Source organism: Algoriphagus sp., from assembly GCF_013373065.1.
In the GTDB taxonomy this organism is placed as follows: Bacteria; Bacteroidota; Bacteroidia; order Cytophagales; family Cyclobacteriaceae; genus Algoriphagus.
This window is the reverse complement of record NZ_JABXIN010000023.1, coordinates 1-57,671: the sequence shown is the minus strand read 5'-3', so window position 1 is coordinate 57,671 and position 57,671 is coordinate 1. Positions and strand designations below refer to the sequence as shown.

The 57,671-nt window shown below is 40.5% G+C and carries 48 protein-coding genes (1 of these 48 running past the window's edge); 8 read left to right on the top strand and 40 right to left on the bottom strand.

The window, feature by feature from the left end; translation table 11 throughout:
- Positions 1-781: the 5' portion of a gliding motility lipoprotein GldB gene (gldB, locus tag HWE15_RS14405; protein WP_290508250.1), read on the bottom strand. 224 nt of this gene lie to the left of the window's left edge; only the first 781 of its 1,005 coding nucleotides appear in the window; it begins with the start codon at positions 779-781; the stop codon falls past the left edge of the window.
- A 112-nt stretch (positions 782-893) separates the two neighbouring features.
- Here gldB and HWE15_RS14400 point away from each other — a divergent pair, with 112 nt between their 5' ends.
- The 6 genes from HWE15_RS14400 (at position 894) to HWE15_RS14375 (ending at position 9,287) form a co-directional block, all read left to right on the top strand.
- On the top strand, positions 894-1,898 hold the full coding sequence (locus tag HWE15_RS14400; protein ID WP_290508249.1) for a radical SAM/SPASM domain-containing protein: 1,005 nt from the start codon (positions 894-896) through the stop codon (positions 1,896-1,898).
- Between the two features lie 114 nt (positions 1,899-2,012).
- Positions 2,013-4,595, top strand: coding sequence for an SLBB domain-containing protein (locus HWE15_RS14395; protein ID WP_290508248.1), 2,583 nt, complete (start codon positions 2,013-2,015; stop codon positions 4,593-4,595).
- Entirely contained in the window at positions 4,595-5,662 is a 1,068-nt protein-coding gene (locus HWE15_RS14390) for an exopolysaccharide biosynthesis protein (RefSeq protein ID WP_290508247.1), read from the top strand. The genes HWE15_RS14395 and HWE15_RS14390 overlap by 1 nt, the downstream gene beginning before the upstream one ends.
- A gap of 13 nt (positions 5,663-5,675) precedes the next feature.
- Positions 5,676-6,965, top strand: coding sequence for an oligosaccharide flippase family protein (locus HWE15_RS14385; RefSeq protein WP_290508246.1), 1,290 nt, complete (start codon positions 5,676-5,678; stop codon positions 6,963-6,965).
- Positions 6,958-7,887: a glycosyltransferase family 2 protein gene (locus HWE15_RS14380; RefSeq protein WP_290508245.1), complete on the top strand. Its 930-nt coding sequence runs from the start codon at positions 6,958-6,960 to the stop codon at positions 7,885-7,887. Before HWE15_RS14385 ends, HWE15_RS14380 begins: the two co-directional genes overlap by 8 nt.
- The gene (locus HWE15_RS14375) at positions 7,878-9,287 is read left to right on the top strand and encodes an O-antigen ligase domain-containing protein (RefSeq protein WP_290508244.1); all 1,410 of its coding nucleotides are present in this window, start codon (positions 7,878-7,880) and stop codon (positions 9,285-9,287) included. Before HWE15_RS14380 ends, HWE15_RS14375 begins: the two co-directional genes overlap by 10 nt.
- Before the next feature lie 69 nt (positions 9,288-9,356).
- On the opposite strand, the gene HWE15_RS14370 is transcribed toward HWE15_RS14375, so the two are convergent.
- From HWE15_RS14370 to HWE15_RS14315, 12 genes are all read right to left on the bottom strand, one after another.
- A complete protein-coding gene (locus tag HWE15_RS14370) occupies positions 9,357-9,848 on the bottom strand; it encodes a hypothetical protein (RefSeq protein WP_290508243.1) in 492 nt (163 codons plus the stop codon).
- Positions 9,849-10,109, bottom strand: a complete 261-nt coding sequence (locus HWE15_RS14365) for a hypothetical protein (protein WP_290508242.1) — start codon at positions 10,107-10,109, stop codon at positions 9,849-9,851.
- 307 nt (positions 10,110-10,416) lie between these two features.
- Positions 10,417-11,361: an alpha/beta hydrolase gene (locus HWE15_RS14360; RefSeq protein ID WP_290508241.1), complete on the bottom strand. Its 945-nt coding sequence runs from the start codon at positions 11,359-11,361 to the stop codon at positions 10,417-10,419.
- Positions 11,362-11,587: 226 nt separating this feature from the next.
- On the bottom strand, positions 11,588-12,328 hold the full coding sequence (locus HWE15_RS14355) for a porin family protein (RefSeq protein ID WP_290508240.1): 741 nt from the start codon (positions 12,326-12,328) through the stop codon (positions 11,588-11,590).
- A 10-nt stretch (positions 12,329-12,338) separates the two neighbouring features.
- On the bottom strand, positions 12,339-13,439 hold the full coding sequence (locus tag HWE15_RS14350) for a hypothetical protein (protein ID WP_290508239.1): 1,101 nt from the start codon (positions 13,437-13,439) through the stop codon (positions 12,339-12,341).
- Between the two features lie 271 nt (positions 13,440-13,710).
- Positions 13,711-14,442: a hypothetical protein gene (locus tag HWE15_RS14345; RefSeq protein WP_290508238.1), complete on the bottom strand. Its 732-nt coding sequence runs from the start codon at positions 14,440-14,442 to the stop codon at positions 13,711-13,713.
- 92 nt (positions 14,443-14,534) lie between these two features.
- On the bottom strand, positions 14,535-15,353 hold the full coding sequence (locus HWE15_RS14340) for a DUF6090 family protein (protein ID WP_290508237.1): 819 nt from the start codon (positions 15,351-15,353) through the stop codon (positions 14,535-14,537).
- A 147-nt stretch (positions 15,354-15,500) separates the two neighbouring features.
- The gene (locus HWE15_RS14335; protein ID WP_290508236.1) at positions 15,501-16,472 is read right to left on the bottom strand and encodes a hypothetical protein; all 972 of its coding nucleotides are present in this window, start codon (positions 16,470-16,472) and stop codon (positions 15,501-15,503) included.
- 155 nt (positions 16,473-16,627) lie between these two features.
- Positions 16,628-16,987 (bottom strand): DUF2200 domain-containing protein, encoded by a 360-nt coding sequence (locus HWE15_RS14330; RefSeq protein ID WP_290508235.1) that lies wholly within the window; start codon positions 16,985-16,987, stop codon positions 16,628-16,630.
- 54 nt (positions 16,988-17,041) lie between these two features.
- A complete protein-coding gene (locus HWE15_RS14325) occupies positions 17,042-17,476 on the bottom strand; it encodes a hypothetical protein (protein WP_290508234.1) in 435 nt (144 codons plus the stop codon).
- A 291-nt stretch (positions 17,477-17,767) separates the two neighbouring features.
- Positions 17,768-20,206, bottom strand: coding sequence for a YbcC family protein (locus HWE15_RS14320; RefSeq protein WP_290508233.1), 2,439 nt, complete (start codon positions 20,204-20,206; stop codon positions 17,768-17,770).
- A gap of 17 nt (positions 20,207-20,223) precedes the next feature.
- Positions 20,224-21,789: a proton-conducting transporter membrane subunit gene (locus tag HWE15_RS14315; protein ID WP_290508232.1), complete on the bottom strand. Its 1,566-nt coding sequence runs from the start codon at positions 21,787-21,789 to the stop codon at positions 20,224-20,226.
- Between the two features lie 81 nt (positions 21,790-21,870).
- On the opposite strand from HWE15_RS14315, the gene HWE15_RS14310 reads away from it, so the two are divergent.
- Positions 21,871-22,764 carry a LysR family transcriptional regulator gene (locus HWE15_RS14310; RefSeq protein ID WP_290508231.1) on the top strand — a complete coding sequence of 298 codons (894 nt, stop codon included), beginning with the start codon at positions 21,871-21,873 and terminating at the stop codon, positions 22,762-22,764.
- Between the two features lie 94 nt (positions 22,765-22,858).
- Here HWE15_RS14310 and HWE15_RS14305 read toward each other — a convergent pair whose 3' ends face one another.
- The 22 genes from HWE15_RS14305 to HWE15_RS14200 form a co-directional block, all read right to left on the bottom strand.
- Positions 22,859-25,012: a ferredoxin gene (locus HWE15_RS14305; protein ID WP_290508230.1), complete on the bottom strand. Its 2,154-nt coding sequence runs from the start codon at positions 25,010-25,012 to the stop codon at positions 22,859-22,861.
- A gap of 10 nt (positions 25,013-25,022) precedes the next feature.
- A complete protein-coding gene (locus HWE15_RS14300) occupies positions 25,023-25,985 on the bottom strand; it encodes a thiamine pyrophosphate-dependent enzyme (RefSeq protein ID WP_290508229.1) in 963 nt (320 codons plus the stop codon).
- 3 nt (positions 25,986-25,988) lie between these two features.
- Entirely contained in the window at positions 25,989-27,881 is a 1,893-nt protein-coding gene (locus tag HWE15_RS14295; protein WP_290508228.1) for a 2-oxoacid:acceptor oxidoreductase subunit alpha, read from the bottom strand.
- 160 nt (positions 27,882-28,041) lie between these two features.
- Positions 28,042-28,908: an RnfABCDGE type electron transport complex subunit B gene (locus tag HWE15_RS14290; RefSeq protein WP_290508227.1), complete on the bottom strand. Its 867-nt coding sequence runs from the start codon at positions 28,906-28,908 to the stop codon at positions 28,042-28,044.
- 11 nt (positions 28,909-28,919) lie between these two features.
- Positions 28,920-29,777 (bottom strand): ferredoxin-NADP reductase, encoded by an 858-nt coding sequence (locus HWE15_RS14285; protein WP_290508226.1) that lies wholly within the window; start codon positions 29,775-29,777, stop codon positions 28,920-28,922.
- Between the two features lie 4 nt (positions 29,778-29,781).
- On the bottom strand, positions 29,782-29,970 hold the full coding sequence (locus tag HWE15_RS14280; RefSeq protein WP_290508225.1) for a hypothetical protein: 189 nt from the start codon (positions 29,968-29,970) through the stop codon (positions 29,782-29,784).
- A 10-nt stretch (positions 29,971-29,980) separates the two neighbouring features.
- Positions 29,981-30,565 carry an RnfABCDGE type electron transport complex subunit A gene (locus tag HWE15_RS14275; RefSeq protein WP_290508224.1) on the bottom strand — a complete coding sequence of 195 codons (585 nt, stop codon included), beginning with the start codon at positions 30,563-30,565 and terminating at the stop codon, positions 29,981-29,983.
- Positions 30,562-31,185 (bottom strand): electron transport complex subunit RsxE, encoded by a 624-nt coding sequence (gene rsxE / locus HWE15_RS14270; RefSeq protein ID WP_290508223.1) that lies wholly within the window; start codon positions 31,183-31,185, stop codon positions 30,562-30,564. Before rsxE ends, HWE15_RS14275 begins: the two co-directional genes overlap by 4 nt.
- Positions 31,178-31,855, bottom strand: coding sequence for an FMN-binding protein (locus HWE15_RS14265; RefSeq protein WP_290508222.1), 678 nt, complete (start codon positions 31,853-31,855; stop codon positions 31,178-31,180). The genes rsxE and HWE15_RS14265 overlap by 8 nt, the downstream gene beginning before the upstream one ends.
- Positions 31,852-32,865, bottom strand: coding sequence for an RnfABCDGE type electron transport complex subunit D (locus tag HWE15_RS14260; RefSeq protein WP_290508221.1), 1,014 nt, complete (start codon positions 32,863-32,865; stop codon positions 31,852-31,854). Before HWE15_RS14260 ends, HWE15_RS14265 begins: the two co-directional genes overlap by 4 nt.
- Positions 32,865-34,196: an electron transport complex subunit RsxC gene (gene rsxC / locus HWE15_RS14255; RefSeq protein ID WP_290508220.1), complete on the bottom strand. Its 1,332-nt coding sequence runs from the start codon at positions 34,194-34,196 to the stop codon at positions 32,865-32,867. The genes HWE15_RS14260 and rsxC overlap by 1 nt, the downstream gene beginning before the upstream one ends.
- A gap of 5 nt (positions 34,197-34,201) precedes the next feature.
- Positions 34,202-39,109, bottom strand: a complete 4,908-nt coding sequence (locus tag HWE15_RS14250) for a 2-oxoacid:acceptor oxidoreductase family protein (protein ID WP_290508219.1) — start codon at positions 39,107-39,109, stop codon at positions 34,202-34,204.
- 22 nt (positions 39,110-39,131) lie between these two features.
- Positions 39,132-39,491 carry a hypothetical protein gene (locus HWE15_RS14245; protein ID WP_290508218.1) on the bottom strand — a complete coding sequence of 120 codons (360 nt, stop codon included), beginning with the start codon at positions 39,489-39,491 and terminating at the stop codon, positions 39,132-39,134.
- A gap of 210 nt (positions 39,492-39,701) precedes the next feature.
- Positions 39,702-41,147 carry a S41 family peptidase gene (locus HWE15_RS14240; RefSeq protein ID WP_290508217.1) on the bottom strand — a complete coding sequence of 482 codons (1,446 nt, stop codon included), beginning with the start codon at positions 41,145-41,147 and terminating at the stop codon, positions 39,702-39,704.
- Positions 41,148-41,213: 66 nt separating this feature from the next.
- A complete protein-coding gene (locus tag HWE15_RS14235; RefSeq protein ID WP_290508216.1) occupies positions 41,214-41,579 on the bottom strand; it encodes a VOC family protein in 366 nt (121 codons plus the stop codon).
- A 201-nt stretch (positions 41,580-41,780) separates the two neighbouring features.
- On the bottom strand, positions 41,781-42,638 hold the full coding sequence (locus tag HWE15_RS14230; RefSeq protein ID WP_290508215.1) for a DUF6090 family protein: 858 nt from the start codon (positions 42,636-42,638) through the stop codon (positions 41,781-41,783).
- A gap of 492 nt (positions 42,639-43,130) precedes the next feature.
- A complete protein-coding gene (locus HWE15_RS14225) occupies positions 43,131-43,772 on the bottom strand; it encodes a DUF2306 domain-containing protein (protein ID WP_290508214.1) in 642 nt (213 codons plus the stop codon).
- Positions 43,773-43,933: 161 nt separating this feature from the next.
- On the bottom strand, positions 43,934-44,245 hold the full coding sequence (locus tag HWE15_RS14220) for an alpha/beta hydrolase-fold protein (protein WP_290508213.1): 312 nt from the start codon (positions 44,243-44,245) through the stop codon (positions 43,934-43,936).
- A gap of 120 nt (positions 44,246-44,365) precedes the next feature.
- Entirely contained in the window at positions 44,366-46,015 is a 1,650-nt protein-coding gene (locus tag HWE15_RS14215; protein ID WP_290508212.1) for an alpha/beta hydrolase-fold protein, read from the bottom strand.
- A 321-nt stretch (positions 46,016-46,336) separates the two neighbouring features.
- On the bottom strand, positions 46,337-47,359 hold the full coding sequence (locus HWE15_RS14210) for a hypothetical protein (protein WP_290508211.1): 1,023 nt from the start codon (positions 47,357-47,359) through the stop codon (positions 46,337-46,339).
- 78 nt (positions 47,360-47,437) lie between these two features.
- Positions 47,438-49,114, bottom strand: a complete 1,677-nt coding sequence (locus HWE15_RS14205; RefSeq protein ID WP_290508210.1) for an amidohydrolase family protein — start codon at positions 49,112-49,114, stop codon at positions 47,438-47,440.
- Positions 49,115-49,298: 184 nt separating this feature from the next.
- Entirely contained in the window at positions 49,299-50,336 is a 1,038-nt protein-coding gene (locus tag HWE15_RS14200; protein WP_290508209.1) for an alpha/beta hydrolase-fold protein, read from the bottom strand.
- Between the two features lie 477 nt (positions 50,337-50,813).
- Here HWE15_RS14200 and HWE15_RS14195 point away from each other — a divergent pair, with 477 nt between their 5' ends.
- On the top strand, positions 50,814-52,181 hold the full coding sequence (locus tag HWE15_RS14195; protein ID WP_290508208.1) for a hypothetical protein: 1,368 nt from the start codon (positions 50,814-50,816) through the stop codon (positions 52,179-52,181).
- Positions 52,182-52,485: 304 nt separating this feature from the next.
- On the opposite strand, the gene HWE15_RS14190 is transcribed toward HWE15_RS14195, so the two are convergent.
- The 5 genes from HWE15_RS14190 to HWE15_RS14170 all read right to left on the bottom strand — a co-directional run bounded on the left by HWE15_RS14190 (position 52,486) and on the right by HWE15_RS14170 (position 57,527).
- The gene (locus tag HWE15_RS14190; RefSeq protein WP_290508207.1) at positions 52,486-53,265 is read right to left on the bottom strand and encodes a DUF6090 family protein; all 780 of its coding nucleotides are present in this window, start codon (positions 53,263-53,265) and stop codon (positions 52,486-52,488) included.
- A 9-nt stretch (positions 53,266-53,274) separates the two neighbouring features.
- Positions 53,275-54,309, bottom strand: coding sequence for a DUF6090 family protein (locus HWE15_RS14185; protein WP_290508206.1), 1,035 nt, complete (start codon positions 54,307-54,309; stop codon positions 53,275-53,277).
- Entirely contained in the window at positions 54,306-55,391 is a 1,086-nt protein-coding gene (locus HWE15_RS14180; protein ID WP_290508205.1) for a hypothetical protein, read from the bottom strand. Before HWE15_RS14180 ends, HWE15_RS14185 begins: the two co-directional genes overlap by 4 nt.
- A 21-nt stretch (positions 55,392-55,412) precedes the next feature.
- The gene (locus HWE15_RS14175; protein WP_290508204.1) at positions 55,413-56,426 is read right to left on the bottom strand and encodes a DUF6090 family protein; all 1,014 of its coding nucleotides are present in this window, start codon (positions 56,424-56,426) and stop codon (positions 55,413-55,415) included.
- Positions 56,427-56,510: 84 nt separating this feature from the next.
- Positions 56,511-57,527 (bottom strand): DUF3500 domain-containing protein, encoded by a 1,017-nt coding sequence (locus HWE15_RS14170; RefSeq protein ID WP_290508203.1) that lies wholly within the window; start codon positions 57,525-57,527, stop codon positions 56,511-56,513.
- Positions 57,528-57,671 lie beyond the last annotated feature (144 nt).

Below are 57,671 nucleotides of genomic sequence, written 5' to 3'. Positions count from 1 at the left end.
GCAACTCATTCTCAACAAAATGTGCCCAAATGTATTCCTCATTGGCAAAGGACTCGGCAATTTGATTTGGCGTGTAGCCAATAATGAACTGATCCGAGGTGCATGGAAGAATGGCCTTCGTGAAATGATAGGATTTCCCATAATAAATCATTTCCGCCAACATGGTATTATCAGCCGGTTTTGTTTGGTTATATCTTGAAGAAATAGCAGTTACGATCATCGGTACGATGTAGGCTTTCTCATAGCGCTCCGCCATGTAGCGTGGTAATTCAGGTTGAAAAGAATGGCTGGCTGGTAAGAAATAATCCAAACCGATGACAATCAACTCTTCGGTCACAACCAAATCAGAATTGAACCCTGAAACAAAAGTGTAGACTTTCGGAACCTGGAAGTCTGGAAAATAGTGCCGGATGTATTTAAAGGCATTTTTCAGTTCCTCTTCTACATCTGAAAAATCCTGATAAACAGTCTGGACGGAATCATTCAATACTTGCATGGCTGAATCTTGATGGATTTCCAGCAAATCTGAGGTCAACGAGTCTATGGAATTGTAAAGGTCAGCCTGCAGGTAGATTTTCGTGAACTCCGGATATTTTTCCAGAAGATATTGAAAGTCTTCTTGTGTCTCTGCATCAAAAAACTCCTGTTCTAAACGAACCACTTCTAGATCTAAATCCTGTGAAAGAATGTCCGAATCCAATTCGCAGGTTTCCTTTCTACTCCCGCAGGAAAAAAAAAGTAAGAGCGCACATCCGATTCCAAGGAGTGATAGTTTGTTCATAGTAGGAAATTTTGGTTCAAAAGTAAGGAATTCAGGCTTTTTCAAAGGAACGTATTGATGTACTTTTAAGTATACCTTTGGGTCTTCGTATGAGAATGATTTATTTTCTACTGTGAAAAACCAAATTTTAACTGCAGCTGCCTTTTTTCGACTTCTCACTTGGGCCAAGCTTTGGAATATTTTCCTCTTGGCCTCCTCTTTTCAACTAAGCCGTATTTTAAAAAAGCCCATCATGTGGGGGAAGCCAACCACGCTTAGTATTGAGCCAACCACAAGTTGCAATTTACGATGTCCCGAGTGTCCCTCAGGTCTTCGATCATTTACGCGTCCCATCGGAATGCTCCAACCCGAACTTTTCCAATCGGTTATTCATCAGGTAAAGGACCGGTTAACTTGGCTTCATTTATACTTTCAAGGCGAACCCTTTCTCAATCCTCAATTTTTGGAATTGGTTTCTTTCGCAAATTCCCAGGGAATTTTCACATCCACTTCCACCAATGCTCATTATTTAGATGAAAAACGAGTTGCTAGCCTCCTTAAAAGTGGTCTTCGCCAGCTGATCGTTTCCATGGATGGAATTACCCAAGAAGTTTATGAACAATACCGTGTAGGTGGTAAGCTTTCCAAAGTGGAGGAAGGATTGAAACTGTTGCTTAAGAGAAGAAGAGAGTCCGGTCAGAATTTTCCTAGAGTGGTTCTACAGTTTTTAGTGACTGGGCAAAATGAACATCAAATTCCTGCATTAAAAGACTGGGCAAAAAAAATGTGTGTGGATGAATTGCAGTTGAAAACCACCCAAATCTACGATTTTGAAAATGGATCAGAGTTGATTCCTTCTGACTTGGGTTATTCGAGATATGTCCCGGATGGAAATGGAAAATGGAAATTGAAGAAGAAGATTGAAAACAAATGCTGGCGGATGTGGCAGGGGGCAGTGGTCACTTGGGATGGAAAAGTGGTGCCATGTTGCTTTGACAAAGATGCCCGGCATGTGATGGGGACATTCGCATCAGAATCCCTTGAACAAATTTGGAAATCAGACTCCTATCAGGTTTTTCGAAGCCAGTTGCTTCTGGATCGAAGCCAAATTGAAATTTGTAAAAACTGTACGGAGTAAGGCAAGGAAGCCATGAATCAACAGCTTTTTGGAACTATTTTTGGTTTAAAGAGGAAATTCATGGATTTTTAAGTCGCATATTTGCTTGAATTTCACCCAGGTCGGAATTTTCACATGAAAATAACTTTACGCATTCCTTATTTTTTCCTGCTTGTTGCCCTTTTGTTTTTTGGGACACATACACCTCTTTCAGCACAGGAAAATCTGGACATTCGCACCATCCAAGTCGATGAGCTTTCGGATCAGCAGATTCAAGAATTGATTCGAAGGGCCAATGAAGCAGGACTTTCTACTTTTGAGTTTTTGCAAATGGCCGAGGCACGAGGAATGTCTTCCATAGAAGTAGAGAAATTGCGGCGGAGATTGGAAGAATTAGATATGACGGGGTCGAGTAGTCGTTCCTCAAATGCATCTCGAAGGAACCCTCGCATGCAAGTGGATATTAACGACATTACCCAAGGAATTTACCGACCCCAGGAAGTGATTGATTCGGATGATCAGTCCAATATTTTTGGAAGCGGCCTTTTTTATCAAAAAAACAGGCGCTTGAGCTTTGAGCCAAGCCTCAACCAAGCCACACCCAAAAATTATGTTTTGGGTTCAGGAGATATGGTTTATGTAGATATCTATGGTGAATCGGAGCAGTATTATGAAGCTACGGTTAATCCGGACGGTTTCGTTATTTTGGATAATATTGGTCCGGTGGCCGTTTCCGGAAAAACCATCGAAGAGGCAACAGCCATCATTAAGAATCGAGTAGGCAGGTATTATTCAGGATTGCTAGGATCAAACCCTACGACTTTTTTGCAAGTGACCTTGGGAAATATTCGAACCATTAAAGTCCATATTTTGGGTGAAGTTCGCTTACCCGGAACGTTTACCCTGAGTGCTTTTTCAACCGTATTTAATGCCCTTTATGCAGCAGGTGGTCCTAATGAAAATGGAACCATGCGGAAAATAAAAGTGGTGAGAAATAATCGCCAACTGGCTGAAGTAGATGTCTATGACCTCTTGATTGATGGTACCGCTAGTTTGGACCTGCAGCTTCAGGATCAAGATGTAATTTTAGTAACGCCTTACCTTTCCCGTGTGGCAATTTCTGGAGAGGTAAAGCGTCCGATGATTTTTGAAATGAAGGAAGGGGAAACGATGGGTGACCTACTTCGCTATGCCGGAGGATTTACTGATGAAGCTTTCCGAAACAGGGTAAATATTTCTCGAATTAGTGAAAATCAGCGGGCAGTTTCCGATGTGTACCAAAATCAATTTGGTATGTTCCTTCTGCAGGGAGGAGATCAGGTTAGCGTAGGAAAAATATTGGATCGTTACAGCAATCGGGTACAAATCAAAGGGGCGGTTTACCGAGCTGGAACATTTGCCTTATCAGAGGGGCTTACCCTTTCCCAACTGGTAAAAAATGCAGAAGGATTGCGAGGAGATGCTTACTTGGAGCAGGCCAGCATATTACGGACGAAAAGTGACTTGAGTACCGAAATGATTCAAGTCAATTTGGGTGAAATTCTTAATGGAACGGCTCCGGATATTGTTTTGCAAAGAGAGGATGTCGTTCGGATTTCCAGCATTTATGATATTCAAACAGAGCAATATGTGCAGGTTTTGGGTGAAGTGATGAAGCCTGGGGTTTATCCTTATTCCGAGTCCATGACGGTTGAAGAATTGTTGATTCTAGCTGGAGGGCTCGAGGAATCTGCCAATCCCAATGATATTGAAATAGCCCGAAGATTGGAGGATTCCGATTTGGGGACACTTTCCGATATTATTCCGATAAAGGTAAATCCAGATTTATCTCCTGTTGGTACTCCACAAACCCTACAGCCATTTGATCAGGTCATTGTGCGAAAGAAAGCTGCCTTTACCATGCAAAAACTTGTGGCGGTAGAAGGTCAGGTCTTTTCTCCGGGAATCTTCGCTATTCAAAGTGCGGATGAACGTATTTCGGGTTTGGTAAAACGAGCAGGAGGCCTCAACCAATTTGCCTATGCTAAAGGAGCTACTTTAATCAGAAGAACAGAATTTTTCAATACAGAATCCGAACAGATTCGAAGACGGCGCAATTTAGAGTCTCTGCGTTTGCGACTTCTTGAGGACCCTAACAATTCTGAGGCTCAGGAGGAATTGTTGCGACGTTTATTCTCCGACTTGTCCGTAGAAGAAAATCCTGTTGATACCCTGATTGCAAAAACGAAAAAGGAATCTTTGGATCAAATTGCTTCTGAAACGCCTGGCTTTGCAGTCAAGATAAAAGAGACGGAAGCTGTGGCGATTGATTTGGAAGCTATATTGAAAAATCCAGGGTCTGAAGATGATTTGATTTTGGAGGAGGGAGATATTCTTTCTGTTCCCAAGTTGCTACAGACCGTTCGGATGCGTGGTGATGTAGTTTATCCGACTACCCTTCGATTTGAAAGCGGCCGAAGCCTGAAGCATTACATCAATGGAGCTGGAGGCTTTGAAAGACGGGCCAATCGAAAGCAGACCTATGTGGTCTATGCTAATGGAGCGGTGAAGCGAACCAAAGGCTTTTTGGGAATCCGGAATTATCCAAACGTTGAGCCAGGGGCTGAGGTAATTGTTCCTACCAAAGGGCCGAAACTTCCTCTTCGTTTGGGGGATGTAGTCGGAATTACTACCGGATTGGCAACCTTGGCATTGGTTATTTCACAAATCAACTGGTGATGAGTTCAAGCAAGCATTTTTCAGATAATCAGTTTACCCTAAAGGAAGTCATTCAAAATGTGCGGGAATGGCAGCTTTTTTTGATTTCCAAGTGGAAGACCTTGGTTTTGGCGGGAGTCATCGGTTTGGTAGTAGGCGCCTTGGTTTCCATTTTCAAAAAGCCTGTTTTTCATGCAGAAACCTCCTTTGTATTGGAGGAAAGTGATGGAGCAAGTTTGAGCCAAATGTCGGGATTAGCCTCTTTGGTTGGTGTCAATTTAGGTTCCTTGGGAAGTACCAGTGGATTGTTTCAAGGTGACAATATCATGGAATTGTACCGGTCTGACCGGATGCTGGGAGAGACTTTGTTGAGTCCTTTTTCTGAAAATCAGCTTTTGATTGATCGTTTTGTAGAATTTGAGGAGTTGGATAAAAAGTGGGCTTCCAAAGTGGACATTCCTGCTATGGATTTTTCGATTCCTCGGGATCAATTTACAGTTGCGCAGGATTCAGTGATTCAGCAAGTTTCTAAATTGATTCGGGAAAATCAGCTTGCTGTGGCAAAACCCGATCGCAAGCTAAGTATCATACAGGTCAGTATTTCTTCCAAGGATGAGTTGTATGCCAAAGTTTTTAATGAGACCCTGGTGGAAAAAGTGAATACTTTTTACTTTGAAACAAAGACCAAAAAGACTGGGGAAAACCTTCAAATTCTTCAAACACAAGCGGATTCGGTCCGGGCGATTTTGGATGAAAGCATTGCTGAATATGCCTCTGCCACCGATCGTGTTCCCAATGTAAACCCTTTGCTTAATTCAGCTCAGGTAGAAAGCAGGAAGAGACAAATAGATGTACAAGCAACGGCTGCGGTTTATCAGGAGATTGTCAAAAACTTGGAAATCGCCAAGGTCAATCACCGAAATAACTCACCCTTGATTCAGGTCATTGATTCGCCTCGCCTTCCTTTAAAACGGAGTGAAATCCGGTTGGTTAAGGGCATGGTTTTGGGGGCAATTATTTTAGGCTTGTTGACATTGTTTTATCTTTATTTCCGTCGCTTGTATCAAAAACATGTGCAGGAAAGCTAAACTCTAGGCTGCCATGTTTGAAAAATTAGCACTTCTTCCACTTAGTAATTTTATCCGCAATAAGTCTATTCAGAACTTTTTATTCTTGGCGGTGATTCAGTCTTCCAATGTGCTGATTTCCATTATTTCCATGCCCCTATTGATTCAAAGCATTGGGGTGGATCAGTTTGGATTGGTGAATCTATCCCTGTCAGTAATTATGCTCCTGAATATTTTGGTGGGTTTTGGATATAACTTGAGTGCTCCACGGGAAGTAGCTATCAACCAACAAGATAAAACAGCCCTTTCCCATTTGGTTTCCAATGTTTTCTCAGCAAAATCAATTCTTGCAGCAATTGCTACGATGCTGATTTTAGTGGGGGCTTTTGGATTTAATTTATTTCCCGAGTATCGCTTGATCTTGGTTTTTTCCTCCCTATTGCTCTTTTCAGAGGCAACTTTACCGCTTTGGTTTTTTCAGGGAATGGAAAAAATGAAGTTGGTTTCCATTGCCAACATTTTCTCCAAGCTACTTTTTTTGATGGGCATTGTACTCTTCATTCATTCGCCTGAACAGAGTAGATGGGTCAATTTTATGATGGGCTTTTTTGGCCTTTCCATTAATTTGCTCCTCTTGGTTTACATCCATTCCTTTTTGGGAATCCGATTTTACAGACCCGAATTTTCGGCTATTTGGAAAAGTTGGAAAGACAACCTTCTTCTTTTCTTTTCCAACTTGGCCAGCCACATTTCCATTAATGGTGGCTTGATAATTTTGAGTTTTTTCTCGGTTGCTGAAACACTCGGGATGTATAGTTTAGCAGAGCGGGTTGTCATGGTTTTGCGACTTTTTCCGGCTTTAATTATCCAGGCTATTTTCCCGAATGCTTCCAAACTCCACAAGGATGACCCAAGTCGATTTTTCCGCTTTTTGAAGAAGGTTTATTTACGGGTTCTTTTGGCAGGGGCAGTAATTGCTGCAGGCGCGCATTTTACTGCTCCTTGGATCATTCAAGTCCTTTCTAAGTCAAATTTGGAGGAATCTATACTTTATCTGAAAATATTAGCAGCGGTTCCTTTCTTGGCATGTTTAAATGTGGGAAATATCACCTTGCTATTGGTGGCTGATTTGAAAGACCTGCTTTTCAAAGCGAGTTGGATGATGTGTGTTTATATGCTTATCATCTCTACCATATTGACAAGCCTTATGGGCGGAATAGGCCTTTGTATCGGGATCATTTCTACCGAAGTGATCGTGTTCTTGATTTGTTTGGTGCTATTATTCAGGCATAAAAGGGAATTGGTTCATGGGTTCTATGCCTAACTCTTCTGTCGCCATTATTTTGGTCAATTGGAATGGGATTGCTTTTACCCGAGCCTGCTTGCAATCTTTGCAACTAATAGACTATGCCGATTATTCGATTTTTGTGGTGGATAATGGCTCGGAAAATTCAGAAGGAATTCAGCTAAAAAAAGAGTTTCCCTTGATTCACTTGATCGAAACTGGGAAAAATCTAGGATTTGCGGGAGGCAATAATGTGGGAATTCGGAAAGCCTTGGAGATGGGGTTTAGTCACATTTTGTTACTTAACAATGATACAGAAGTGGAGGCTGATTTCTTGGGTAAAATGATGTTGCACTTTTCAGAAAATCCAAAGTTAGGAGTTCTTGAACCCTTGATTTGCTTTTTGCATGAAAAGGATAAAATCTGGAGTGCCGGAGGCAAGTGGCAAAAACTATTAGGCCGGGCTCTTACTGTTGGAGATCGTCAATATCTCCAAAATTTTACTGCCAACCGGGAGCCGTTGGATTGGGCAACGGGCTGTGCCATGTTGTTGAAAAGGGCGGCAATAGAGCAGGCAGGCTTGATGAATGAGCAATATTTTGTCTATTTCGAGGATGTGGAGTGGTCCCTTCGAATTCGGGAAAAAGGATTTGAAATTGGATTGGTTCCAGAGGCACGAGTTTATCATGAAGCAGGCGCGAGCTCCAAGAAAAAACACGACGAGGGGACTTTAAGTCCTCAGGTATTCTATTATCATGCTCGAAATCAATTCTTTCTCCTTCGTTCCATTTCTTCTAATCCTATGGTCTCCTTAGTCCAATATGCTTATCACTTGAGCAGGTTTGCCCTTTGGATGGTTTATTTTTTACTGAGAGGTAGATTCAAAAAGCTGAAAGCGGTGGTAAAAGGAATCCGAGATGGGTTGAAAGTCAAACTAAAACCAGCACCCACATGGCCTTGATATTTTTCATATTGATGGCATTAGCTATTGGGGCCGGGTTTCTTTGGGTTTTGCAAGAGATGCTGTTCAAAGGAAAGTGGAGCTATTTTATCTACTTCCTTGCAGGCTTTTTACCTTTTTACATTACTACACTCAGTGTCGTGTATTTGGTGACAGGTTCATCGGAAGCAGTAGCGCTTTTTCAGATTTTGAAGGAGTTGGTCGTTATCTTGGCGGTGTTGGTTTTTGTTACGTATCAGCGAAAGCCAGCAGACTTTCCTATCCGACTACTTTCAACAGATTGGTTGTTTTTGGGATTTCTAGCATTGGCTTTTGTCTATCTGTTTCTGCCTTTGGGCGAAGCTTCTTTTTTGAATAAACTTCTATACTTCAAGACCATGCTTATTCCCGGTTTGGTGTATTTTCTGGGAAGGAATACGCGGTTTGATGGGATTGAAATCCAGCGTTTATTTCAGATTATTTTCATGGTGGCTATTGGAGCCTTTTTGGTCAATTTAATTGAAAACTTTATCCTAAATGCCCATTTGCAGCAGCTTACGGGATATGCGCTTTACAACCAAGCGATCAATGACATTGATCCGACTGGTAATTTCGGGTTGACCTGGACCTTTGAGACGCAGGCAGTCACAAAGCGACTGGCTAGCTTTTTTTCGGATCCTTTGGAAATGGCTAGCTCAGTCTTGATGGGTTTTGCAGCGGGATTGATTTGGTTTTTAACGAGTAAAAAAGAGTCGAATTGGCTGTACCTTTTGGTGATGGCCTGTTCCTTGGGTAGCTTGATTTTTTCTGCATCCCGAGCCGCTTTTGGAGCCTTTTTCGTGATGATTTTCTTTATCGCCCTTGTTTTTCGGCTATACAAACTGATTGGTTTGGGCTTCTTAGCCCTTTTTGGTTTTGGCCTTTATGTGGTCTTTTTTGCTTCGGAGGATTTTTACTATTTCGTAGTAGATACACTTACCTTTGAAAACACTTCCAGTATCGGTCACGTCGTTGAATGGCTTCTTGCTTTAGATTCTATGATCGCCAATCCTTTTGGAATTGGTCTAGCCATGAGTGGGAACGTGGGAAGTGTGACCGATGAGCTTCGTGTGGGTGGAGAAAATCAGTTTTTGATTTATGGAGTTCAATTGGGTTGGCTGGGAATGCTCCTCTTCATCCTAACCTTAGCTACAGGAGTAGTGCTCAGCTTGCGAGTTTTTTATCAAACAGATGATACGATGACAGCCCGAATCGCTTTCGTCGGAGCTGTAACCAAAGTAGGTTTATTATTGCCCCTTTTCACTGCAAATGCAGAAATGTATACCTATGTAGCTTGGTTGACCTGGTGGATGCTTGGTTATAGTGTGCGGGAGTATAGTGCTCATATCTCCAATCGCATTATAGTCCAAGTTGAAGTTTAGACACTTTTATTTTATCTGCAAAATCAGGGGAAACAGGAATTATTTTAAAGCAGTGTTTGAGGAGGGTTATTATCCTTTCCTTTTCGAGATAATCAGATCATAGACCTTCTGTAGGTTTTCCTTATTCCAAAAGCCTAATTCATATTGCTTTATTGAAGCTAAATGCCCTAATACTGCCTTTTGGTTTTTTAGTTTAAATTCTAATGTGTGTTTAGGATATTTTTCCACTAAGTTTCTATCAAAGTCTATTGCAAGGGAATCATAAGAGATTTTTTTGGGAGGTAGTTCTTCGTCAAACCTAGCAATGGAGAGAATCAGATGGTCTTCATTGAATTTTATGGCTTGAATGTAAATTTTTGCTTTGTTAAAGCAAATCATAAAAAATGTAACAATACTTATAATCAAGACAATTTGAAGAAGTATGAATAACTCAGTGGAAATATTCCTTTTAAAAAGGATAAGAAGTTCTAAAATCAAGAAAAAAATAAGGCCTATGTACAAACCAGATTGGATAAATAATCTTTGAGCAAAATGGGTTCTATAGGCCTTGATTTCTTTCATTTAAAGGTCAATTACACCTTTTGTGACCGCATGGAAGCCTTCTGAAATTACAGCCTGCTCAATGTCTTTAATAGGAACCATCTGGGATGTATGAACAGTAAATTCCTTTGGAAAAACTTCTTGATTCAAGGTGACTTCCTTTATCCCTTCCATTGCCAATAACTTCTTCTGGATTTGTTCTAAGTCTTTGGCTTCTTTAGCATTTGTTTCAAATACTTTTCCTTGATTACCTGGAATTACATTGTCTGATAAAATGCTCATGATTTTGAAGTTTTAATTATTGTTCCGATTCCTCCTTTGAGAAAACGATTTTTACCGTATTTATGTACGTTTTTTTAAGGAAATCATGCCCTGATTTTCCTCGTATTTATATCCTTTAAGTTAGTATTTAATAAGGAATAATGCGAGGATTTAGAGTCGCTTTATGGTCGAATTACTTTCATGCTGATTCCTTTCCAACTCATCATATTGTTAACTCAAATCACCGAAGGAATATCCCCACCCTTTCCTGTTCTAGAACGTCACGGAATGGAAGGAAAGCAAAAACTTCTTTACGTTTAAGGCAAGTCTAATTGGCTGTTAAAAATTTATTTACATCAAGCCAATGAATAAATGCATCAAACCACCGATTACTGGTTCGGTTTGGATTACCAAGCCCAAAACCATGTCCTCCATTTTGGTAAAGGTGAAACTCTACTGGTATTCCTGCCTTGTACCAGGAATCGATGACGCCAAATTGACCTCTGAAGAGAAAGTCATCGGAGGCAATCACACAAAACATGGGAGGAGCATCAGCTGGAACATCGACTGGACCCATTCCGCCATAGATCGGTCCAATAAAGGCCAGCTTCATGCTTTCTGAGTTTAGAGTTGAGTGCATAGTGAGGCCCGCGCCGGCCGAAAAACCAATCATGCCTATTCTGTCCGTATCCACTCCCCATTCTTCTGCTCGATCAAGGATCATGGCATAGGCAGCTTCAGCATCTTCGAGCTGATTGGATAGGTCTAGTTGCGGTGGTCTTGGAGGCGTGGCTTCGGTAGAGGCATCTGAAGAACTGGGTGGGGCTGGAGTGCGAGGACGGTTCATCCAGGCACTGAAGTCTTCTAGTGACTCCGGAGTTGGGTGAAGGCGATACTTCAATACGAAAGCCGCGATCCCCTGATCGGCAAGAGCCTGAGCCACTTCCCAACCTTCATTTCCCATCGATAGCCATCTGAAACCTCCTCCAGGTGCGACGATCACTGCCGCTCCATTGGCTTTTCCAGGTTCAGGTAAGAAAGGAGTAAGTGTGGCCGTGGTGATATTACGGGCCATGGGGTCGCCCCATTGGCGAAACCAAGATTCGGAGGCAGGTTGATTATCTACGCCGCCTGTTCCGAGGAGAATGGCATTTGGCTCCTCGGGAGCTTCAAGGGGATAAATGGTTCCGTCCTGAGCTAAAGTGATGTTAGCGAATAGGACTAATAAAGCTACAAGGGAGCTTTTAGCTAGGTTTTTAAGGGTTAAGGTCATGGTATAGGTTTGTGTAAAGCAATTCTAATAAATCGATTTCCTAGGAATTATCCTAGTGTTACAAATCTAAGCGGTATTGGGAAGCCAATAAATGGTTTCAACCATTTTCAATGATTTGAATTTGCTAACCATGGATTTTTATATTCATGATAATAGAAAAGATCGCCTAGTCCAAAAAATTGCTTACCGGGAAGAGCATTGGGTTTGGGGCGACTAGGCAGGTGAGTTATAAGTTTGATTCTTTATACCCAGCTCCTACAGGAATTCTTACAAAAAGATACAGGTTTGAATTCTTCGAAGAGTAATTGTAAGGGCTTTCTGTTGTTGCTTTCATGATATTCATTAGTCCCTGATAGTAAGTTACTCCAAGGTTCACACCGCCCTTTCTTAGTTTATATCCAATTCCACCTGAAAGTCCTGCGTCTATTCCTTTGATATGATCTCTGATATCCAGTTCAAAACTCGCATCCTCAGAATTTATAAAGCTGCTTAAGAAATAATCTTGAGCCCGATTCCGTAAGCCGATTTGGCCTCCTGCTTGGAAAAAGAACTGTTTTTCAGAACCAAAATGATATTTGAGGTGGATGGGAACATAGAAGTACCCAATCTTTCTTTTGATGGTCCCTCTGGAAAAGATGGCATCTAGTTCTGGATCATTTAGTGAATAAAAATTGATGTTCTGAGAACCTGTATGGGATTTAATTCGAACACCAGTATTCAACCATAAATCATTTTTCATCCGGATATCAAAATAAAAGCCCAAATGAAAATGACCATAGCCTTTTGCCTCCGAGATTCCACTGAGATTAGAGCGATTGAAGCCACCTTCCAATCCGAATTCCAGGTTGGGAGAATTGAGCTTTTCTCCGAAAAGTAAGGAAATCAGGACTTGTCCCTTTGCCGTCTGAATACTGCCCAAAAAGAAAAAAAGTAGTACGTAGAGGCTTTTATAAAAGGGATGTCTCATGATTTGAAAATTATTTAGAAAACCAGTTTTTCCCTTTTATCCCAAAGCGATAATTCAAAGAAAATAAACCGGCAGTTCGGTCCCCAAGAATCTGGGCCTCGGTTCGAATTTGCCAGCGGTAATTTATTTGCCACTGAGCTCCTATCAGCATGTTCCAGGGATTATCGATGCTCTTGTTGAAGGAATATTGGATATAGCTATCCTCTATGCTTTCGCCCAAATTGTCCAACCCTTCTCCCAGACGATTATAGATGATCGCATATTTGAGTCTATCTGCAGGGCTCAAACCCTCATACCAGGTATCCAGATTCCCTTTCAGTTCATCGATTTTTGCCGGGGCATTGGGAGCTAATTCCAGCGTTGGAATATTTCCACTTGTCTCCCCATTAAATGAGGAGTACATGGCTCCACCCCAAATGGTGACATTCATTTCCGGCTTTTTGGGGAAGCGAAATACCGGTCCAGTTCGCAATCCGAAAATGGTGATTTTGGCAGGATCATCCAGTCGGGGGTTGTAATTGTAGGATTGGTTCATATCTAGCGATACAAATATTCGCCCAATAGCTCCGGCAGTCATTAAGCCATATCCCACATAAGTTCCGCTGACTTGAGTGGTCACATCCAAGGGAATGGGTTTTACTAGATTCACATTGATATCTGCTTTTTTAGTTTGACCAACAATGCCGTAGACATTCAGAAAGGGTAATATCCAAGCATCCAAACGAAGATTGTGTGTGCTGGTTTGTGCGCTTATATCTTCAAATTCAACCACTTCGCTAAGATCAATCATGTTAGGAGGGTTGGGATTTGAAAATCTTCCAAAACCCAAAGCCATTTCAGAGAGGGAGAGAGCTTGGGTTCCGACCAAGTTGTTGATCATAATTCCCATTGGAAAAGGGAGTTTCACCTTTGCACCATGCGCTTTTTCACCCATGATGGGTAAAATGTAGGGATAGGGCTGGCTGAAAAAGATGGAGTCCTTTTCGCTTAGCGGCCCTTGGACTTGTTGACCGAGACTGTCGTAAGCCTGTCCAAAAACGATTGCAAAAAGGAATAGGATTTTGAGGGGAACTCTGAGGCAATGGGCGGAATGCAAATGCAAGGCTTTCATAGTCAGGATGGGTTTCCTTACTCGATATTTTCGAGTACACTTGAATCCCATTGAGCCAAAATGCATGAATTAAGAATCCAAGGAGAGAAATCGCAAAACTGATTTACCAGTATATTCTGACCGGCCCCTTCATTCTTCTGAGTTTTCACAGAGTGACTCGCTGGGTTACTAATACTAATTTAAATATACGGGTTTAAACCCTTTGAACAAGCCTGTCTAATGATTTCCGAGATACTTCTAAAAGTCAAAATGGGGATCAAAAATCTTCTTTTTAACCTTTTATAATTGTTACCAAGAATTCCTGAACCGCTTCCGACCTTCCCAAAGGTTCTAAAAAACAGGTATAGATGTTGATTCCTACTGCCAAATAGGTTCCGGGGTGCTTTAGTTTTTTGTATTTCCAGGCAGTCAATAAAGTCAGGCCGATAATGAGAGCTTGTGCGAAGTAAACAGGAGCCATTATATCAATAGCAGGCCAATCCTCAATGTTCATCCCAACATATAAATTTTGAATTCCACGTGCCAAGGCCGGCATCATGATGATAAAAACGGTAGAAATCAACCACCAAGCATGATCCTCAAGGCTTTTTCTATTGAGAATACTTTTTATGACTGCGTATCCGAAAGCGATGATCATTGGAATTTCTACTGCAGCTACTCCAAAGAAAAACCAAGGTTCAAAGGGACCAAAAAGATCAGTCATTTCTGTAGCCCGTTGGGTAGTTGCGATATCTCGATACATCATACTAAAAGCAGTGATACAAACGCCTCCGGCTAAAAACATTCCGATGATACCATTTGTCTTATGCTTTCCTAATTGTCCGTGGGTGGCATAGTAGGGTTGAATGATCAAATAGAGGTACCAAATCGTTCCGGTCCAATAATGAACATGAACTGACCAGGCATTTTCCGAAAAATCTCCCCAATAATCCATGAAGATTCCAAACTGCATAAATACCATGGGTATAATCATCCATTTATGTAAGTCTTTGTATTTCTCCATTTTCTTTTGGTAAAAGGTTAAAAGTGAGGTTTTCTATGAAAATCATTTAAAATATGAGGCCTACCCAGAAGGGGCTATTTTGAAGGAAACCGTTATTTCCTCAATAGATCTTGTTCTTCTTTTATAAGTTGAATTAATTCCAAAGCCATTTTTTTGGCCTGTTGTGCCCAAACGCAATGGTAATTCACTTCTAAGGCTAGGTATCTTAAGTGATGCTCCGCGTCTTTTTTTCCTTTTATTATGCCGATTGGATCCTCTAAATCAGAGACATCAAGTGTAAAAATACCATATTGGTCTCGAAAAAACCGTGTGGTTTCGTTGGCCCATTCTTCATGTTCCTCGATTGCGTAACCTTCCAGTCGTTGGGCTAAATAGCTGTAATAATTCCCAATTTTGGTTTTCAGGTTTGAGTTTTTGATATGGGAGAAGGAACCTGTGGAATAGAGTTCATTTATTACCGATTTGTTTAAGGAAACTCCACCAAATCCACGTCCTAACAATAGAAATGACAGATTAGTAAAATCCCGGTTTATTGTATCCGGGAAAGAACCTTTCCAAAGTTGGCTGGGGGGGTCATTTTTGGAAACATCTACCCAATCCATTTCTGTAAAGCGTTGGGTATTTAATTCAGCGTGTTCTAGTATGTAAAAAATCCCTCTCAATCTTATTTTATTAAAATTAGTACTCGCATCAATGGAGGAAATGTCATTGTTCAGGTCATCAATTAAGTTGCTTAAAAAATTGAGAGTTTCTTTCTGGGTACTTCGATTTGTATTCCAATTGTTGATGGAGAGAGCGATCAAAATCCCAATGACAACAAGAATGATTTCGCCGACCGCATATTTTAAGTACTTGCCGATTTTGTTTTGGGAAATCATATCCCGCCGAATTTTTCGAAGAAGTTCAATCATAAAAATTCAAACCCTGTACTATCTAATTTAAAAAAATAAATTGAAAATCAGGGACTTATGAAAGAACTAGTTTCTGAATGATTCAGGATTTTTCTTTTTAAAAGCGACTCACTTTTTACCCTATGTTTTTTTTAATGTTAAAGGGGGTTACTGCGTGATTTCAAAGACTTTAAGTAGGTTTTTTCCGGAGGCATTCGGCACCTCTGAGACGAATGCATATTGACCGGGTACCAATTGAGCCGTAAAATAGCCTATATCACCAGCAGGCATATCATTGACTCCTCCTAAAAATATTACACCCTCTGGAGCAGGTTCGATTAAGCCTTTGGGATCCCTCCAATCCATCCATGCCTCTAAATCTTTCAGATTAGCATTATCCTGCAATCTCACCAAATTAAGATCGTGACTGACAAAATTCTCATGGATCTTCTGATCCAAAAATTCGACTTTAAAGGTATAACTACCTGGAATTGATGGAGGGTCTACTGAAATTCCGGATTCTCCAGAAAGGCGAATGCTTATATCCGCTTTGGGTTCGGCTAAAGAAGAAACTTCATTTGAAACCACCAATTTTTTAATCATTCCCATATTTGTGTGGAACATGCCCGTATTCATTTTCACATAGCATTCCACGAAATAGGTTCCAGGATTCAATTTGAGAGTAGATTCAGTAGTCACTTCTGGAGAAACTAAACCTACTCCTCCTCGCCATACGACTTCTGAAAACCAAGAAGGGAGGTTGGCAAATTCAGCAAATCCCTCATCGGTTTTTCCCTCATTGAGTAATGTCATCCCATTTCCAAAAACTGGGAGAACTCGTGCCTTAATGGAATCCAAGGTAATTCCATCCGGATAATCATCTATCAGGATGAAATGAGTTTGATTCGAATTGTTATGGTATCTCCAGGTGTACCATCCAGCAGGGATAGTATCCGGCATTTGAAAATCCATAGTTTCAGTAACGATCTCCATTACGGGAGGAGCAGGTGCTTTTTCTTCAGGAGCACTTGTCTCTGTTTGCGTGCTGGAACCACAAGATTGGATTCCTAAAAAAGCAATAAATAAGGCCGAATAAAGAATGGCTCTAAATGGATGGAAAGTTAATTTGAAGGATTTCATATTTGCTTGAGTTAAGTTAAAAATCTAATGAGCTAAAGAATAAAACTGACTGTTCTCCAAAAGCCGCATTTAAGTAGTTCGAAATCAATTCCTTTGAAAATACAAAAATTGATTAAAAAAGTCTAATTAAATATCGTACACCAAAAATCTTACTCCTATCTTAAGATCTTTTCCATTTTTCTTCCTTTCGCTAATTCATCCACCAGCTTATCCAAATACCGGACTTGTCTGGTCAGGGAGTTATCAATTTCTTCAATTCGATAGCCACAGATCATTCCCGTAATTAATCCAGCATTTGGGTTCAAGTTTGCCTTTTGAAAAAATGTTTCAAATGTTGCCTGCTTTTGAATAAGCTCATTCAATTTTCCCTCGTCAAACCCAGTCAGCCATTCAATTACTTGAAGAAGTTCTTCTTTGGTCCTTCCCTTTTTCTCAATTTTCGTGAGGTAGTGGGGATATACTGAACCAAATTTCATTTTTGCTATTCGCTCGTTATGTTCAGGAGTTACATTCATGCTTCGTTGTTGAAGGATTAAACTGATTTTTCAAAAGTTAAAAAACGTTTCTCGTCAAAATTTATGAAGAACCCGATTCGATATAGTTTTCCTTATAAGTAGCAATAATATCAAAGAGAGTAATCCTCCTAGTACTGTCCCATAAATATCTTTCCAATCAAAGACACCGCGTGGCAGGTAGGGTTGGACAATTTCATAAAGGATATAGCCAATCACGATAAACCCAATCACATGAAAAGCTTTCTTCCCCGGAGAGTTTAAGACGGCCAATGTGAAAAAAATCTGAACAATTACCCCTCCCAAATTTCCAATACTATCCGCTATTCCAAAATCATCAATATGATTGGAATAAATAAAGGGTCTGTAAATATTCCTTCCTATTTCCGTCAAAAAGAAGAAAAAAACAGCTATTCCTAAATAAATAACCCGAAGCCGATCAATGGTTTTGATGGATTCTTTATCAGTAAACAGGTTATTTTTCTTGCTCATTTATTTTGGTTTTTCAACATCAAATGGGATTACTCATAACCCTATCTTTCTTGTAAGAAAAACAATAATAAATGAATACTATTAATAAGATGGGCTTTTATTATTCTAATTAAACTTCTCAGCCAGTTTAATAAACTTATCTATGGTCCTGTTTGGGTTTATTGATGATTCAACTCGTTGTTGTCAAACCCAGTTTAGGAGCGGACTTAGAAAAGGGAGCAAGTGTGAAGGGATAATTGGGCAATTCCTGCTATATGCATACTTCGAGTGTCCAGCGCCAAGAATAAAAGGTTACAGCACGGCCGCTTCAATCGGTATTTCGACTTTTGCTTCGTTACTCCACTCTAGGTTTTTTTGATAAGTCTGGGTGATTTTTCCAAACTCGTTCATTCGATGCAAGAAAATCCATTCATGATCAAATAGCTGGCGGATATGATTATGCTTTTCTAAAATTTTAATGATGGCTGCCGTCGGAGCTTCGATCACTACATTTAGGCGAATGGGAATGTGTTCAAATTTTTCACCGTTATGGACCGATTGGATAGGAAGCCCAATGCGTAAGTCTCCACTCGAACCTTCCAAGACCCCAAGACCGGATGTGATGTTATGTAAGGTTTTGTTCCCTGCACCCAAGTGCTGATTATCCGTCGTGCTGGCGTAATATTGGAGGTTAATCCAACTCGTAACGACCATGGGAGCTGTCATGATGGATTCCAGGATTTTAAATTCAGAATCTTCTTGCCATTGGTAGTTATGAAGGAAAGACTTGCCATTTAGTTTTACGCCTTTTGATCGATTTCGTGGAGCGATAATAAATGAATGACAACCAGCTAAGCCCCATTCTGGTCTGACCTGCGCCCAATCCTGTGCACGTGCTTTAAGCTGCTTTTCGATTTCATCATCCGATTTGTCATCAACTTGCAAACGAAGTTTTCGCTCGAATCGGGTATGTTTGCTGGCTAGCACTATGGATTCCTTCAACTGATCCAATTCCTTTTGGCGGGATTCGGGAACCCTCGTGTCGTTGATAAAGTGGATATCATCGGTGGTAGTGTCGTGAAGACAAGCCAGAAAGATTGTTTCTTTAGGAATATGAATGCCTTCTTCCTTCAACCTATTCCTGACTTCGGGATCATTGAAGATATATTGAGCGGTCAACGCATTCACTTCTCCAGAGTGTCCTCCACAAGCACCACAGTCCAATCCCGAAGCATGGGGGTTATTCACAGAAGAGGAACCATGCCCGGTTATTAGTACAAATCGGGCAAGCTTGTCTTTAAGTCCCATTCCCGTCAAAGCTGAAGCGGCCATAGTAACTTTATCCGCTATATCAATAGAAGATAGATCAAGCATTTTTCCTTCTTTGAGCCATTTTCCGATTCCGTCCTTTTTGGGATCCTTTAAAGGTCTTGACAAGTGGAAAGAGTTAAGCAAAATTTTGGGCAAAAAGGATAAACCTATAGGGCTCACAAAACCAAAGGAAGTAACAGCTCCAGATTTAAACTTTTTCCAAGTCTTTCCAATTTGATGATCCGAAACTCGTTTTTTAGTGGCATGGGATTCATCCGGACAAGATTCTTTCACCAAGGCACTTGAAGGAATCAAAACGGGGCACTGATTTTTGCCTTCATCATGTCCTAATGGAACATATTTAACCGGGAACCCGAAAAATCCGGCAAATCCAACCGTTTCAATTTTAGGGTTTACTATTTCTAGGTTTCTTCTGAAAACTTCGGACCGGACATCTATACAAAACACCATTTGGGCATCGACCTCATCCTGCGTTTCGAAGGCACTTTGCACCTTAAAAGAGGATTTCAATTCCTTTTGTGAAGCAAAATCAAGTGCATCCTGGAAGATGAGTGATAATTTGAGAACTTCATTTTCGGCGTGGAGTGGTTCGCCGGAATGCCACTGTTGGTACCAAAGGGCCTTGATTTTCTCTTTGTTTTTGGAATGATTGAGAAAATAATTTTCCCAGGTCAATAAAACTGCGAGAAACTCCGTGAGATTCGATTTGTTCCCATCATAAAGTGTATGATGGAAGTCAAGCCCTGCGATATAGGAGGACCAACCAAGCACGTTTAGTAGTAGCGCATGAAGATAGGCCTCATTTTCCTCTTCGTCCAGTTTGAGTTGAGATAGGAAGTTATCAATAAAATCCAGCGGGTTTTGAGGAAGGTGTTTGATGGAAGATCTAAATCCTGACAAGCCCATGATTTCAGGGCTTCGGTCAATTTGGGCTTCCTGTATCCAAGCACGATAGAGACCTTTTTCTGAATCTTTATTTCCCCAAATGCCTACAAATTTGTCGAAGTGTGATGCTGCCCAAAAAGAAACCCTATCTACCATGAGTTCCTTCCAGTTTGTTTGATCAAGTCTTGTTGCAATATCAAGGAAATTATATCCCTGATTTTCAGAAGAGACCTTCTCTTGAAATGCTTTTGCTTTTCCAATAAAGCTGTCAACAGAAAAATCCTGTTTTCCAGATTTATTGATCGCTTTTTTAACGCCATCTCGATGAATAGCCCCCTTTTCTAGCTGATCCAGATAAAATGAAAGCGGCATGGTCATCTTGACTCCTGCTCTTGAACTCATGATTTGAGCCGTTTCCCTGTAGTCAGTATCTGTAAAACCTGCATAGGGATTGACCGCTACAAAGTTTTTCAGAGGCCAGGAGGGAGCAATGCGCTTGTTTGTTTTTTCTAGAACTCGCTGATAGGTAGACATAGGGATCGATTAGGTGATTATTTTGATGTCTTTAGGGATAATGAATTCATGAAACGGTCCATAAGATGATTGATATACAGACCATTTCTGAAATGGATCTCCATTCGCTTCAGGAATAATGAATTTTTGAACTGTAGAAAAACCGATTGACTTAAGACCGTAAGTAGGAATAAAACCATTAGTCCAAGGACCATCATCTGAACAGGTTCATCCAGAGTTCGGATTGCTGGTATCTGGTTTCCAAGAAATACAGCAAATGCATGCTCGAAAAAGTAGAAACAATTCACTACGATTAGTGAGCCGACTAGTAGGAAAGTGATAGATCGAACGCCATTATTCGAATCCAACGTATTTATATGGAGGGAAAGGATGCTTAAAAATATGATTCCTGAGATGACTAGCATTTGAAATTCCATTTCAAAATTAGTTTGCCAGAAATCTGTCACCCCAATATAGAGGAGTGAGGAGGTAATAAAAGCTAAGATTATTCTCCCAAATTGATGAGATCTTCTATAATTATCTGCTCCGCTCGTTTGTACTTTTTCTATAAGACTGCCTGAAGAAAGGAAGGAATGTGCTTTGTAAAAGGAGTGTGCCACGAGGTGAAGCAGCGAAGCCGAATACACACCGAGACCACTGACCATTAAGGAAAATCCCATATGGCCGATACTTGAATAGGCCAAGGAGGTTTTAATGGAAGGTTGAGTTGTGGAGGCTATGGCTCCAAAGAGTGCGCTGAGCCCTCCAACTATGATCAAAACAAGAGGTGCTATGGTGCTAATTTCAATTAGGAAAGAAAATCTCAGGATTAGGAATGGTCCTGCGTTTAGTAATCCAGCATGCAATAAGGCTGATACCGGAGTAGGGGTTTCCATCACATCCAAAAGCCAGCCATGAAAGGGAAGCTGAACTGATTTAAGGCAAGCGCTTGCTACAAGTAGTATACCTGCTAATTCCAAATTGGATGGAGGGTTATTTCGGGAAAGACTCTGGGCTTGCTCAAATATTGCTGAAAGATCGGCTGTTCCAAATTGTAAGTAAATCAGGATAAATGCAGACAAAAGTGTTAAATCACCCAAGCGGGCAATTAGGAACTTTTTGCTTGCCGCCAATCGGGCTTTTTTCCGATCAGGGTAGAAAAGTAATAGTTGGTGTAATCCTATGCTGGTACCTACCCAAGAGATGAAAAGGATGGCTAGGTTGCCAGAGATAACCAATAATTGCACAAAAGCGATTGTCATCGCTAATCGGGCAATGAAATGTTTATGTCTTTTTTCTCCGTCTAAATAGTTTCTACTGTAGCGAACCACCACCAAACCGATGATTGCTATCATGGTATACATTAGGCTGCTAAGCGCATCCAAACGAAGGGTTAGACCAAAGTCTCCAAAAAGGAGAAGGTTTGCACTGACTGTTTCATTGAGATAAGTCCAAACCATAGCCCCTAGACCGAGACCTATGGCTACATACAAACCAATTTGTAGAAGTACATAGCTCGCACGAAGGGAAAAGGATCGGAAATTTGTCAGAGAAAATAGTAGGGCGGGGAAGATAAATAGAACGCTCAAGATCAAGAGATTCATACTCAGAGTTTTGTGCAAAACTACCAGGAGAATGTCATATATTTTTATTTATATTTATAATGTAAAGCATAAACAAAATATATGAATTACACTATCAACCAATTGCGGGTCTTTCTAAAAGTGATTGAAACAGAGAGCATTACCAAAGCATCTGAAGAGCTGTTTATGACTCAGCCGGCAGTATCCATACAGTTAAAAAACTTTCAAAATCAGTTTAAATTTCCACTTACCGAAATTGTTGGAAGGCAGCTCTATGTAACTGAATTCGGTTATGAAGTAGCCGAAATTGCCAAACGGATCTTTGATGAGCTAGAAGCTTTAAAATATAAAACCAAGGAATATGAGGGAATCTATACTGGCCGACTCCGGATTTCGGTTGCTTCGACGGGGAAGTATGTAATACCGTATTTCTTAACTGGATTTCTTGACGCACACAAGGGAATCGACTTGTCGCTTGATGTCACAAACAAATCCAAAGTGGTAGAAAGTCTTAAGAATAATGAACTCGATTTTGCGGTGGTATCAGTTCTTCCGGAAGAAGTGGAGGTAGAGGAGGTTTTTTTAATAGAGAATAAATTGTACATGGTAGGAAACCCGGAAAATCATTCCAAGAATAAAACGCTCATTTATCGGGAAGAGGGTTCGGCAACTCGCCGGGTGATGGAGCAATATTTTGATAAGAAAGGAAGCAAGCGGAAACAAATTGAATTGACTTCCAATGAGGCTGTAAAGCAAGCTGTGATAGCAGGAATAGGTCATTCTATCTTACCACTGATAGGCATTAAAAGTGAATTGATTGAAGGCTCCTTAAAGATTATTCGAAAGCGCGACCTTCCCCTTAAAACGGACTGGAGACTAATTTGGCTAAAGGATAAAAAGCTCTCTCCTGTGGCAAATGCGTACCTTGATTACGTTCGCAAGGAGAAGATTAAAATTCAGGAAAAGTTTTTTAAATGGTATCTGGATTTTGAATGATGCTGGATTTTTGGTTTTCGAATTAAGTCGACAAATACTAAGAATATTCCCCTGTTTTCCGGAAAATTTAATTTCAGGATTTTCAAACTTCCATTTAGTTAAATTTTTCAGCTCGTTTAATCAACTTGTCCAAGTTTGGTTCTTTGGGATTTAAAGGCATTCCAGGATGAATGCAAGCTGCGGGGCATTTTTCTGCCGCTTTGACCAATTCTTCAAAAGTTCCTTTTGAAGGATCATCTATATAGGCTTGTTTATCCTTGTTGTACTTGAACAACTTGGGGTATTTATCCACGCACTCATTGCAGGAGGTACAATTCTCTGTTTCCACCCAAGGACCGGCGACTTGATTTGGACTGACTTCTTCTTGAGTGGTAACCTCTTCTTGTTCTCCGGAGGCTTCGGTTTTTAAGGGAGTTTCCTCGGTCAAAGCTGCCTCATCAAAGTGGAATTCTTCATCATCTAATAAGACAGAAATAAGACGTTGAGCGGCTACTGAAATCGCTTCCTCCTGGAGGTCTTTCAATAATTGCTCACGGTTAATTTCAGGTGAAGGACTAGCCTCCTCTCCTGCGATTGATCCATCGCCCGTAGCGGTTTTTCCATCTCCAGAACCACCAACTATTCCAGCCAATTCTCTTAATTGGTTCCAAAAATCCAGACGTTCCTGACAGGAAACCACCCACACATTAGGAATGGCCCCGCGGTGTAATTGACCCTGTTCATCCTTTAACCAGATAAAAGGGATTTTACCGTACAAATCAGCTTCTTCGAGTTGTAAGTAGTTGCTCAAAGGCACTAAATGATCGGTTTCAAATTGAGCAGGCACGAGCATCAATTCTTGGGCTTTTTCCGGAAAAATGGCCTTGTAGTCTGCATAGGTGAATTCCATTTCCCATTCTTCTTCAGTCCCATCACTTCCTTTTGCGAGAAGGCTATATATTGGCCAAGATTTGCTTGCTTGGATATTTTGAGAGAGATCGAATTTTTTCCCATCAGAATCCTTTACCGTTGGATCAAAGCTGATTTTAGGGAAATATCGGCCTGCATTTTCTGCCTTCATTACGAGCATTGGATCTTTTCCATCTAGTTTTTTTGATTCAGGGATGGATAAATAGCAAATGCTAGGTGAGGTAGACTTCAGGAATTTTTGGATTCCATCCTGAATAAAATTAGGGTCATCTAGGCTACTTTGAAATACCGAGACATTACGATGAGCGATAGCCAAGGAAGCAATTTCCTGCTTGTATTGCCGGGAGGCATCTTCCCAAGTGAGTTGCTTATCGGGAGCAGTGATGAGTTCTTGGTTCAAAACCATCACCTTAATGGGCCTATTGGAGGATAAAAGCCTCGAAAAGGAAGCTAAATGTTCGAATAGGTATCCCTTGTCTACAATCAGCAGGATAGGGTGGAATAAGAGTAGTTCTTCTTTGGACAATCGATACCAGGTAAAATGCTCAAAATATTCATCATGAATTTCTTCTTTGAATTCATCCGAAATCTCAAGCGATGCGATTCGAAACGCCTTGATCAAATCCACAAAGGTGTTTACTTCCTGACTAAAAATGGACAGGCCTTCTTCAAACAGGTCTCCTTTTGATTCAATTACCTGAGAATTCCGGAGTAGGTTTTCATTGGAAATCCATTCTTTCCATTGAGGTTCCAAAATCACGATGCCTTCATTTTCCTTGTAATGATTTAAGCCTTTTTGAAGCGTAGAAATCACCTCCGTAAGTCGAAGGAGTCGTTTTTCGGAAAGGTCGGTTTTTGGACCACGTGGTAAAAGGTTGACCATTTTGTCAAAGGCAATGAGCTCATCGGCAAAGTCAAAAGTGTTTTTCAGGGATTCCTCTTCGGATTGTGTATCCTCGATTTGCAAAAGCTCGTTCAGGCCCGCAATTAATTCGGTCAATCGGGAGGTAAAGGCTCGACGATTGCCTTGATGGTGGTTGGAAACCGCATCATCTAAGAATTGAAATGGGGTACTAGGGCTCCACTCAATGGAACGGCTTTTCCCATTTTTTTCTTTTAGCGTGAATGGGTAGTCTGATGTCGCATTTTCCTCCAATAAATCATACAAAGCTGCGCTCACCGGTCTTTTTTCAAAGTCCTCCGGTAATACACCTGTTCGATAGAAATGGCGTAATTTTTTCCAAAATGCCTGCATTTCTGCTTCAGGAGCAGGATTTCTTTTTTCCCAAACGAAGGGTAGATGATCCTGGATTTCCTTATTTGTGATTTGTTCGTTCATAACCCTTCTATTAAATGGCGTATCGATCCATGAGTGTATTGATTGCCCCCATTCGCTCTTCAACGGAAATTCCGAGATTATGGGCTCCATATTCATCGTATCGGATGGCGTTTTTATTCTGATAAAACAATCCAATTGGAGTCGTTTCTTTCACCAATTCCGCTACTTCCCGAGCTTTGATTAAGTTGCTAGGATCATGCTCTTGGATGTGGCGGAAGGTACTTTTGGCTTTTTCATCCAACAAAATACCATCCTCATGATCCAACAAGGTGAGGGCATTGGGGTCTTTTACTGTGGGTTCGTAGGTATCCCGCATCCAAATCGGACAGCGTTGCACAATGCGTACAAAAGCCAACCCAGGATGATCAAAAGCCTTTTTCAGAGTTGCATTTAAGTGGGCAGGTTTCCAATCAACTGTTTGGGCCACAAAGGAGACATTCGGGAAGCCCAAGGTGGACTGGATAGGATTGATGGGAGGAATGACCGAACCTCTAGGATGGGTGTTCGAGTGGGTTCCCAAAGGACTGGTTGGTGATGTTTGTTTTTTAGTCAATCCGTAGATGGAGTTGTCAAATAGCAAAACCACCATTTTCATATTGTAGCGTATGCCATGCACCCAGTGACCAGCTCCGATGGAACAGCAGTCCCCATCTCCTGTGATGACAAAAACATTCAAATCAGGTCTTCGAAATTTTACCCCACTTGCAACGGGCAAAGCTCTACCATGCAAGCCATGAAAACCATAAGTCTTCATATAGTGTGGAAAACGGCTACTACAACCAATTCCCGAAACAAATACGGTTTTTTCTGGAGGAAGCTGCTCATCTTCACAAAGCTTTTGTACCGAATGCAATATGGTATGAGCGCCGCAGCCCGAGCACCATCGCGCTTTACTGCTTCCATAATCTTCAATGCTGTAATGCCCTTCTTCCGGAAGTGCGATTTCACAAAAATCTGGTTGAAAAGAGATCATGGTCTAATCGATTAAGGTTAAGTTGAGTTCTTTCTCGAGCCTTTGTAAAATCTGAATCGGGCTCATGGGTTGTCCGTAAACATTGCTTAAGCAATCAATGTCAGTAAGCGTCTGCGCTCTCAGATACCAGGCCAATTGGGAATACCGCCTGTTTTCCTCCGTGATCAAAGGATTTCCAACCGTATCGCTGTAGTTGATTTCTACGGTCATCACTTTCTTAAATTTGCTGAAGATATCCTTCAGACCTGGCTCCATCGGACTCAAAAAGCGGAGATGGATACTGCTGACTTTGGCGCCTTTTTCTCTGGCACGTTCAGCAGCTTCTTCAATCGCACCTCGGGTAGAGCCCCATCCTACCAATAACAAATCCCCTTCTTCTTCACCATGAATTGTTGGGGGCTTAAGTGTCTCCCGCAAGGCCGCCAACTTGCGACTTCTACTTTCCACAGCGCGTTGATTGATCGCCGGATCATAGGCTACATGACTGTCTTCATCATGAGCAAGTCCTGTTAAGGTGTACATCCCTCCTTTTTGTCCAGGGATGGGTCTTTTGCTAATTCCGGTGTTTTTGTCCCAATCATACACCTTGACGCCATCTTTCCACGGGCTTTGATCAATAGGCCCTGCAAACCATTCGGGTTTAATTTTCGGACGCGGGAAAGGCTGGACTCCTGTCGCTAAATTCGCATCGGTTAATACAAAAACAGGGGTTCGGAAGGATTCGGCCAGTTTCCTGGCAAGGATGACAAAATGAAAACACTCTTCGATCGTAGAGGGTGCAATAATTACTTTTGGGGAATCGCCGGGAGCACCATATAGCACTGCTAATAAATCCCCCTGCTCCACTTTAGTTGGTAATCCGGTAGAAGGTCCTCCTCGCTGCACATCAATGATCACAAGAGGAATTTCTGCCATAACAGCTAAGCCTATAAATTCTGTTTTGAGGGCAATACCCGGGCCGGATGTAATGGTTACAGCCGTTTTTCCTGCATAGGATGACCCGACAGCAAAACCAATCGCAGCAATTTCATCCTCTGCTTGATGGATGATTCCTCCTGCGGATTCAATGGTTTCAGCCATCGCGTGCGTAGCCGAAGTGGCGGGTGTAATTGGATACATGGAGCATACTTCAATGCCTGCTGCCATGACTCCCAGGCTGATCGCTTCGTTCCCATTCATTACCACATAATCTTCCTCACTTAATTTACTCGGGATGGTAAAATGCATGGGGAAGTTTTCATTGGCATATTCATACCCAGCATAAAGTAAATCAAGGTTGCTTTGGATGATCTTTTCATCCTTTTTTCTGAAAATATATTTGACCTGATTCGCTGCAATTTCCAAATCCCGATCGTAAAGATTACAGAGAAGGCCAAGCACCCACATATTCTTCCCTTTTTTGGCATCGCTCACGTGCTTTAGGCATTCCTTTTCCATGGGAATTTCAAAAATGTGATAGCCTAACTCCGTGAAATGCTCAATAGATTCCTTGTAAGCAATGGCGGTTTCTTCGGTATGAGTTGCCCATTTGTTTTCAATTAGGAGATAGGTGCCTGGTTTATAGGCATTCTGGTCAATCCGCCCATAGAGCACTTGTTCATTGAGCGCTACTACCAAATCGGCATGGTCGCCCATGTTGGTGATTTTGTTGCTACCCATTCTGACACGGATTCCCGAGGCTCCTGCCTTGGATCGTGCGGGAGGTTGGATTTCTGCCGGAATAATTTCCACTGTCCATACACCATTCCCCATCTTGGCAGAAATGGCGCCCAAGCTCTGACCGCATTTTTGTGCGCCCTCACCTGAGTCACTGACAATTTCAATTACGGCTTCTTTGATTTTGGTCCTTTCAAATCGATTTGTTTCGGAAGGCTGACTTGCTGGATTACTGATCATGGCCAATAGTTTTATCCAGAGTAAGTAAAAAAAAATTACCCTGGATTTTATTGACCGAAATCAGTTAATGGCTAGATAAAAGTCAGGTTTAATAGCCAAGACTAGGTCTTTTAAACCCTTGAATATCAATAGTGAAAATAAAAATCGTTTTTGAGCAGGATTAGGAAAAACCTGGCTCACGGTCTCCTTTTCTGATTATTTTACTGCTTTCCCTTCCTTTGACGATGCCTAATTTTGGATCGAGCCAAACGATAGCCCCAGTAGGACAGCGTTGGATAGGCTCTTGTGTTTTATGAGCGAGGGAATAATTGATTACGGGCAGGTTATTTTCAATGACAATAAGGTCTCCGGGGGCATCCATGGCACAGCGACCGCAAGCTGTACAAGCGACCTGACAGTCTTCCAGAATCTCATCTCCTTTTTCTAGGTTTTTGCAGTTTACCCAAAGTTGATGACTGATAGGCTGTAGTGAAAACAGGTCCTTGGGACATACCTCTACACAGTCTCCGCAGGCAGTACATTTATCCAGGTCTACTACAGGAAGGGAATATTCATTTAGATGAATAGCATCGAAATCGCAAACTTTTTGACAGTCTCCCAAGCCCAAGCATCCCCAAAAACACCCTTTTCCTCCACCACTGACCAAGGCTGCTGCTTGGCAACTTTCCAGACCTTCGTAAGTGGCTTTATTTCGGGCTACATTAGTTCCTCCTCCACAGGCCAAACGAGCGACTTTCTTTTCTTCATTCCCCACAGAAATTCCCAGAAAATCACCAATCGCTTCTCGGCCTTCGGGAGAACTGACTGTACATTTCCCCGGTAGAACTTTTCCTGCAACCAATGCCTCGGCAAAAGGACGACATCCCGGAAAACCACAGGCACCACAATTCGCATGGGGCAGCATATCTTCTACCACATTGATCCGCTCATCCTCATAGACATAAAGTTTTTTATTTGCCACCACTAAGAGAAGGGCAAGTGCGAGGGTGAGTCCACCAAGTGCTAAAACTGCGATGACGATTGACATTTCCTTTTTTCCTAATAGATAATTTCAGCCCATTTTTTACCGGCAATAAGTTCAGCTTTTCGGGTTTCCCATTTTTCCTTTGAACCCATCATTTTGCTGAATACTTCGTCCAAACCTTCCTTTACTTTTTCGTGGCCTGCGACATAGATGTAGGTATTCAGATTGGATAGCATTTCGAGGATTTCCTCAGATCGCTCCTCAATGGATTCATTTAAGGTCATGACGTCATTCCAAACAGGTCTAGGGCTAAGAGCATGGATGGCTTGAAAGGTCTTTTGATCGTAATAACTGGTCAGGTCATCATCGAGCTCATTTTGGTAGAGCAATTCCAACCCAGTCTTAGCTCCATAGAATAGCCGTATTCTTCCCTTCCAGTCCTTAATGTTGGTATAAATGTGTTTAATAAAGGCTCTAAAAGGTGCGATTCCAGTTCCCATCCCAATGAGGATTAGATTAGCTTCGCGATTCTCGGGTACAGAAAAGGCCAAGCCAAAAGGACCGGTAATCGTGATCTGATCTCCTTCTTTTCGGTCGCATAAGTAATTAGAGGCAATCCCATATTGAAGTTCTCCGCTAAAGGGATCCACATAATTGCACCGCTTCACCAATAGGGTAACCCAAGTTTTGCCTTTCACTTTTTTGGGTAAATCAGCAACACTGTACAAGCGGTGATGCTGGGTATTTCCAAAATCATCGTGTGTTTGAATCAATACACCAAAGCTTTGATCGATTTCACAGTGAAATGAAGGGTCGTTGACTTCTAAAACTAATTCCCGGATTTCTTGAGTATCCTCGGGGGTAAGTCTCCGAGATGATTTCACGGTGGCTGTGTGTTGCCTGCGGGTGTCATAATCTGATAAATGTGCCATTTTCTTATTTTTTAGTCGTTTTTAGTTGACATTGCGTGCCACAACCACAATTGCCACAGTCTCCTCTACCGGCAAGCACGTCTTCGGAGGAATTTTTATCCATAAAGGCCAATCGCCAGAGATATTGGACTAGAACCCAGGCGATCATTAAGCCTGTAATTCCCAGTATTCCGATTGCGTATTTGATCAACATTATTCTTCTTTTAATTACTGCCCAATCCTGAAAAACCCATAAATGCCAAGGATAAAATCCCCGCTGCCACTAAGGTCAGGACGGTTCCTCGAATGACTTTAGGTACTTCTGCGAAATCCAACTGTTCTCGCAATCCAGCCATCAACAGCAGGGCGAGCGTAAAGCCGGTTCCGGCTCCAAATGCATAGGTGACGCTTTGAAAGAAATCATACCCCTTATTGGTCTGGAATAAAGCTAAACCTAGGATAGCACAGTTGGTCGTGATCAAGGGTAAGAAAATCCCCAGTGCCTGAAACAGTGCAGGGCTCATTTTCTTGACAAACATCTCCACCAATTGTACCGTGGAGGCGATGACTACGATGTAGCTGATCAATTGGAGAAACGGAGCATCAATGGCTTCCAAGAAGGCATGAATGCCGTAAGCACACATGGAGCTTATCAGCATCACAAAGGTGACGGCGCCACCCATTTTTCCTGCCGTATCGATTTTTCCCGAAACCCCTAAGAAGGGACAAATTCCAAGGAAATAGGCCAGCACAAAGTTGTTGACCAAGGCGGCATTGATGAATATCTGGCTGAATGATTCCTGATTCATAAGGCGTTTCGTTTTTGTTTGTAAAGGTTGAAAACCAATAACCAGGCAGCTAGCGTGAAAAAGCCTCCGGCCGGTAGAATCATGATGACCCATTCCTGAAAGGTGTCAGGCATAATTGGGATTCCAAATACAGCTCCACTTCCCAGGATTTCCCTGACAAGCCCGAGACTGACCAATCCCAAGGTGAATCCCAATCCCATTCCCAAGGCATCAAGGATGGATTTTCCAAGCGTGTTTTTGGAAGCAAAGGCCTCCGCACGGCTAAGAATCAGACAGTTCACAACGATCAATGAGATAAAGGCACCCAAGTTTTTATGGAGGTCCACACTGATGGCTTGGATGGCATAGTCTATAATCGTCACAAACGTTGCGATGATCAGAATGTAGGATGCAATGCGGACTTCCTTGGGGATAAAATTTCGAAGTAGGGAAACCAAACTGTTGGACATGATTAACACAAAAGCCGTAGCCAAGCCCATGGCAAGGGCATTGATGGCCGTATTAGAAACCGCTAATACCGGGCACATCCCCAGTACCTGTACAAATACCGGGTTCTCTTTCCACAAGCCTTTGATAAACTCATCCGTGGAGGAGGTTGTATTGCTTAGCTCCTTATTCATTTTTGATGGATTTAAAAGCTGTTTTGTTTTGGTAAATAAGCGGCGCCCATTCCGAAGCGCTTTGGTTAATGATTTCTCCAATGGCTCTTGAGGAAATGGTTGCCCCGCTGATTCCGTCCACTTCCCATGAATGGGTTTTGGTCCCCTTTTTTACTGTAATGACCCGGTTTTCTAATCCCGATTTATCAGGATTTAAAGCCACATCCATTGCAGTGAAATTTTCCAAAAAGGTGGGGTCTTTCTCGATTTTGTCACCAAGCCCTGGAGTTTCCTTGCTTTCTAAAACATAGAATCCGACCACCTGCTCTTGCTCAGGGGCATAGCCATAAATGACTTTGATGACGTCTGCATAACCTTGCCCTGTAGCCACAATGGCTACCCCTTTGAAATTTCCCTCGCTATCATACCCGGCATAGACTACATCCGGGTCGCTTTCTTCCGCCGGAACAAAAGCGTTGTTTTTATAAGCGAAAGGTTGCATTTGAGTAATACCGGGAACCACTTTAAAAATCGCTTCTTTGAGCGCTTCCGCTCGCAATAATTCGATCCGAGGCAAGGTGCCTTCATAGGTAAAGACAATCAATAGTCCACACAAAATACCAATACCAGCCATGGCTCGAAGCATTTTAAAGCTATTGGAAGGAGGGGTTATGGTCTTAGAATCGCTCATGATGATTTTAGTGAAGTTCCATAAACCCGATAGCGAATCAATCGATCGATATGAGGGGATATCGCATTTCCCAATAAGATCGCATACATAACCCCTTCTGGTAGCCCTCCCCAAATACGGATGACTACGATAAGGGTACCTATAATAGCTCCATAAACCATGACTCCCCATTTTGTGATTGGAGAGGCCACCATATCTGTGGCCATAAAGACCGCACCTAACATCAACCCTCCAGAAAAGAGCATGAATAATGGAGATGGGTATTTGGAGGGATCAATCCAGTAGAAGATTCCACTCAATAGGAATACCGTTGCGATGATAGATACCGGGATTCTCCAATTCATGAAATTTCGAGCAACCAGATATATTCCACCAAGAAGAATAAGGATCGCACTGGTCTCTCCGGCAGATCCACTGACGAAGCCAAATGCTAGATCCGCAGTATTAGCGACAACCCCATCAAATTTGAAAGCTGAAAGCGGAGTAGCCCCGGAAACGCCATCTACTACCGGCTTCATAAAGGGAGCTGCAAACAAGGAGCTATTGATGGTTGTAAAACGATCAGCTCCAAATCCGTCATACCAAGTCGTAATGGCTACAGGAAAAGCTCCCTGAAGCACTGCTCTACCAACTAAAGCTGGATTAAATACATTGTAGCCAAGCCCTCCAAATAGAAATTTCCCGACACTAATCGCAATGACTCCACCTAGGAAGGTCATCCAAAGCGGAAAAATCGGCGGAAGGGTTAATCCCAACAATAATCCTGTGATAATTGCTGACCAGTCGGAAACCGTACTTCTTTTTCCCGATAATCGACAAAGGACATGTTCTGTGAGAACACAGGAAAGAGTGGAGGTAACTAATACCAAGGCAGCATTCCATCCAAAGGCATAAACCGAAAATGCCGCTGTGGGCAGCATTGCCCAAACCACATTACGCATAATCACCTCGACGCTGCTGCCTTTGACGAGGTGGGGCGATGTGCTGATATGTAGTGTTTGCTTAAACATCAGGCAGATTTTCGTTTACGAATGATTGATTTGGATAAGCGGAAATACTGAACCAACGGGATATGAGAAGGGCAGACAAAGGAGCAGGAGCCACACTCAAAACAGTCCATGAGGTGGTATTCTTCTGCCATTTTATCATAGCTCTCAAATTTGGCTAGAATGCCCAATTTTGATGGATTTAGCGACAAAGGACAGGCATCCACACAGGCTCCACATTTGATGCATGGGTAGACTTGGGCGGAGCGGTGAACTTGCTTTTCATTGAAAACCACAATTCCGGAAGTCCCCTTGACAATAGAAATGTCCAGGTTTCCTACAGCCACGCCCATCATGGGTCCGCCCATATAAACTTCACTGATGCTGTCTTCCACTCCCACTTCCTCCAAGACATAGCGAAGCGGAGTGCCTATTGGAATCAGGTAATTTCCTTTTTTCTTTACTCCCGGTCCTGTAATCGTAATTACGCGTTCCTGAATGCCCCGACCATGAGGTAACAAGCGACCTATTTCTGCGGTAGTTGCCACATTCACCACCACGACATGTACATCAATTGGCAAACCTCCGGAGGGGACTTCCTTGCCCAAGAGAGCAGTAATCAACATTTTTTCTGCTCCTTGGGGATATTTAACAGGAACCATCTGGACTGAAATGGGCTCTGTTCCGTCTAGCTTGCTAGCTAAGAATTCTGCCGCATCTCTTTTATTGGCTTCAATGCCAATAATGGTCCGCTTTGCTCCCGTAGCCTTCATGAGGTATTTGATCCCCGTGAAAATATCATCCGGTTGTTCGAGCATCACCCGATGGTCTGTGGTCAGGTAAGGTTCACATTCAATCCCGTTGATGATCAGGGTATCACAATGTTTTCCTTCCGGGATTTTTAATTTGGCATGCGTTGGGAAAGCGGCGCCTCCCAAACCAACAATTCCTGCTTCCTGAATTCCTGTAAGAATTTCCTCAGGGCTTGCTGTTTCCAAATCAATTGGATTTCCTTCCAAAATCTCCTGGGTGGAAGAAGGAAAGGGCTCCAAATAGATTCCTGTTGTCATCTTTCCAGATAGAGTGGGCACATTAGCGATTTTTCGAATGACACCACTGGCAGGTGAATGCAGCGGAACCGATAGGAACCCATCGGAAGCCGTGAGCTTTTGTCCTCGGATGACTTCCTGTCCCTCCCGAACGATTATTTTGGAAGGTTTGCCAATGTGCTGTGAAACCGGAAGAATAATCAGCGGGGCAAAGGAAAACTGCCGAATAGGAAGTTTATTCGTTTCCTCCTTGTTTTCAGGAGGATGAACACCATGCTTAAATGTATGTTTCTTGATCGTAAGCATGCTGTTTAATTGTATTTCTCAGCCCTTTTAATCCATTTTTCAACGTCTTTTCCTGAGGAATCGGCAGGTAATCCGGGATGAATCACCTGGGCGGTGCATTTTTCAGCTGCCAATACCAAATCTTGGTAGGGTCCCGCTTGAGCGTCTTTGATATAGGCCTTTTTGTCCTTGTTGTAGGCAAAAATCTTTGGATTCAAATTGATGCACTCATTGCAAGAGGTACACTCATCTGTTTCAATCCATGCCGACATCCCCGTTTCGCTTTTTGGAGCTTCCTCCTGCGTTGTCACTGCCTGTTCTGTTTTTTCCTCGAACATTGCAGATGGTAGACTGGTACCATTCCCTCCGGCAAGCTGTGCTAATTTTCGGGCAAGCTTTCCGACGATCTCAGCCCGTATTTTACTTTCAAGATCTGGTGTTGGTTCTTCAGGTTTAGTGCCTGCTAAATCTCGAAGCAAAATCCAGAAGTCTCTTCGCTCTTCACAGGACTCGACGATGGTTTTTGCCACAATCACTCGGGTCAATTGATTCTTTCTATCCACTGCCCAGATGAATGGGAATTTGCCTTCCCGATCTTCCTCGCTCATATCCAAGAATTCGGTGAGCAGGATCATATTTTCATTCCAGGTATTCGGAGGAGCATTTCTGAAATGCTTTCTGAATCGGCCTTCTGTCAATGCAAAATCCGCAAAGGTCATAGGGACTTCCATGCTTTTCTCGACTCCATTCTCCACATATTTCAGCTCATAGGTAGGCCAATCCTGATCGATGGCAGGGTTTCCAGAAAGGTCAAGTGCCTCTTGGATTTTTACGCTTAAATCCGGATTGTATCTGAAGATTGGATAGGCTCTGGATTCGACAGCCAACTTCGCTTGATGGGAACCTAAATCATCTGCAACTCCATGTTCGGGTTGACAGGTAGTATAAAGGTTGAACAAGGCAGGTCGTTTGGTCATCAAACCATCGATAAATCCTTCGATCATGTGACTGGTATTGGCCAGAGTACCCTGCATGACATAGGTATTTCGGTGTGCCATCGCAATCAGTCCGATTTCTTTACGTGGCTCAGGCTTCCCTTTCCATACCTTGCCGTATTGGGCCATGTCAGAAACTTGTCCGATGAATCCAGAAGTACAAGCTTGTCCGCCCGTATTGGAATACACCTGGGTATCCACGACAATTACTTTGATCGGTTTTCCGGAGGCCATCATTCTGGAAAGGTTTTGGAAGCCGATGTCATACATGGCTCCATCGCCTCCTAAGGCTACCACCGGTGGGCAAAGCAACCACTCTTCATCTGTAAATTGCTTCCAGTTGAAATAGGTAAAGAAGTCATTATGTTCCTCTGCTCGATACTTGCCTTCCAGAATCAGATTTGCTTTTCGGATCGCTTTGAAACCATCCGCCATTTTCGACATGTGTCCTTCAAAAATCCCCATTGCCATGGAAGTAGAATCCTGGAATAGGTGGTTGGCCCATGGGAATGGATACGGGTTGTAAGGATAAGTACTACCCCATACAGAGGTACATCCCGTCGCATTGGTCATCCCCATAGAGGAACGGCCTCTTCCCGTGGTTCCTTCTGTATATTTCCATTTCAGTTTTCTGAGTTGGGAAATCAGTAAGGTCGTCTCGGCTAGCCAATCCTGATCAATAGGTTTCGTGCCACTTTCCGCCTCCAACTTACTGGCAATGCCAGACATGGTTAGATCGGTGTGGTGGGCTTCTTTCAAAATTCGTTGGATGGCATCTGTATCCTTGATATTGATGCTTTCCAAAAGCCGCGTTTGGATATGCTGTTCTAATTTCTGAATCAGATCTTCCAGCTGTTCCAGATGTTTCTTAATGCGGGGCTGCATTAAGGATTCAATCGTAGCGATAAATAAATGCACCACTGATTTTTCCGAACATCCCAGACATGCCCCATCCCCACTTACAAAGTGCTGGTAGGCATCCTTATTCAAGAGAATAGTTTCTAATGGGCCAATTTTTTCTTCCAGGCTGTCGATTCGGTTGAATTTTTCAGGAGTTGAAGGAAGATCTGTCCACATATCCCAGTCTTTTCTTAAGCGGGCAACGGATCCTTCCGTCTGAATTACTGATACTAACGCATCATCCTCGCAGACCTTGATACACTCATTACAACCTTTACAAGTATTGGGGTTGATGGTGATGCTGAATAAGCCTCCAGAGTTTGCAGATTTCTTTTCGTGCAAGTCAAAATAAGGCCGAGTCAAGGCAAATTTGAAATCGCCCAATTCATCTTTGAACCAGCCGAGTTCTTCTACCATTTCCGCTTTATCCTTGCTTTCTTCGATCAAGGCATCGATGGCGATATGAATGAGTTGGTTGACCGTTTGCTCTTTGGGAGCCTCTTTAAACAAGGTTCTGACTTTACCCTCCAAAGGGCGTACAAGTTTCGTTAGGTGGGTGACATTTTCACGGTTCTTTTTAACCCGCTTGACTACGGTGTCCAATACATCTTTAAGGTCACTCACCAAGCCTGGTATGGCCGTATCAGGACAAACTGTATAACATTTGCCGCAAGCCGTACAATTATTGGGCACCCATTCGGGGTGCTCAAATCGGATTCCTGTCATATCCCGGAATACCGCAGAAGTGGCAGGCATAACACTCAGTCCGATAAATGGATCAGTGAGGTTATCATTCCCCATTCCCTGTGCGTAGAAGTTTCCGGTTTGTTCCCAGAATCGATGGATGTCACTCAATTTGGATTGGCTTTGGGGCAAATCCTTCAACATTCTAGGAAGTGGAATCCCTACATTTTCTCCAGCCTGTCCATTGGTGTTGGTAGAAATTTCCTTATTCAAAATTTCATGCACCTCTGTAAATCCACGCTTCACGACGCGCATATTGTCGTCTACCACACGCTGACCTTTGGCACCAAACTTATGCTGGAGCTGGTCTTCGATGGCTTTCAACAATTCTTTTTCATTCAAGCCTGCTGTTTTCATCAAAGGAGAGGCTGCAAAAAATGCCCCTTGGAAAGCGATCCCCTGCATTCGAAGTTGCAATTCAGGATCTGTGGCTTCCTCTCGGGCGATTTTAAAGCCATCGATGTAGAAAACCCGGATTTTATTCTGGATGATCAGTCGTTGGTACCGCTTCGGAATATCTACCCAAACTTCCTCAGGAGTGGGTTTATCACTTTGAATGATAAAGACCCCTCCCTCCTTCAGTCCTGCAAGTGCATTGGTATGCTTGAAGACATTCGGATCCGGTGATAGTACCACATCCACAAAGTAAAACTCGCAATTCATCCGAATCGGTTCTGGAGCAGCAGCGAGGTAATAAGTGGTTGGCTGTCCTTTTTTCTCAGACCCGTATTTGGGATTGGCTTTGATATCAAAACCGAGAAGGTCATAGAGGGTCATGGCCAGGTTTTTCCCGGTCGTAATCGCTCCCCAACCACCAATGGAATGGAAGCGTACGGTCGTGGACCCTTTCGGCATCAGGTTCGGATTTTCCGATCCTCGGATGGCAAGGTCTTTCACATTGGGATAAGCCTCCAGAATTGTTTCCTGATGGGCTCGTTGCTTCGGGGTAAAGGCATTTTCCCGGATAAAATCAATGGATAGGTAGAAAAGCTTCTTTTGCTTCCCATCCGGCAACATATTTTCTACTGCACCGATGATTCCTTCTGCCTGCAAGTCCCGGCTTCCCATTCCGAAGGAACCGGAATAGATTCGAGGTACGTCTTTGGCCTGATGATAGGATTCTATATCTGGATATGGCTTTTTCCCGTCTGACAAACCATTTTCCAAGCATTTGGAGACTACCGCCCGTAATTCCCGGGCAATGGGAAGGTCTTCTGCTAGGGGTTGGTCTACTCGCTCCAATACCACTACGCCTTTTTTCCCTTTGATGACTTTGGAAAGTAAATCAGATGGGAAAGGGCGGAACATGACCAAATTGACTACGCCAACCTTGATTTTTCGGGTGGCTCTGAGGTAATCTGCTACTGCTTCAGCACTTGGAATCAAACTTCCTTGACCCAAAATGAGGTAGTCTGCATCTTCCGCCTTGTAGGTCATTACCCGTTGGTACTGCCTTCCGGTTAATTCCGCATAGTCATCAAAAGCCTTATCGGCAATGGATTTGATATGATCAAAGAAGAATGGGCGTTGAGCAGCCACACTTTGCATGTAGGAATCCTGGTTTTGGACGATTCCCGCCATCACGGGATTATCTACATCCCATAATTCCGGAATTCTCCTACGCTTTTCCCCAAAAATGATTCGCTGTGCTGGGGTAGGTGTGTCAATAATATCGTCTGGAGTACCGAGAAATTCCTTGATTAGTTCTCGTTCCGGTAGGTAAAGGCTCTCGATCAAGTGAGTGGTCAAAAATCCATCCTGTGCAATAATTCCAGGAGTCAGCGCCAACTCAGCTATGTGGTGCGCCAAAATGTTTAAATCAGCTACATGCTGTGCGTTTTTGGCAAACATTTGGAAAAATCCAGTGTCATCTACCGCATGGTAATCGTCGTGACCTGCGTGCACATTGAGGGTGGATTTAGTCATGGCCCGGGCACCGATATTCAAGACATAAGTGAGGCGTTTACCTACTGCTGCATATAGTGATTCGTGCATGTAGGCAATCCCTTGGCCCGAGGAAAAATTAGCCGCTCGCTGTCCAGTCATAGAGAGACCAGCTGTCACTGCTGCCGCTGCATGTTCCCCTTCCGGCTCAATGAAAATGAGTGGTTTGTTGGAGATATTGAGATGTCCTTTGGCAGCTTCTTCTGCCCAGTATTCTCCCATTTGAGTGGAGGGAGTGATTGGATAAGCACCAGCTGCATCTGAGGATTCTCTTTCGCACATGATGGCGGCTGTATTTCCGTCAAGCGCTGCCCGAATCCCCGGGTATTTGGGGTTGGTTATTTTGCTCATAAGAATGTGGATTGCTTTGTGATTATTCCCCCGAAATGACCTTGCGGGTATTTTCGGCCATTTCTATGAAATCATTGGCCATGTCTAGGTTCATCCAAACATCTTCCGTGTCTGCTCGTCGATACATGGGTGAAAGGTTCAAGCCGTGAAACTTTCCGTCTATTTCCCGGCACTGCTTGAGTAAGTCTTCCAGGTTGTCACTGTCTTGGAACTCCTTGCCTTTTTCATTGAGGAAGCTTCCGAGGTAATTGGTCACCGCACGGTAGGCATTCCAGCATACGCTGTAAGGAACTACATCTTCCTCTGGTTTGCATAATTCCTCTTTGGCAGCGGAAATAAATTGGTCTGCCGTATCAAGTATGGGGTTTTTGAGATTTTCCATGACAGTAGAGTTAGGTTAATGTCATGAAGTTATGATCTCCTCGATGAGCAAAACATGATAATTGTCAGCCACTTTCCTGATAAATATAAAGGGGGTGGTGGAGGCTAACTCTTTCATAGTGAGCAGAAGTCCAAAAAATAAGGAGTGTAGGCTTGGCTCGATTCCGGTGAAAATCAGGAACCAAATTAGAAAAGCTGATTTTTATTGGCTCTAATTTCTAATCAAGTTTTCTAGGATGTAAGTATTTGGGTCGTCCTTGGGATCAATAAAAATATCAGGTTCGACTGATTGTAATCCCTGCTCTTGGTTATTGGCAATATTATAAACGGATGAAACCTGAAAGGATATTTTCGAATGAGGAAGGGTTGGGTTTACCAAGGCAAATCCATTGAATGAATACAAATTCCCTGTGGGTTGGCCAATTATTTTTCCCATTTTGAAATACTTAAACATTTCAGCAAAAATGGAGGCTGCTGAAAAAGTTTGGTGATCGGTGATAAGGTAAACTTCCCCAAGGAATCGTTCCTTTTCAGGAAGAGGTTTTTTCATTTTATAAGTGACTGTAATCAATTCATTAGGTTTGGCTCCATAAAACACACTGGAATATTCATTGACCAAGTAGATAGGTTTGAACCACCGTATACCTTTGGGGACAAAGCGTCTGTCAAATGCTTCTTTGAATTCAGGTGTAATCTTCCAATAGGCTTTGGATAATTTTCGAAAAGGTTGACGGGCAATGTATTTAGCCAAATGTTCTCCATAGTTGTCAGCACCTCCTTGATGTCCCCTAAAATCTATTATTAAATGGGTGGTATTTGCCTCCTTCATAGCATTAAATGATTCTTCGTAAAAGGTTAGAATCTCATCTTCATCACCATTGAAATCGGTGATCTTAAGATATCCGGTCGATTTATTTAAAAATTTGAAAGTGAAGGAATCCCTTTCTGCTGCGGACGATTTTTTTCTTTTTTCCCAAGGTATCCCCTTTAAGGTAATTGAATCCAATGTGGCTGAGTTTTTATCCTTGAAATGAATTTTAAATTCTGATTCCCAGTCGTAGGTTTTCCATAAGTAAAACCCAAAATCATCAGAGACTTGAAGGCGTTTTAGGTAGGGAGTTTCCTTGGTTGCATGAGTAAGTAAGGCTTCAATGATTTCTTCTGCTGATTTCCCGTTAATGGATTCGATTTCGATTCCCTCAGGAAGAAGCTGTTCTAAGTCCTCATTTTTGGTAATGATTATTTTTTCGGATTGAATTTTAGCAGATAAGGGTAAAAATAGCTTTTCCTTATTAATGTAATCAGTCAAAACAAAGCGATCATCCACATAAGAATGAGCATCATTTATTTGGATTAGGATTTGGTCTACCAACCTCCAAAAATTCAAAGTGGACATACTATCCGGAAGTGTACCTTTTATCGAATCCAATTGGGAGTAGAAATCCTTTTTTGCTACAAACCGATAGGGATTTGGATGTATATGCTCTATCAGCTTTGCCAGGGAATCAATGTCAGAAACTAATTCCTGATTGGTCAAATAATGATCGATAGCTACGAATTTGTAAGAGTCGTCTTGGGCTGGGTCTGATAGAGAGGTCAGAAAGCCAACGAGAAGGGCGAAAATCAGAATGACAAAAAGAAGGACTTTCTTGTTCAATGAAAAGGGTAGGTTAGTTGAAAAATTCCACGGGGCTTTTGACTCGAAATATGCTACTTTTCCTTATTAAACACCTTGCCCAAAGGTCAACAAATTGAAATCCGGATCAAGAATGGAAAATTCCTTTTGTCCCCAGGGTTTGATTTCCAATTTGCCGTTTGGGTGAATTTCAGTCTTATTTTCCAAAAAGAATTGATATAATTCCTCAATATGATCAGTTCTGATATAAACTTGCCCATAATTCTGCGTTGGATCCAGATCTTTAAACTCAAAAAAATGGATTTGAATCCGGTCTTTTTGTATCATTAAGTAGTCATCAAAGTCAGCACGCCCAAACTCTTTAAACCCCAATTGTTTGGTGTAAAATTCCCGTGTAATCTGCTTGTTGCGCATGGGTAATTTCGGGTGGATATCAGTGAGTGTAAATGCCATGATGCTTCTTTTGATATTTTAAAAATTAATTGACTCCAGTGTCTTTGCTTTTCAATTTCACTAGTCCTAGTTCATTTAATCGTTTGTAGAACTCTTGATTATCTCTGACTTTAAAAATTGTTATTCTAAGTCATAGCATATTGATTGGGCTTTACTTGTCCTTAATTTGATTAGTGGTCGTTTCCCAAATTCTGATGACACTTAGATTTTGTACCTTTCAATTTTTCCATTTTCAATGTCATCAATTAAATAAACATTCTCCAAAAGCTTAATAATTGATTCTGCGTCATTTATTAATCGCGGTAACTCAATACTATATCTCGTATTGAAGTTAAATTTTAAATCCACATATGAATTAATAATCTCATTCAGCAATTTTTTATCCCTGTTTATAAAATCTAGTCTCTGTTGCTCCAACTCTTCGTAAAAATCAGCTTGATGGAAGTCAATAATTTCTACTTCATCAACTTGGTATGGCGTTGTAATTTTTCTAATCGAAAGAGGATTCCCTTTATAATTAAAGTTTACGGCCTTATGCATCAATTTATTGGCATCTCTTATCAACTCAATGTCCTCTAGGTAATCTGCATCCAAATGCTTGGTAAAAGCTTCATATTTGACTAATCGGTTTACTAGACTGTCATTATCAAAATAGCCCAATATCCCTGTAGATTTCAGTTCTTCGTATGAGGAGCGATTCCAGGAATAGGGTCTATAGCGAGCATTGTATGTTAGTACGTAAAAATCTAAATTTTTATAGTCTTCTATGCTAAGGTTCCTTGTGTAATTAATCAAACTATCCAATCTGATATAGGCGGCTTCAGCCTCCCACTTGATGAACTTAACTTCCTGAATGTCTTGACTAAGGTCGGAGATTAATTTTAAGGCATACGATTTAACCTGACCATTTTTTATTCGATTATCGTTCCATGTATTTATTTGCAAAGCGATTAAAATTCCAATGACCACAAGGAAGATTTCGCCAATGGCATATAGGATATATTTGCTGAATCGATTCTCAGAAAGGAAAATTTGCCTAATTTTTCTAAAGACTCTCATTGGCGGAAATATCTCTCTTTAATGAAGCGAAACTTTTTACTGTACCCTTTTGGTATCGTTATGGGCTTTTTTGACTCTCAAATAACCAATACTGGAGTTTTTGACTGAGATTTCATTCAAAAATCCTCATTTACAACAAGTTAAAAAATTATTTCTGAAAGGTCTTTTTTAGCTAATGGCTAAATCGTTCTTTTCGAATAAAAAAATTTCAAATAAGATAAAGACGTATTTCAGAATTAAAGCCGATTGCTAAAATCAAACTTGGGATTAGCTGAATTAAAGGAAAAGTGTCCCAAATAAATGCTTTCTTTCTTTGAGTGATAGAATTATTAATTTTTCAGAGAATAAGTAATGCCAAAATCATCTCTATTATTATTTCTGTAATAGAGTTAAATCTAGGAAAGAGTACGATGCCATCTGAAAATACAATTGCAGTGATCAAGCCCAACATAAGCTCGTCTAAATTCCTTAAATCCTAACTCTTGGAAACTATTATTTTTTGTTCCAGTTAATAAATACCTCTGAAATCAAAAGGGGAATTGACCAGGAAACCCATAACCAGGTAGCGCCGGAAATAGCAACTCCAAAATATTCATTGATTGGAGAGTCACTTAATATCCGGAATGTTATAAAGGCAAAGGTGACCACGTAGCTTCTGATCATCCACTCTTTATGTTGTTGGATTCGTTTCCTTCTTATGGATAGGTAGGCCATAAATGTGGTGACAAACCAAACAAAAGCTAGTCCTTGTAGTCCAAGTGCCCAATTGATTTCAGCAGCATTAATGGCGCTTGTCCAAGCCAAAAAAGTAGCAGATATGACGCTGAATAAAATCGCGGTAATGTAAATCCTACCCATCCATCGGTGAATAGTTAGATACTTACTTCGAAATGCTTTCCAGAATTGAAACGGACCAATAACAAGGGCCAAAATACCTCCTGAAATGTGTCCAATAAGCGACCATTTATAATCCCACCATCTTCCCATGGCATCCTCTGTTAATCCATAATAGGGAAGAGCTGTAACAATGATGAAGCGATATGCTAGGAGAATGATAAAAACCCATACCAATGCAAAAATCAAATCGGAATAGGTTTTGGGTTTTAGGGTTGATAATAGATTTGATTGGTGCATAAAAGGATTTTCAAGAGGGTAAAAATTTCAGATTGAAACAATTTAGGGAATTCTCTTGGAATTCCTTCTATAAAAATGAACCCGCATGTTTTCGAAAGTTCTTGAATATAAGATTATTAAGGCTTTAGATTGGTCTTCAAATACTCTATATGAGGTGACTTTTAGGGGTCGAGCTCTGTTAATCTTTGCTTTTGAGTTATGCCAACAAGGATGCATTTTGGAATTACATCATAATCGGGAAGAGATAACATATCGATATAATTACTAGCGATTTCAAAGTTATCTGAATTGGCATCTGTAATATAGATTACCGGATAAAACTTGTCTTCACTGTAATCTTGGGGGAGATGAATTTTGATTTTCCATTCGTCCTCAAGTGCTTTAGATTTAATGTTTACATCAAAGTCTGACTGCCCAAAGACTGAATATATTTGGATACAGGTCAGGATGATGATAACCGTAATTCTATTCATTGTTAACTTGTTTTTATTGGATAGGATACTTATTCACTAGGGTTTGTATAGGGATGGCAGCTATTTTGAAAGTTTCTAATTTTTGGTGCTGTAGGGTTCTTTTTACTAGCCAAATACCTTTTAATAGTTTTCAAGGTCCTTCAAATCTTCCATTGTAAACACATTGTTTTTTCTAAAGTTGTTTTTGCAAAAGTTTAATGCTTCCTTCCCTTTATTCAGGTCAACGCCGTTCTCAAGAGATAACTTAGCCAGGTAATAGGTCATTTCAAGAAAGTACGGCTCTGATAATTTCTCTCTACTTTTTTCAAGAAAAGCAATTCCTTCGCTTATCTTATTCTCCATTTTATAGGAATCAATGGCTTTGGTAATATTGGAAAAGTATAGAATCGGAAATGTTTCCATTTTTTCTGTAAATCCATCAAATCCTTCGAGGCCTTTCGTATAGTAAGTGATATTTTCAGGGTACATTTTCATCATGGCATAGTGATTCGAAATGTTAATAGGATCAAACCCGCCCCCTAGCCATAACTTTTGTTCTTCGATAAAATTGATCAGGAATTTATATTCATCTAATTTTCTATTTCCGATGATGTCACTGAAATATCCTTGTAAATCAAGGAATTCATATTTCCCATCAATTCCATAAGTTTCTTTGAGATTAGCTAGATAATTCTTACTGTAATCATAAATCGTAGGGTAAGCTTCCATGTTTTTATAATCTTGATAGATATATTTCAAGCCATCAAGCATAGCATGAGGTACGATGGTGACATGGTCCGCATCGAATGTTTTTTTGCTGAACTCTATATTCGTGTTGGGATTCTTTTTATAAAGGCTGTCTATGGTGTTGCCATACAGTATTCTATCTGGCGAATCCATAGTTGCGTTTGCTAAAAAGTAGAACATCTTTGTTCCGTCGTATTGTCTGAAAAACGCGGCCAACTCATTTTCTTTATTTCCCATGCCGGCGAAAGATGTTGAAAGACTGATGAATCCACGAAATGGATTGTCATTTCTCATCATTAAAATATGATTATACTCGGCTCCGTTAGAGTGACCAATCATCGCATTGAAACCTGAGGTGCTGTAGGCTGAGTTTATATAAGGAATCAACTCCTGCAGTAAATATTCAGTAAAGTATTTTCCACTTTGCTGATTAAATAATTCCTCATTTCGATTTTTGTGAACTATTCCGACCAAAATAGTGGGAGGAATAATATTGAAACTTGGCTGTGAAAGGGCATTGATATACCCTTTTGCTACTTCAAAATTTTGAGTTTCTCCATCAGTCAGGTAGATGACAGGATACTTTTTGTCATGAGAATAATTTTGAGGCAGATATACTTTGATCATTCTTTTGTCGCCTAAAAAATCGGAATTGATGAACTTGATATCATAGTCTAGATCAAGTTTTTCTGACTGAATGTTATCCATCCAGGTCTTTACCTCAAATGATTTTTCATCATTTATATTCTCAATCCTTAGGTTAGGATTGTGAGATAGGCTTTTTACAATTCCTTCACTATCCCAACTTCCTTTCGTGAATTTGAATTCTGCCGGAAATTCAAGTTTTAGTGTAATGGACCGCTTGAGGTCAGAAACCTTTTCCATTTTTACTTGATCAGCCTGCCAATTGCCTAGGGCATCTTGGTTTCCCACAATATAAACTTTGTCCTCTTTATTGGGGACGTAGACTTCTATTGTAGTTAATTCTTGACTAAAGGCAATCAAGGATAGGAAAACGAAAATGGGTGTGAATAGTAATCTCATGGAATTAAAAGAATTTGTTTTGGTACAAATCCTTATGCCAAAAGACTACCAATTCAAAAATGGCTTATAAGGGCTCAAATAGCACGGTTCAAAGACTGAAATCGTTCGATATTGGTCAGTATTGTATCGTCTTCGAACAAAATTTGTAAATAATAGAGGTATAATTAGTTGTGAGACTATAAGAAAGCTTGATTCTTAGTACCATTACCTAAGATCTCAAATAGAAGAGTTTTTCAACTTTGAGATAAATCATCTATTCTGTGGACTTATCGATTAATTCGATTTTTCCTTTTCGTGCCAGCAGAGTTAGATCTTTATAAGCTATAAGCGTTGTTGTAAGGCCGCATTTATTTTGTCCTTAAATTCATTTTTATCGTCAACGTGTAATAATAGATTCCTGTACTTGCGTTTTATTCCATAAAATCCATACAGCATGTTTTCTTGCTTTAACCTGATTATCACATTGTGACTTTCCATTTCACCTAAAAATGATAGCTTACGAGTTTCATGGTTAAGCTCTATATCTATTGATGAAATCTCAATGCTGTCAATAGTTTCTAAATCAATGGTGGTTTCATTCATAATTCCATATCGAAGGAATAACCTATCATTTTCGATTACTATAGGTCTTCTGGACATTGATTTTAAAAACCCAAAAAGCTGAATTCCGGAATAAATACTTAAAAAAGTTAAAAACCATGCTGCGGTCACGCTCCATTTTTCAAGGAGAATGTGGAAAATGGCAGTTTCTATTATAACTAGGAAGATGATGGTAATGAGTATGGGAACTGTGCCACTTTCTTTGTGATAGGAGAATTCATTTTCACGGAGTTTCTTCTTTTTCCAATTAACAAATCCATAATAAAAAACTGCAATTTCGGTTACCACTGGGATAACTACAGCTTTTGGAAGTATTTCATAGCATGTACTTTTCAATGCTGTAAAAAAATCCACATTTTCATTTTTCTTGAGTTTATATCGTTTAATAGCTTTGTTAATATTGAAGATTACATAGGATATGATGGAAAGTTCAATTATTGGAAATACCCATGTTTTAAAAAAGTCTAAAAAATATTGATTCTGTGAGGGAAGTATGAATGAGCAGACGACCATTCCCAAAATTAAAAATGCGAGTATTGTTGTTTTTGGAATGTTCGTTTTTCTGATAAGTAAGAAATAAATCAAAGGAACGGTAAACAACAAGTCAATCGTAATTCCAATCGATAAACTTTTGGGATTTAAACTAAAAATGGATGTTTTGGCTAGAATTATCATTATTCCAACCATCAAAATCGGTACTCCTATGATGATTAGGTTTTTTTGAAAGTTTAATGTTCTGTTCATTTATTTGATTTTATGCCTTGAGGCTTAGCCCTCTGAATCTTCAGGCGTTTAGAGTAAGCAATTACACAGCGATTATTTTTACTTTTTCTTCCAACCTGGCCCTCTTACGACCATTCCAGGAGTAGCTCCTGTATGTTCTCCATTTTTAAGTACTTGAGTCCCGTTTACAAAAACATGCTTCATTCCGGTTGAATATTGCATTGGGTCTTCAAAGGTTGCATTGTCCTGCACTTCATTAGGGTTAAATAAGGCTAAATCGGCATAATATCCTGTTTTTATAGCCCCTCGCTTCTCTATTTTCAAATTACTCGCAGGTAAAGAAGTAAGTTTATAAATGGCTTCTTCTATGGGAATTACTTTTTCGTCTCTCACATATTTTCCCAGTAATCTTGAAAAATTACCAAAAGCCCGTGGGTGTGTACTTGACTTTAAGAAGACTCCTTCCGGTGCCAAAGACCCCGCATCTGAGCCGAAACTCATATAGGGTAAAGCAATTCCCTTTTTGACATTCTCTTCGGACATTAAAAAGTAAACAGTTCCTACACGACTGCCATCTGCAATCACCAAATCCATAGCAGTCTCTTCTGGGCTTTTACCATGAATTTTTGCCACTTCAGCCAGCGTTTTTCCAATGTAATGGCGTAAGCTGTCATTTTTAAAACCAACTAAAAGTAAATTTTCGGCTGTTCCAGCTGCATACAGTAAATTCTCCCACTCATCGGTGGCGGTAGTCATTTCTTCGTAAACACGTTTTCTGATTTCGGGATCTTTTAGTCGTTCAGCCCATTTTTCATAGCCCCCTTCTTGAACCCAAGGAGGCATAGAGGCATCTAAACCAGTAGCTCCGGCTGTATAGGTATACATGTCAGTAGTAATGCTCAATCCGGCTGATCTGGCCGAGTCGATTTTTTTTACCACAGGATCAAACTTATCCCAGTTGTTCTTACCGGCCATTTTTAGATGATAGATTTCTGCTCGGATATCTGCCTCATCTGCAATCCGGATTAATTCATCTATGCTCTCTAAAATGCGATTCCCCTCACTTCGCATATGTGAGATATACATGCCATCATATTCTGAGGCTACCTTGCATAATTCGATTAATTCTTCTGTGCTGGAATAAAAAGCAGGAGCATAAATCAATGAAGAACCAACACCCAGTGCACCTTCTTCCATGGCTTTTCTGACCATAGCTTTCATAGAGGCCATTTCTTCCGCTGTAGGTACCCGGTCTTCGTAGCCAATATGATTTATTCTTACCGTAGTCGCACCGATAAATGAAGCCACATTTGGAGAAACACCTTTTTTAACCAAGTATTCAAGGTATTCTCCTAGTGAAGTCCATTCAATGTTGAATTTAAGATCGCCTTGGCTTTGAAGAAGTTCCTCCTTCATTTTATCATTTAAAGGACCCATCGAAAAGCCTTCTCCAAAAACTTCCAAGGTTACTCCCTGTCTGATATCACTTTGAGATTTCCCATCTTCAATTAAAGACTCTGTTGCCCAGGAGAGCATATTAATAAACCCAGGCGCAACCACTAATCCAGTGGCATCAATTTCTAGTTTACCCGTTGCGTTTTCAAGAGAACCTATTGACGCAATAGTATCCGCATTGATTCCTACATCGCCTAAAAAGGATGGGTTTCCCGAACCGTCTATGATTTGCCCGTTTTTTATCAGTACATCAAAGGACTCTGGTGTGTTACAGCCGCTTAAAAAAGCAACTAGTAGAATTACTTTAATTGTAAGTTTCATTTTCGAATTTTTAGTTTTCCATGTTGGGCACTTGGAAGTTCTAACTTATCGGCCCTCTTAGCCATTAATCAAATGGCAATTCATTTAAATATAGCACTGTACGCACCAAGTCTTTAACCACGGGTTATGCGTTCGCCCTTTTTAAAGACTTTTTACTGGGTTCAAAAATTCTATTTTGGGTTTATTATTCTTGACTAAAATCCAAATAGAAATCAAAGAAGGGAAGCATCTGGTTGGGAATGCGACCGTCTTTTGTATAAATATTGTTGGTATGTGTTCCTATGTATTCCTCTGCAAAATGCTTAATACCCACATTTTCTAATTTCTGGCTAAACATTTCGCATTGGATTGTAAATCGATCTCCCGCATTTCTTCCCCAATCAAATTTTATCGCCTTTAGTTTTTTTAGATTATCCAGGTAATCATCAATCATGTAAAAAGGCATGTTTTGATACCACTTTTCCAGGGCTTCCTGGTTCACCACCAATTCCTCCCCCTCATATCCAAATGGCACATCGCAATAAAAAGGTGGGTTATTCGGATTGGGGGACCAAGATTTTCCAAAGGCCACGATTACCTTACCGAAATATAATTTATTGAGTTCTTCCTGATTTTGGACAGATTCAAATTCTTTGTATGTCGTGCTGTTAGGGCCATATTCTCTAACTATGGCTAGAGCTCCGGGACTCAGCGCATAGACAGTACTGAATATTTCCGGATGATGCATGGCGATTTTAATGGCTCCGTACCCTCCCATACTATGTCCGGTAATTCCCCGACTTTCACTTTTCGGAATTGTCCGGTAATTATTGTCCAGGTATTCTACCAGATCGAATGCCGTAAAATCTTCCCAATTGCCAAACAACTCACTATTGCTATAAAAGCTGCCATCATAGGTTGTTTTTTGATCGGGGATGACCAAGATAAAAGGACGGATTTTATGGGAAGTGATGGCAAAATCCAGTAGCTCAGCCATTGGAGTCAACATGCTATTATCACCAGTAAACCCATGAAGAAAATAGATTACTGGATAGCGTTGATCGCTATCACTATATCCTGGAGGAAGGTATACCGAAACAGCGCGGTTGGGGTTTTCTCCATACTGATTTTCAAGATTTTCTGAATAAATCGTATCAGTTACAACTTTCCCTTTATTGCTTTGTGGATATGCTAAAAAGGAGAAATTAAAAAGTAATAAGCCTATTGTGAATAGATTCTTCATGTTTATTTGTAAGGTTTCAATGAAGATAAGTTAATCCATTCTCAATAATTTCTATGTAACTCTTTTTTGAAAGGTTTCAAAAATGTCCGCGTAAATATCCTTTATTCTCCTTTGTTTTACTCAGCGGGAGTATTCATAATTTTTTCTTTTCAGGACCTTTCTATTGCCCAACGGAAAAAATATGAGCAGTAGCGAACTTTAAAGCGCTTTCGCATCGAGTGACAAGGAAGCTAAAGCTACACAGCATTTAAATACTCAAATCAGCAGATTTGGTGGGCTGAGTAGAACCAATATCGCTCAAATACCCACAAACGTGATTGCTTGAATTTATTGTTAGCAAGCACCGACAATCATTTCCTTTGCTCTTTCGTGTGAAATGTGTACTTATTTTCAAACGATAATGGTATTGTTGGGTTACTAATAGGCATTCAACCTGGATCTAAAGAATAGGATCGGTCGTGAATTACCCCTAATCAAATGAGACAAATACCACTATTATTAGTTCTGATATTCTTTTCCTTTAATCTACCTGCAATTGGTCAAACATTAATTGATAATTCCAGCACTCCGAATAAACTTCGGGTTTTTATCGATGGATGTGAATGGAGAGATGGAGGCTGTGATATGGATTTTATCCGAACGGAAATTACAGCGGTTGACTTCTACAGGGATAATGAATTGGCTGATGTCTTTGTGCTCATTAATAACAACAGATCTGGTGGCGGCGGCCGACAATATCAACTGATTTTTATAGGTCAACAAAACATTCATGCGGGAAGAACAGACACCCTCTATGTAAATAATAAACAGACAGATACAGACTTTGAAGTGCGGGAAAAACTCACCCGTTTTATCAAATTAGGTTTGGCTCCGTATGTTGCGAAGACTCAGGCAGGAGAAGGAGTGATTATCGACATGAAAGCTGATTCTGGTTTTCTTGAAAATACTAAACAGGAAATGGTTGACCCCTGGAACTTCTGGGTTTTTAATATTGGTAGTGATGCAAACATTGAATTAGAAGAGTTAAGCAGAGACATCAATTTTGGTGCAGACTTCAATGTGAACCGGATTACCGATGATTGGAAAATCAGCATATCCGGGAGAGTAAATGAAAGGTTTAGAACTACGGTTAGCAAGGTACCAAGAGTTGATGAAAATGGAGTTCCGGTTCTTGATGAAAACGGCAACCCAATCATCGATGAAGTGGAGAGCGATTTTGATGTATCAGAATTTGGATTTGGTCACCAGCTGGTAAAGTCTATTTCACCCCAATGGTCTTATGGATATGATCTCGATGGTCGGCAGAATACTCGGTTTAATTACCAGTTTCAAGTTAGCTTTAGACCAGCTATAGAGTACAATTTTTTCCCGGAATCAGAGCAAAATTCCAGGTTTCTGAGAGTGAATTATGGGGTTGAAGTCAGGAATAATAGATATGTGGAAGAAACTATCTATGGGGCAACAGAAGAGACCAGAGCCCTCCAAAGCCTGAGAGTCAGCCTGGGGTTAACTCAACGATGGGGTAACCTGCAAGTTGGATATCGTTTGAGGAACTATCTGGATGATTTTAGCTTTTGGACCACCGGTTTGAATATTAGTGCCGAAGTCCGTGTGACCGGGAATTTTTCGTTTTTTGTTAGGGCAGAGGGTAACTACGTAAAGGATCAGATTTACCTGGCATCAGGAGATTTTACTGAACAGGATATTTTGAGCGGGAGAGTAACCCTTCCTTCAGCCTACACCATAGACACGAGATTTGGGCTTAATTTTCGGTTTGGTTCCAATCTAAATAACTTCGTGAATCAACGATTCTTCGGAAGAGCCAATTTTGTTGGGAATGATTGATGAAACAATTGAGATGCTACTCGGATTCTTATTAAGAAAATATTTATTTTAATTCCCTTCAAATAAGTGCTATTAACAGCACAAAGGTTTTGTATATGGAGCATAGCGACCCAAAGAGAGCAATGATTTCATATACATCGTTGTGTTTTCGTTATTTATGTGATTTTTTGTTTTTAAATAATATTCAATTTCAGTAATTCCTTTTTTTACAAGCTCGATGTCCTTAAGTACGTTTTCCGAATCCCCTAAATCAGCAAAAAGGTACTTTCTAATAAACCTTTTGAGCGCCCTTAAGATTGATCATTCACATTTTCATTTCTTCTTCTATCGTAGCTAAAAATGCTTTAGCAACCCGTTGCGTAGAGATCAATTCCATTTCAATTAGCCAATTGTATTTATTGATTAGTGTCTTGAGAAAATAGAGATACTCCTGGTCTTTTTTCAGACTTTCAAAGTTAATCGGAGTCATTCGTGTCACTAAATCAATATCATAAGAACTATAATCATTATCGATTTTCCATTCTTCATAATTAGTATCCCAAAAGGATTCAAAACGAGTATTTAAAATATTCAGGGAAGCTTCTTGAACCATGTTACTATAAATATTGAAATTTTCTGTGATACCGTTATTTCTTGCTTCAAAATACAAAGTAATATCTTCTTTTAACTTTTGGCTCAATATTAAATTCAGATTGCTTGATCTGTAATTCTGGTAGGCACCAATCTTAATTCTAAAAGGCCAAAAACTTATAGTATTACCAAAATGGTATTGAAGAGAATCATGGTAAGGGAGATCCCTTTCCATGTATTCAAGTATTAATTTTGCAGATTGCTTTATTCTACTATTTATAGCCATGGAAATTTGCAGATAACTTAAATCCCCCTGAACACTTTTATGTAGTTCCTCCAGAAATTCCTTTTTTTGAGTATTCAGCTTTCTATTTTCATTCCAATTGTTAACCTGAAGTGCCAATAAAATTCCGATCATCACAAGTAGAATCTCTCCAAAAGCATATTTTAAATACTTTCCGGTTTTGCCTTCTGCAAGTAAGTTTTGCCTAATTTTTCTAAAGAATTTAATCATGTTTTATTTCTAGTCGTCAATTCTTTTATATAAAATCGGCTCGCTATCATTCCTTTGAAATAAGACCTTGGTATCAGAACCACCATCGGTGTTAAACTTAAATTTAGCATTCCAATTTATCACATGAAAATTGGAACTGTCTATTTGAACGAGATTATCGGTTCTTCCTGAGGGCAACTCAAGCATTAGATTTTCATCGTTATACCTGATTTTTAAAATTTTAAAATTTGCTTGATCGTTAATGTAGGTGCCTGTATGTTTATGATACAATTCTTTTTCAGGTATTAATTCACTGAAATGAAATTGATACAACACCTTATTTAAATCATGAAGTAATTGTTTTTGGTGTATCAATCGTATCGTTTCCCATCTTGTTCTTTCAATTAGATAAGCTAAAAATGGCTCATGTTTAAAAAGTTCATCCACAGCCAATGATTTATCCTTAGCCGAATATTTTTTTTTATAACCAAGTGCTTGTCGTGTAGTTCTTTCACTTAAAGGAGGCAAGAAGTCTTTGGATGCAGACATCATTAAATTAAAAAGGTCATCAGCTTTTGACTCGTCTTCAAATCCAGCATTGTAACGTGCGGAAAAGTTGGCTAGGGCATTTAATAATTCCTGATTTTGAATAATAGATGTTTTTCCTGAACCTATTAGGGCATTGTAAGTTCCCATGACCGCTTCTACCTTATACCATGAGAATGCACCACGATTAATTTTAAAGGCAATCGTGTCCGGATTTATTGTGTAATCTTTTGTTTCTATGGCATCGATTAGGTCACGGCAATTCAATATAACCTCTTCTTCTTTCGTCAAAGTATTAAGTATGCTTGCTCTAGTTTCTATAAAATCTTTTTGGATGCCAGAAAGAATGATGGCTTCCTCTTCTCTTTGTTTTCTTAACTCATTAGTATTGTTTATCTGCAAAGCAAGCAGAATACCAATCATGACCAGAATAATTTCACCAATAGCATATTTTAAATACTTTCCGGTTTTACCTTCTGAAAGTAAGTTTTGCCTGATTTGTCTAAAGAACTTGATCATTGTTCTTCGGGTTTAGTATCCACTTTAACCCATTCCGTAATCCCACGTTCACCATGAAATATTTTTAATGTATTTTTTTGTTCACACTTAAAACACCAAATAGCTGGAGACCTGCTCATAGAAAACCAGGGTTTTTCTGCATGCATAGATAGTAAAGGCCCTCTTGTGATAGTATCATCTGTCTTGTAGTATAGGTCTTTGTCCTTAACAAATACTTCAATTGTTTCAGAGTTAAGTACATTTTTATGGCCATAGCTGAATACATAACGGCCAATAAATTGTGCTGCATCCAATTCATTGGCCACACTGGTTGTTCTTATTTCTTTGGGCAACGGTTTGGCCTTATCCCCCAAGAGTTCATTAATCATCAAGTAGATCTGCAAAATCTCTTTGTGATATGCGGTGTATTCCCATACCATAGTCCATACAGATCCAAGCATTGCATTCATTTGATTTTTAAATTTTGGATGGTTCAGGATATAATCGATATGAGCATCACTGTACTCACTATTGTATTCATCTATGGCGTACCAGGGTTGATTGTCGTTTAGGTAATATTTGTATTGTCTGGCAATATCTTCAGAATTCTTGTTGTAGGCGTTGAATGTCGCTTTTCTATTGATGTGATTAAAATCTAAAATACGTATAAGTTCATCATACTTATCGGGAACCATATCAAGGTTGGCCTTTAATTGCTCATAGCCACTGCTTTGTATATAATAGGTCATCCACCAGGTGGTAACAAAATTTGGACTAAAACCACCACGCATAGGTATAGCCCTTATGTCTTCAGCGGTTAGACTATCGCTCATCATTTTGTCATATATAGAGTCTTTTCTCATATAATTCTCTATCAACCACTCAGAATTGTGTATATCCTGCAAAATGTCATTTTGTATTTTAACCAATATAGTATCTATCTTTTGCTGTTGCGCATATTCCTGGTTCTTTGTATTGATCCATAAAGCAATCAAAATACCGATAACTACCAAGACAATTTCCCCAATGGCATATAGTAGGTACTTGCTGATTTTGTTCTCGGAGAGGAGCGACTTTCTAATATGTCTAAAGAATTTGATCATGGGTTGAATAGCAGTGGCTCTTTAGTTTTTAATTAGTATCTCACTTCTAATACCATCACTTATTTCCACGAACTGCTGACCTTCCTCGTTTTTATAGATCCGGAATAGCTGACCTCTTTCAGTAAAAAAGTAATTATCCTCAAGCCAATACAAATATTGTTTACCTCTGAATGCGAAATACATTAGGTTATTTTCAAAATGTAGTGCAGATACACTCGGGATAAGCTCATTGCCGCCAAAATGAGTATAGTCACCTAAATAAGGTTCAACAGTCGTTCTACTTTGATGAATTTCCAGGGATTCGGGCAATGTAGAATCTGTAACAGCCAACAGGGAGTCAATTTGTTTGTAAAGTTCTGTAGCGGTTACCCTGAAGCGATTTGAAGTAAATACTACATTTCGATAGGCCTGCATATAATCTATGGTCCTGTTTTTTAAAAAGGGGTCTTCTAGTATGTACCTTTTGGCCTCATCGGTGGTAAAATTATTCATGACGTGCTTTGCATGCTCGGGGTTGGTATATATCCTATCGAAAGGACTGTTATCAGACCTGGCTAATAAGTTTTCATTGGCAATAGCAATGTCTTCTTGGGTAACCACATACATATCATTTAATTTTGATAGCAGGCCATTATATTTTTCGGGTAAGTTTTCAAGATTATTCATTAATCGCTTGTAACCTTCTCTGTGTACGCTAAAATTCACATAACCATCAAATGGTCGTAACTCCCACCAGGTATTCTTTATGGATGCACGATCGTTTAAAATATTTCGAGCCGTTGAGTCTTTTCTTATATACACTCTTAAAATACGTTCTGAATCATTAAGGTCTGCAATAATGTCATCCTGTATTTGGGTGAGAATAACTTTAATTTTTGCTTCGTTCTTTGCATTGTTATAAGCGTCATTAATTGCCACAGCAATTAAAATTCCGATAACCACAAGAATAATCTCACCAATAGCATACTTTAAATACTTTCCAGTCTTTCCTTCTGAAAGAAAGTGTTGTCTAATTTTTCTAAAGAATTTAATCATTGTTCCGTCATAATGAAGCACAGCATGTAGTATATGAGCCGGATCCCGAAGGGGATGACTTATTTACTTTTGTAGGCATGTTTATTATTCATGTTTGTGATGATCCGAATTCTTATAATGTTCTCTAATTATGTCCCTACCAAAATCTCCGTCAAAATCTCTCCACACGGTATGAATATGATTGGCCTTATTTTGGACATTATCAAACTCAATCAAAAACGATTTCCCCTGAATCCGGTAATAGTGACCTTCACCAACAACTGTCGCTCCTGCCCACCCAAACCGTAGCTCATTTATTTCTTCATCCCTGATGCTATTCATTCTTTTTTCGGCCTGTTCAGCTGGCATGGTTGATAGGTATTCATCAAGAAGTTTTAAAAAAATAAGTTGTTGATTCCTGTTTAGCTGACCATACAGGATTCCAACAGGATTTAGTGGCTCGACCTCTTTTGATTTTCCTGTAACAATATCGAAAAATGGTTCCTCCTGAAATATTGCTATTTTCCTTTGCTCTTCTGATAATGAATTGATCAACTCAAATCCTAGGTCCTCTTCCTTTTGAAGCGTGCGTTCTCCTTCTCTGGGTCCCGAAGGAATTCTTGCTGGATTTGCTCCGAAAAATCGGGGAGCAGTTTCAACTTTTCCGTTATGAATTGTAAAATTCAGTGAAATGTGATGTCCTTCGAAGGAGAAAGCCCATAAGCTGTCCTTTTCAGGGCTTCCATAAAATGCAACGGAGTAATTTTCGGGATTTCTCATGATTGAATCTCCGCTTATTTCCAAAAGTACATTTTCCAGATCGATGATTTTCATCGTTTTGTTGTATCCCGTTTCTGATAGAAAAGTCCTGAGAAGTTCTTCAAGTTTGGCCTTCTGATTTGGATCAAGCTCATTCAGCTGAATTCCTGCTCTGGGAAACATTGAACTAGGTATATAATGCCATAGCATTCTGGATTCGTCATCGAAGGGCATCTGGGTTTTGTTCCTTTGTGCCTGCGTTAAAGATTTCAAAAAATCAATTGCAGGTTTATCAGTCAACAGACCGAATGCCATAACAATCGATGCAACAGCCAAAAGTGTAGTTATAATAATTTTTTTCATATCACCGGAGTTTCTAATAATGCCTAACTTGTTTATTTATGCCATAATCCAGACTATTTTATGGCGTTTATTTTTTTACAAATCATCAAATGGAGACTTAATATTTTGAAGAGATTTGGTTGAAACATGCGTGTAGATTTCGGT

Bases quoted from the DNA above. Each gene is read 5' to 3' on its own strand.
- HWE15_RS14395 (WP_290508248.1), top strand. From the start codon at position 2,013: ATGAAAATAACTTTACGCATTCCTTATTTTTTCCTGCTTGTTGCCCTT.
- HWE15_RS14390 (WP_290508247.1), top strand. From the start codon at position 4,595: ATGAGTTCAAGCAAGCATTTTTCAGATAATCAGTTTACCCTAAAGGAA.
- HWE15_RS14385 (WP_290508246.1), top strand. From the start codon at position 5,676: ATGTTTGAAAAATTAGCACTTCTTCCACTTAGTAATTTTATCCGCAAT.
- HWE15_RS14380 (WP_290508245.1), top strand. From the start codon at position 6,958: ATGCCTAACTCTTCTGTCGCCATTATTTTGGTCAATTGGAATGGGATT.
- HWE15_RS14375 (WP_290508244.1), top strand. From the start codon at position 7,878: ATGGCCTTGATATTTTTCATATTGATGGCATTAGCTATTGGGGCCGGG.
- HWE15_RS14370 (WP_290508243.1), bottom strand. From the start codon at position 9,848: ATGAAAGAAATCAAGGCCTATAGAACCCATTTTGCTCAAAGATTATTT.
- HWE15_RS14365 (WP_290508242.1), bottom strand. From the start codon at position 10,109: ATGAGCATTTTATCAGACAATGTAATTCCAGGTAATCAAGGAAAAGTA.
- HWE15_RS14360 (WP_290508241.1), bottom strand. From the start codon at position 11,361: ATGACCTTAACCCTTAAAAACCTAGCTAAAAGCTCCCTTGTAGCTTTA.
- HWE15_RS14355 (WP_290508240.1), bottom strand. From the start codon at position 12,328: ATGAGACATCCCTTTTATAAAAGCCTCTACGTACTACTTTTTTTCTTT.
- HWE15_RS14350 (WP_290508239.1), bottom strand. From the start codon at position 13,439: ATGAAAGCCTTGCATTTGCATTCCGCCCATTGCCTCAGAGTTCCCCTC.
- HWE15_RS14345 (WP_290508238.1), bottom strand. From the start codon at position 14,442: ATGGAGAAATACAAAGACTTACATAAATGGATGATTATACCCATGGTA.
- HWE15_RS14340 (WP_290508237.1), bottom strand. From the start codon at position 15,353: ATGATTGAACTTCTTCGAAAAATTCGGCGGGATATGATTTCCCAAAAC.
- HWE15_RS14335 (WP_290508236.1), bottom strand. From the start codon at position 16,472: ATGAAATCCTTCAAATTAACTTTCCATCCATTTAGAGCCATTCTTTAT.
- HWE15_RS14330 (WP_290508235.1), bottom strand. From the start codon at position 16,987: ATGAATGTAACTCCTGAACATAACGAGCGAATAGCAAAAATGAAATTT.
- HWE15_RS14325 (WP_290508234.1), bottom strand. From the start codon at position 17,476: ATGAGCAAGAAAAATAACCTGTTTACTGATAAAGAATCCATCAAAACC.
- HWE15_RS14320 (WP_290508233.1), bottom strand. From the start codon at position 20,206: ATGTCTACCTATCAGCGAGTTCTAGAAAAAACAAACAAGCGCATTGCT.
- HWE15_RS14315 (WP_290508232.1), bottom strand. From the start codon at position 21,789: ATGAATCTCTTGATCTTGAGCGTTCTATTTATCTTCCCCGCCCTACTA.
- HWE15_RS14310 (WP_290508231.1), top strand. From the start codon at position 21,871: ATGAATTACACTATCAACCAATTGCGGGTCTTTCTAAAAGTGATTGAA.
- HWE15_RS14305 (WP_290508230.1), bottom strand. From the start codon at position 25,012: ATGAACGAACAAATCACAAATAAGGAAATCCAGGATCATCTACCCTTC.
- HWE15_RS14300 (WP_290508229.1), bottom strand. From the start codon at position 25,985: ATGATCTCTTTTCAACCAGATTTTTGTGAAATCGCACTTCCGGAAGAA.
- HWE15_RS14295 (WP_290508228.1), bottom strand. From the start codon at position 27,881: ATGATCAGTAATCCAGCAAGTCAGCCTTCCGAAACAAATCGATTTGAA.
- HWE15_RS14290 (WP_290508227.1), bottom strand. From the start codon at position 28,908: ATGTCAATCGTCATCGCAGTTTTAGCACTTGGTGGACTCACCCTCGCA.
- HWE15_RS14285 (WP_290508226.1), bottom strand. From the start codon at position 29,777: ATGGCACATTTATCAGATTATGACACCCGCAGGCAACACACAGCCACC.
- HWE15_RS14280 (WP_290508225.1), bottom strand. From the start codon at position 29,970: ATGTTGATCAAATACGCAATCGGAATACTGGGAATTACAGGCTTAATG.
- HWE15_RS14275 (WP_290508224.1), bottom strand. From the start codon at position 30,565: ATGAATCAGGAATCATTCAGCCAGATATTCATCAATGCCGCCTTGGTC.
- rsxE (WP_290508223.1), bottom strand. From the start codon at position 31,185: ATGAATAAGGAGCTAAGCAATACAACCTCCTCCACGGATGAGTTTATC.
- HWE15_RS14265 (WP_290508222.1), bottom strand. From the start codon at position 31,855: ATGAGCGATTCTAAGACCATAACCCCTCCTTCCAATAGCTTTAAAATG.
- HWE15_RS14260 (WP_290508221.1), bottom strand. From the start codon at position 32,865: ATGTTTAAGCAAACACTACATATCAGCACATCGCCCCACCTCGTCAAA.
- rsxC (WP_290508220.1), bottom strand. From the start codon at position 34,196: ATGCTTACGATCAAGAAACATACATTTAAGCATGGTGTTCATCCTCCT.
- HWE15_RS14250 (WP_290508219.1), bottom strand. From the start codon at position 39,109: ATGAGCAAAATAACCAACCCCAAATACCCGGGGATTCGGGCAGCGCTT.
- HWE15_RS14245 (WP_290508218.1), bottom strand. From the start codon at position 39,491: ATGGAAAATCTCAAAAACCCCATACTTGATACGGCAGACCAATTTATT.
- HWE15_RS14235 (WP_290508216.1), bottom strand. From the start codon at position 41,579: ATGGCATTTACACTCACTGATATCCACCCGAAATTACCCATGCGCAAC.
- HWE15_RS14230 (WP_290508215.1), bottom strand. From the start codon at position 42,638: ATGAGAGTCTTTAGAAAAATTAGGCAAATTTTCCTTTCTGAGAATCGA.
- HWE15_RS14225 (WP_290508214.1), bottom strand. From the start codon at position 43,772: ATGCACCAATCAAATCTATTATCAACCCTAAAACCCAAAACCTATTCC.
- HWE15_RS14220 (WP_290508213.1), bottom strand. From the start codon at position 44,245: ATGAATAGAATTACGGTTATCATCATCCTGACCTGTATCCAAATATAT.
- HWE15_RS14215 (WP_290508212.1), bottom strand. From the start codon at position 46,015: ATGAGATTACTATTCACACCCATTTTCGTTTTCCTATCCTTGATTGCC.
- HWE15_RS14210 (WP_290508211.1), bottom strand. From the start codon at position 47,359: ATGAACAGAACATTAAACTTTCAAAAAAACCTAATCATCATAGGAGTA.
- HWE15_RS14205 (WP_290508210.1), bottom strand. From the start codon at position 49,114: ATGAAACTTACAATTAAAGTAATTCTACTAGTTGCTTTTTTAAGCGGC.
- HWE15_RS14200 (WP_290508209.1), bottom strand. From the start codon at position 50,336: ATGAAGAATCTATTCACAATAGGCTTATTACTTTTTAATTTCTCCTTT.
- HWE15_RS14195 (WP_290508208.1), top strand. From the start codon at position 50,814: ATGAGACAAATACCACTATTATTAGTTCTGATATTCTTTTCCTTTAAT.
- HWE15_RS14190 (WP_290508207.1), bottom strand. From the start codon at position 53,265: ATGATTAAATTCTTTAGAAAAATTAGGCAAAACTTACTTGCAGAAGGC.
- HWE15_RS14185 (WP_290508206.1), bottom strand. From the start codon at position 54,309: ATGATCAAGTTCTTTAGACAAATCAGGCAAAACTTACTTTCAGAAGGT.
- HWE15_RS14180 (WP_290508205.1), bottom strand. From the start codon at position 55,391: ATGATCAAATTCTTTAGACATATTAGAAAGTCGCTCCTCTCCGAGAAC.
- HWE15_RS14175 (WP_290508204.1), bottom strand. From the start codon at position 56,426: ATGATTAAATTCTTTAGAAAAATTAGACAACACTTTCTTTCAGAAGGA.
- HWE15_RS14170 (WP_290508203.1), bottom strand. From the start codon at position 57,527: ATGAAAAAAATTATTATAACTACACTTTTGGCTGTTGCATCGATTGTT.